The organism is Streptomyces sp. NPDC042102, from assembly GCF_055582305.1.
The window spans coordinates 1-57,671 of the sequence record NZ_JBVJDL010000010.1; the positions used below are offsets into that span (position 1 = coordinate 1).

Genomic DNA, 57,671 nt, shown 5'->3' on the forward strand with positions numbered 1-57,671 from the left:
TCGGTGCTTTCCAGGTCCTCGCTCTCGCGTTTCCCTTTCCGGCGTTTCCGACTCTATCAGATCCTTTCGGGCCTGACTCCCAGTCAGCGGGTTTGTCTTCCGGGCCGCTCGGCCCTTCCGACTCCTGAACTCTAGCGGATTTCCCGGGCGGCTCATAATCGAGCCTCGGAAATAAATTCGGGCATGCCGAATTCGTTCCCGGTGGGAGATCGTACTGAGTAGAGGTGCCGCAACGAGGCGGCGGGATGGTTGACGCCGGAACCTTTCGGCCCGGTGGCAACTCGGAGAACCTTACGGATCCGCCAGGGGTGTGTCAACCCCGGGCCTGGAGGCCTTCGACACGGTCCAGCACGCGGGTGAGCATGTCGCCCAGGACCCCGCGCTCCTCGGGGGAGAGGTCCTGGAGCAGGTCCTCCTCGAAGATCGTGGCCGCGCGCATCGCGTCGAGCCACTTGCTGCGGCCCTCGTCCGTCAGCTCCACGATCACGCGGACCCGGTTGGACTCGTCCCGCTCCCGCGTGACCAGACCCTCCGCCGTCATGCGGTCGATGCGGTGGGTCATCGCCGCCGGAGTGAGGCCGAGCTGCTTCGCGAGCTCGCTGGGACCCATCCGGTACGGGGCGCCGGAGATGACGAGGGCCTTGAGGACCTCCCACTCCGCGTTGCTGATGCCCAGGGCCGCGGTCTGGCGTCCGTACGCCACGTTCATCCGGCGGTTGAGCCGGCTCAGTGCCGACACCACCTTCTCGACCTGGGGGTCGAGGTCCTGGAATTCGCGCTGGTAGACGGCGATCTGCTCGTCGAGGCTCGGCTCGCTCACGGCCGCTGTGTGGTCGGGGGTGTCACCCATGGGCCGAAGTATGGCACGAACGCGTTGGCGTCTAACTCCTTCGATGTGTACTCTTAACACTTGAACTTTAGGTGTGAAGTCTTCAGGTTTAAGGGCAGGTGAGAAGTGACCAAGGTGATGGGCGCTGCGATGCGGCGGATCCAGGCCGGCAACGCGCTGACCGCGTTCGGCATCGGTTTCACGGTTCCGTTCCTCTACATCTATGTGGCGCAGGTGCGAGGTCTGGGCTCCATGTGGGCGACGTGCGCGTTCATCGCGTTCGCCCTGGGAGCCCTCGTCGCGCTGCCCTTCACCGGTCGCGTGATCGACCGCCGGGGGCCGGTGCCGGTCGTCATCGGTGCGGCGGTCGCCGCCTCGGCCGGGGCGCTCGCGCTCGGGCTGTCCACCTCGGTCGCGCCGATCCTCGTGTCGGCGCTCGCGCTGGGCGCCGGCCAGGCGGTCATGCAGCCGGCCCTGGCCACGATGATCGTCTGGTGCTCGACGCCGGCCACCCGGACCCGCTCCTTCGCCCTGCAGTTCTTCATGCAGAACCTGGGCCTGGGCATCGGCGGTCTGTTCGGCGGCCAGATCGTCGACGTCGACCGCGCGAGCAGCTTCATCCTGCTCTTCAGCATCGAGGCCGTGATGTTCCTGGTGCTGGCCGGGATCATCGCCACCGTCCGGATGCCGCAGGTGTCGGGCATCAGTGATGGTGTCGCCAAGGACGCGATGCCGGCCGGCGGCGGCTGGAAGCGACTGCTGCGGCACAAGGCGATGGTGCAGTTCTGCGTGCTGGGCTTCGTGCTGTTCTTCGCCTGCTACGGACAGTTCGAGTCGGGTCTGGCGGCGTTCGGAACCGAGGCCGCGCGGATCTCCCCGTCGACCCTGGGCTTCGCGCTGGCCGCCAACACCGGCGCGATCGTCATGGCGCAGTTCGTCGTACTGAAGCTCGTCGAGAAGCGGCGCCGGTCGCGGGTCATCGCGCTGGTCGGGCTGATCTGGACGGTCGCGTGGCTCATCGCCGGGTTCTCCGGGCTGGGGCACGGCAGCGCCGTCATGGCCGCCGCCGCGTTCGTGACGACGTACGCCCTCTTCGGCATCGGCGAGGCCATGCTGTCCCCGACGCTGGCGCCGCTGGTGGCGGACCTGGCGCCGGAGGGGTCGGTCGGGCAGTACAACTCGGCCTTCGCCCTGGTCAAGCAGCTGGCGCTGGCACTCGGGCCGCTGGGCGTGCCGGTGGGCGCCGGGCTGCCGATGCTCTACATCGCCGTCTTCGTCGTGGTCTCGCTGGGCATCGTCGGGCTGGCGCTGCGGCTGGGCCGGCAGCTGACCCCGGCGCAGGACAACCCGTCGCTGGTGGCGGAGCACCCGGAGCCCGCCGCCCGCCCGGCCACCGCGGAGCCCGTGCCCGCGTAGACGGACTCCGGAAGTAATACGTAGCGGTAAATACGCTGATGCGCGCAGGGCCCGTCCATGGGGACGGGCCCTGCGCGCGTACGTGGAGCTACTTGTCCGGGAGGGCGAACTCGCACCAGACGGCCTTGCCGCCGCCCGGGGTGCGGCGCGAGCCCCAGGACGAGGCGATGGTCGCGATGATCGAGATGCCGCGTCCGGTCTCGTCGGCCGGTTCGGCGCGGCGGCGGCGCGGGAGGTGGTCGTCCCCGTCGGTGACCTCGACGATCAGACGGCGGTCGGTGCGGCGCAGGCGCAGCCGCATGGGCGGGGTGCCGTGCTGGAGGGAGTTCGCGACGAGCTCGCTGGCGGCGAGGACGCCGAGGTCGCACAGTTCGACCGGGAAGCGCCAGGAGGCCAGGACGCCCTGGGCGAAGGCGCGGGCGCGCGGGGCCGCCTCGATGCCGCCGAGGAGTTCCAGGGCGGCGTTGTGGAACAGCTCGGCGTCGGCCCCGGTGCGGCTCGGCTGCTGGAGGACCATGACGGCGACGTCGTCGTCGTGGTCGGCATCCACGCCGAGGGCGCGCATCAGCCGGTCGCAGATGACGGCGGGGGTGCCCTGGGCGCCCGCGAGGGCGTGTTCCAGGGCGGCGACGCCCTCGTCGATGTCCTCGCCGCGGCGTTCGACGAGGCCGTCGGTGTAGAGGACGGCGGTGGAGCCGGGGCCGAGCGCGATGGTGCCGGAGGAGTGCAGCCAGCCGCCGGTGCCCAGCGGCGGGCCGGTGGGGTCGGCGGCGCGGCGCACGGTGCCGTCCTCGTCGCGGACGAGGATCGGGAGGTGGCCGGCGGAGGCGTAGGCGAGCAGGCCCTCGTTGGGGTCGTGGACGGCGTAGACGCAGGTGGCGATCTGGCTGGCGTCGATCTCGGCGGCGAGGCCGTCGAGGAGCTGGAGCACCTCGTGGGGCGGCAGGTCGAGGCGCGCGTACGCCCGTACGGCCGTGCGCAGCTGGCCCATGACGGCGGCGGCGCGCACGCCCCGGCCCATGACGTCGCCGATGACGAGGGCGGTGCGGCCGGCGCCGAGGGTGATGACGTCGTACCAGTCGCCGCCGACGGCGGCCTCGGTGCCGCCGGGCTGGTAGGTGGCGGCGATGCGCAGGTCGTCGGGCTGTTCGAGTTCCTGCGGCAGGAGGGAGCGCTGGAGGGTGACGGCGGCTTCGCGCTGGCGGCGTTCGCTGGCGCGCAGCCGGTCGACGGCCTCGGCGTGGTCGGTGACGTCGGCGAGGTGGACCAGTACGCCGCTGCCCTCGGGGTCGGGGAAGGCGACGGGCGTGCAGGTGACGGTGTACGTGCTGGTGCCGCCGGGGGTGGTGCGGTTCTTGGCGGTGCGGGGCTTGCCGCTACGCAGGACCTGGTCGAGGAGCGGGAGGAGGCCGAGCTCGCCGAGTTCGGGGAGGGCCTCGGCGGCGGGTTCGCCGGTGGGGCGGGCGCCGAAGCCGGCGGTGTAGGCGTCGTTGACGTAGGCGACGCGGTGCTCGGGGCCGTGGACGAGGGCGACGAGGGCCGGGAGGCGGCCGAGGACCTCGCGTACGGGGAGCTGGTCGAGGGAGGGCACGGCCGCGAGGGCGGTGCCGGTGCCCGTACCGGCGACGGTGGGGTCCGCGGGACGGCCGTCGGGGGCGGAGCCGCGGGCCGCGGGGACGGCACCCTCGCCTCGCTTGGCCTGGGCGGCGGCGTGCTCGGTCCGGGCGGCGGCGCGGCGCTGCGTTCCGGGAAACCGGGCGCTCCAGCGCGTGAAGTTCACTGCGTTCAAGCCTCGTGGGTCTCGCTCGTGGTCGCTGTGTCTGGCTCCCGGCCGGGGCCGGGAGGCTCGGTGGCCGGGCGTCGGCGGTCGCTCGATGGTGTCACTCTGTGCAGGGGTGAGCCCACCCATGGTCACACGTCCAGTGTGGCCGACCGCACTGCCGGAGTCAGCCTTCGTCCTTCTTCGGGGCGTGGGGTGGATGGGGCGAGTGGCGCAGTCCGGCGGCGAGTTCGAACTCTGCCCTGGGGTGTTCGAGGGAGCCGAGGGAGACGATCTCGCGGGTGAAGAGGCCGGAGAGGGTCCATTCGGCGAGGACGCGCATTTTGCGGTTGAACGTGGGGACGCGGCTGAGGTGGTACACGCGGTGCATCAGCCAGGCCGGGTAGCGCTTGAGCTTGCGGCCGTAGACGTGGGCGACGCCCTTGTGCAGGCCGAGGGAGGCGACGGAGCCGGCGTACTTGTGGGTGTACTCCTGGAGCGGTTCGCCGCGCAGGGAGGCGAGGAGGTTGTCGGCGAGGACCCTGGCCTGGCGCAGGGCGTGCTGTGCGTTGGGGGCGCATTCGCGGTGGTCGTCGGCGGTGAGGTCGGGGACGGCGGCGGCGTCACCGGCGCTCCAGGCGTGTTCGACGCCGTCGACGGTGAGGCGCGCGGTGCACACGAGGCGGCCGCGTTCGTTGCGCGGCAGGTCGGTGGCGGCGAGGACCGGGTGGGGTTTGACGCCGGCGGTCCAGACGACGGTGCGGGTGGGGAAGCGGGCGCCGTCGCTGAGGACGGCGACGCGGTTCTCGCAGGAGTCGAGGCGGGTCTCCAGGCGGACGTCGATGTTGCGGCGGCGCAGTTCGCTGACGGTGTACCTGCCCAGTTCGGGGCCGACCTCGGGGAGGATGTGGTCGCTGGCCTCGACCAGCACCCACTTCATGTCCTCGGCCTTGATGTTGTGGTAGTACCGCGCGGCGAAGCGGGCCATGTCCTCGAGTTCGCCGAGTGCTTCGACGCCGGCGTAGCCGCCGCCGACGAAGACGAAGGTGAGGGCGGCGTCGCGGATGGCGGGATCGCGGGTGGAGGAGGCGATGTCCATCTGCTCGATGACGTGGTTGCGCAGGCCGATGGCCTCTTGGACGGTCTTGAAGCCGATGGCGTAGTCGGCGAGGCCGGGGACGGGCAGGACGCGGGAGACGGACCCGGGGGCGAGGACGAGTTCGTCGTACTCCACTTCCATGCCGCTGCCGCCCGCCTCGTCGGTGGCGAGGGTGGTGATGGTCGCGGTCCGCTTGGCGTGGTCGATGCCGGTGGCCTCGCCGATGACGACGCGGCACTTCTTCAGGACGCGGCGCAGTGGGACGACGACGTGGCGCGGGGAGATGGAGCCGGCGGCCGCTTCGGGGAGGAAGGGCTGGTACGTCATGTAGGGCTCCGGTGTGACCACCGTGACCTCTGCCTCGCCGGCTCTCAGCTTCTGCTGGAGCCTGAGCGCCGTGTACATGCCGACGTAGCCGCCGCCGACGACGAGGATGCGTGTGCGGGGCGGGGTACCGGGGGTCTGGCCCCGGGCGTTTGCAGCCTTCACCTTCCCATGACGCAACGTGGCCGGGACTTTGTCCACAGGCCCGACCGATTGTGTGACCGGCGGTGGGGTGGGGAGCGGGTGGTCTCCAGGGGCTCTGGAGGGGAAAGGTATGCAGGTCACGGCATGCGGAGGGGGTGATTCCGGTGGGCGGGAACGGAAAAGTGGGGGCGAATGCTCCGATCGGGCGGTGGTCCGTACGGGGCTCCCTCTTCTGAATTGACTCTGGCTCAACTATGTTCGTAACCCGTCGAGGAGTAAGACCGGGCCGCCTGACCGTGGCCACCTCGACACGAAGGCGGGGATTGTCTCCGGGGGGAGACAAAGGATTACCGGGGGAAACATATGAACATGTCCGATTTTCACGGCGCTCATGGTGCTGCCACCACGCTCGCGAATGAGAGCGGCAGCCGTATCATCGCCGGCCCCACGTCGCACGGGGTGGGTCGCTCGACGCCGCTGCGCGTGGACGCCCAGCGCAACCTCGAGCACGTCCTGCGGGCGGCGCGCGAGGTCTTCGGCGAGCTGGGCTACGGCGCTCCGATGGAGGACGTGGCGCGCCGCGCCCGCGTCGGCGTCGGCACCGTCTACCGGCGGTTCCCGAGCAAGGACGTGCTGGTCCGGCGGATAGCCGAGGAGGAGACCTCCCGGCTGACCGAGCAGGCCCGCGCCGCGCTGGGGCAGGAGGAGGAGCCGTGGCAGGCGCTGTCCCGCTTCCTGCGCACCTCCGTCGCCTCGGGCGCCGGCCGGCTGCTGCCGCCGCAGGTGCTGCGGGTCGGTACGACGGGCGAGGACGGGGCCGAGGACACCGACCAGGCGCGGGTGCCGCAGCAGCGGCAGGCCACGCCGGTGGGCCAGCCCGAGCTGCGGGTCGTGGGCTCGCGGACCGCGGCCGACGACGAGCCGTCGGAGGACGCGGGTGCGGGCGCGCTGCTGGAGGTCGTCGGCAAGCTCGTGGACCGGGCCCGGGAGGCGGGCGAACTGCGCGCCGACGTCACGGTGGCCGATGTGCTGCTGGTGATAGCGACGGCCGCGCCCGCGCTGCCGGATGCGGCCCAGCAGGCCGCGGCGTCGGCCCGGCTGCTGGACATCCTGCTCGAGGGGCTGCGTTCCCGCACGGCGTGATGCGCAGGCCTCGCACGGGCTGTCGAGGTCGTGCGGGTGGGGGCCGGGGGTCGGGGCTTTCCTGACGCCCCGGCTTCCGCCCGGCCCGCGTAGGCCGGGCGACCGCGTAGGCCGGGCTCCCACGAACGCCCTTCGCTCGAACGGGTGGGGATCGGTACGGCGATTCACCGGATCCTGCCCGGACGGGTGGATGGCGCGCAGAGGGGTTCGGCGCGCGCTCCCCGTGTGACACGCTGAACCGGTGTACCGGTTGAAGGTGTCGTACGGGGGCTTGACGCGGTGAGCGTTGACGGGCGGGAGGAACCCATCGGCGGCGCCGAGGCCGGGGCGGGCAGTCTGCCGGCCCGCCAGGTCCCGGCGCAGCGCGAGGCGGGCAGCGGCGCGACGAACGCGGAACTGCCGCCCTCGGACGGCGATCTGATCGCCCGGATGCGCGGCGGCGACGACGCTGCGTACGAGGTGCTCTTCCGCCGCCACGCCGACGCCGTACGCCGCTACGCCCGCACCTGCTGCCGCGACACGCACACCGCCGACGACCTGACCGCCGAGGTGTTCGCGCGGACCCTGCAGGCGGTGCGCGGTGGGGCCGGGCCGGACCAGGCGGTGCGCGCGTACCTGCTCACGACGGTGCGCAGGGTGGCGGCGGCCTGGGCGAAGACCGCCCGGCGGGAACAGCTGGTCGAGGACTTCGCGGTGTTCGCGGAGCGGGCCTCGACGGGCGGGGAGAGCGGATCGGGGCTGTCCGGCGACGACACGCTGGAGCTGGGCGCGGACGTGCGGGCCATGCGCGAGGCCGAACGCTCGCTGGCCGTGCAGGCCTTCCGCAGTCTTCCCGAGCGGTGGCAGGCCGTGCTGTGGCACACCACCGTCGAGGAGGCCTCGCCGAGCGCGATCGCCCCGTTGTTCGGGCTGAGTGCCAATGCCACGGCCGTGCTGGCCAGCCGGGCCCGGGAGGGCCTCAAGCAGGCCTATCTGCAGGCGCACGTCAGTTCGGCGCTGAGCGAGGGTGGGGACTGCGCGCGCTACGCGGACCGGCTGGGCGCCTACGCGCGGGGCGGGCTGCGGATGCGGGCGGAGCGGGGGCTGCGCAAGCACCTGGAGGAGTGCGCCAAGTGCCGGGTGGCCGCCGGTGAGCTCAAGGACGTCAACGCGGGCATTCCGGCGCTGCTGCCGGTCGCGGTCATCGGGTGGTTCGCCGCCGGGTACGCCGCCAAGGCCGCCGGGGTGGTGGCCGGTGGCGCCGTGGCCGCGGGCGGCGCGGGTGCCGCCGCGGCCGCGGCGGGCGGTTCGGCGGCGGGCGCGGGGGCCGGTGCCGGTGCGACGGCGGGAACGGGTGCCGGTTCGGCGGCGGGCGCGGGGGCGGGGACCGCGGGTGCGGGCGCGACGGCCGGGTCGGGGGGCGGGGCCGCTCTCGTCGGTGAGGGGCTCGGGCTGCCGGCCAAGGCCGCGCTGGCCGCGGGAATCGCGGTCGCCGCAGCGGCCGGGGTGGTGTTCGCGCTGGCCGGGGACGACGTGGAGCCGCAGGCCGGGGCGCAGCCCGCGCCGAGGGTGACGGCGCCGGTGGCGCCGGCCCCGCCGCCGCCGCCGTCGGCGAAGCCGGCCGAGCCCGCTCCCCAGCCGCCGGTCGCGCCGGAGTCCGTACCGCCGCCGCGGAGCACACCGTCCCCGTCGCCCTCACGGGCGGCGTCGGCCACGCCCTCGCCGTCCGCCACCCCGGAACCGGCCCCCCCGCCGACTCCGGCGCCGCCGAAGCCCGGCCCGACGCCGAAGCCCACGCCCACGCCCACTCCGTCCACGCCGTCGCCGACGCGTCCGCCGGAGGTGCCGACGGCGTTCCAGCTGGCCGCACTGAAGCAGTCGGCCTGGGGCGACCACACCCGGCCCGAGGTGCAGACCTGGAACAGCGGCTGGGTGTGGCAGCGCTGGGGCCTGCGGGTCGGCGGCCGCCACTACGGGCAGGGCATCACCGTGAACGCGCGGTCCTCCGTCGAGATCGGGCTCAACCGGCAGTGCGGCACCTTCTCGGCACGGGTCGGGGTGGACGACCTGTCGGTGCCGACGCGCGGCCAGGTGCGGTTCTCGGTGTACGGCGACGGCACACGGCTGTGGCAGTCCCAGGCCGTCGGCCACGGCGACCAGGCGGTTCCGGTCGGCGTCGCGATCGGTGGCCACAAGAAGCTGCGGCTCGTGGCGGAGCCCGTCGGCAGGAACGCCCCGCTGACCCTGGTCAGCTGGGCCGACGCGGTGATCAGCTGCCAGTGACCGGGCGCGGCCGATCAGCTGCCGGTGGTCGGGCGCCGGTGGTCGGGCGCCGGTGATCAGTCGCCGGTGACGGCCGTGAGCATGGCCAGGACCGCGGCCGGGTCCAGGCCGGCCCCGGCCGCCTCCTCCGCGCGCTGCCGGTCCGCGCCGAGGGCGGCGAGCGTACGGGCCGGCAGGGACCGTACGGCCCGCTCGTCCGGGACGGAGCGCGGGTGGCCGGCCCGCCAGGCGGTGGCCGCGGCCAGCGCCCGTACGGACTCGGCGGGCCGGCCGGCATCCGCCAGCAGCAGGGCGACGGCCTCGGTGAAGCGGGCCAGCACCGGTTCGGCGCAGCGCGCTTCGACCGCCGTCGCCAGACCGGTCCGGGCCTTCGCCAGGCCCGCCCCGGGCCCCTCCTCGCGGCCCAGCAGCGTGGCGTCCAGGGCGTCCATCCCGGCGTGGAACTGCGGCGGTACGACGGCCCGCCCGGAGTCGTTCCGGGCGGTGGTGACGGCGGTCCTGGCCTCCGTCACCGCGGTGCGGGCCCCCGCGTGGTCCCCTTCGTCCAGCCGCATGAAGCCCGTCAGCAACCGCCCGAAGGCGCGGACGTCGCGGACGCCGTACCGGTCCGCCTCCGCCTCCGCCTCGGCGAGGAGGTGCTCGGCGGCGCTGGTGTCCCCGGTGCTGTAGACGGCCTCCGCGATCCGGGCCATGGCGAACGGCGCCTCCGTGTGCGCGCCGACCTCGCGCGCCAGGCGCAGGCACTCCTCGTACTCGGCACGGGCCCACTCGTACCGGCCGCGGGCGAGCGCCACCTCGCCGGCGGCGCTCGACACCTGGGCGCGGGTCCAGCGGTCGCCGACGCGGCGGGCGACCTCGTGGAGTTCGGCGAGGTCGGCGTCGACGGTGGCGAGCCCGCCGGTCAGGTCGATGGCGATGTGGGTGCGGAGCATGAGGGTGACGCCGAGTTCCCAGTCGCCGCCGTGGCGGCGGCAGTTCTCGACGCTCTCGTCGAGCGCGCCGTGGAAGTCGACCGCGTTGCCGGTGACCATCGAGATCAGCGGCCAGAGCATGCCGGGAAAACGGGCGGTCTCCGGGATGGGGCGGCGGAACTCCTCCTGGAGCCGGTGCACTTCCGCCAGCCGGTCGGGGGTGCGGAAATCGTCGAGAGCGGTGCTCTCGGCGAGCAGGAAGAGGTACAGCAGCTGGAGCCGGAGGCGGTTCCAGAAGGCGGGGGAGCCGTGCGGCGGTTCCGGCCCGTCCGCGTCGAGGGCGAGCACGTCGGTGATCCACGCGGCGCCCTCGGCGCGGTAGTTGCGCAGCCACCAGAACCAGCCGAGAGCGAGGACGAGGCGGTGAGCGCTGCCGGTGTCCTGCGCGGACCCCGTCCCGGGCGTGGTCCCGAGCGTGGTCCCGAGTGCGCTGCGGAAGTTGTCGAGCTCGGTCTCTATCCGCCGGATCCAGGGGAGCTGGGCGCCCGAGCGCAGCAGCGGTTCGGCCTCCTCGGCGAGGGCGAGGAAGTGGGCGAGGTGACGGGCGGCGGCCGCGGCGCGCTCGCCGGGGGCCTCGGCGGCACGCTCGGCGGCGTACTCGTGGATCGTCTCCAGGAACCGGTAGCGCATCTCCCCCTCGGGCGTGGGGTCGGCCACGACGAGGGACTTGTCGACGAGCGAGCCGAGGGTGTCGGCGGTGTCGTACGCCGGGTCGGCGCAGACCGCCTCGGCGGCGTCGAGGTCGCAGCCGCCGGCGAAGACGGAAAGCCGCCGCAGCACGGCTCGTTCGGGGGCGTCCAGGAGGTCCCAGGACCAGTCGACGACGGCGCGCAGGGTCTGCTGGCGGGGCAGTACGGTCCGGCTGCCGCTGGTCAGGAGACGGAAGCGGTCGTCGAGGCGGTCGGCGATCTGGCGCGGGGCCAGCAGCCGCAGCCGGGCGGCCGCGAGCTCGATCGCCAGCGGCAGACCGTCCAGGCGGGCGCAGATCTCGGCGGCGGCGTCCGGGTCGTCGGCCACCGTGAACCCGGGACGGGCGGCGGCGCCCCGGTCCGCGAAGAGCCGCAGCGCCGGCCCGGGCGGCAACGGCTCCACCGGGCGCAGGAACTCCCCCGGCACGCCCAGCGGTTCGCGGCTGGTGGCCAGGATCCGCACGCCCGGACAGTGGGTGAGGAGCTCCTCGGCGAGGCGGGCGGCGGCGCCGATGACGTGCTCGCAGTTGTCCAGGATCAGCAGCAGACGGCGGTGCGCGCACTGTTCGACGATCCGGGTGGTCGGGTCGGCGGGCGCGGACGTCTCGCGGGCGACGAGGGTGTTCTCGCGCAGCCCCAGGGCGCTGAAGACGGCACCGGGGACGGCGGCGGGGTGGTCGAGGCGGGCGAGTTCGACCAGCCAGACGGGGTCGGGGTGGTGGGCGGCGGAGTGTTCGGCGAGGCGGGTCTTGCCGGAGCCGCCGGGGCCGGTGAGCGTGACGAGGCGGGAGCGGGTGAGGTCGGCGCGGAGGGTGGCGAGTTCGGGCTCGCGGCCGACGAAGGAGGTCAGGCGGGGCCGGATGTTGCCGGTGGGCTGCCGGGGGCGTTCGGGTGCGGGCGCCTGGAGCAGTTCGGCGTGCAGGGCGGCGAGTTCGGGGCCGGGGTCGGTGCCGAGCCCGTCGGCGAGGGTGCGGCGGACCTCCTCGTACGCCGCGAGGGCGTCGGCCGGGCGGCCGGCGGCGCGCAGGGCGCGCAGGTGCTGGGCGTGCAGGGGTTCGTCGTACGGGTGGGAGGCGACGAGCGCTTCGAGCTCGGGGAGCAGGGCGGTGGGGTCCTGGCCGCCGCGCAGGCCGGCCTCGATGCGGTCGCGGACGGCGGCCCCGCGGCGGGCTTCGGCGGCGCGTGCGTCCGCGGTGGCGGCGGGGAGGTCGGCGAGCGCGGGCCCGCGCCAGAGCTCCAGGGCCCGGCGCAGGGTGTCGGCGGCGCCGGCCGGGTCGGTGGCGAGGGCGTCGGCGCCCTGCCGGGCGAGGCGCCGGAAGACGTGCAGATCGACGTCGTCGGGGGTGGCGTCGAGGCGGTAGCCGCTGGTGTCGGCGCGTACGGCGTCCTTGCCGCCGAGGGCCCGCCGGAGTCGGCTGACCAGCGCCTGGAGCGCGGCGGGGGCGTCCTGCGGGGGCTCGTCACCGCCCCACACGTCGTCGATGAGCTCCGTGACGGACACGGGCCGGCCGGCCCGCAGGGCGAGCGCGGCGAGCAGCGCGCGGAGGCGGGCGCCGCCGATGGGGAGGGGGGCGCCGGTCTCGTCACGCGCCTCGGTGACGCCGAGGATGAGATACCGCACCGCCCCATGTTGCCACTGGGTTCCCGTGGGGGCGGTGTACGGGCCACCGGCCGTCGGGTTGACCGGGGTTGCCGCGGGCCCCGCCTCCGGACTCCGTCCGGGGTTCCCTGCGCCTCAATCGCCGGCGGGGCTGGATGGTGCCCGGCGGGAGCGGGAGCGGCATCCGCCGGGGGAGCCGGTGCGGCCTGGCTGCGGGGGCTCCGCCCCCCGAACCCCCGCGCCTCAAACGCCGGCGAGGCTGGATAGCGGCCGGTCAGGGGAGGGGGAGGGCTGGGCGGCGGAGGGGGGTGCCTGTGGGGACCGCGCGGCGGCGGGGGGTGGCGGTGCCCGTCCAGCAGGTGCCGCGGCGGGCGAGCAGGCGGCGGAGCCAGAGTTCCATCGAGACGAGTTCGGCGAGCCCGTCCAGGGCGGTGGGCCGGCCCTCCGCCGCGTCGATCAGGGCCTGCTGGACGACCCGGGCCTCGATCAGGCCTGCGTCCGCGAGCAGCGGGGCAGTGAAGAGGGCCAGCAGTTCGTGCAGGGCTGACCGCAGCCCCAGGCGGGCCGCCGTCTCGTGCGGGGTGTGGGCCACCGCGCCCCAGCCGGGCGGGAGTTCGCGGACCCCGGTCGAGGACAGCACCGTCCGCAGGATCGCCGCCCGCGCGCCCGGCTGCACGCGCAGGGATTCGGGGAGCGCGCGGGCGGCCCGTACGACCTGGTTGTCCAGGAACGGCGCGTGCAGCCGCTGGCTGCGGACCTCCACCGCCTGCTCGAAGACCCGGTGGTCCGCCGCCTGCCGGGCCAGCACCGACCGGGCCCGCGCCTCCCCCGGTCGCAGGGACAGGGGCGGACGGCCCGCCGCGGCCAGCAGGCGGATCGATACTTCCGCCAGCGCCTCCCCGGTCAGCCAGGCCGCCGCCGGGCCCGGCCGGGCCCAGGTCAGCGCGGCCAGCGAGGCGTCCACGGGGTCGGTGGGTGCGATGTCGAGCCGTCCCAGCCGCAGCCGGGCGGCCGTCGCCTCCAGCCCCGCCCGGTACGGCGTACGGGCCAGCCGGCGCGCCGCCGCGTACACGGTCAGCGGGACCAGCAGTGAGCCGCCGCCGTCGGCCGCCGAGCGGGCCAGCGCCGCCACGGGCCGCAGCAGGTGACGGCGGCGCCGGTCCATCAGCAGGTCGGCCAGCCGCGCGGGGTGGGCGTCCAGGACCTGCCGGGCCCCGTGGCCGACGAAGTGGTCCGCGCTGCCGGCGGCCAGCCGGCGGCGCTCGCGGGCGGCGAAGACCAGCGAGGGGCCCGGTTCGTCGGTCAACGGCCCGTCCAGTTCGGCGTACGGAAGGGCCTCTTCCGCGGCGGCGACCACCACGTGGTGCAGCCGGGGGTCCGCGGCGATGGCGCGGGCCCGCTCCAGTTCGGCCTCGCGGCCCTGCGGCACGGCCAGGTCGTTGAACGTGACGGCCAGCAGCCGGCTCCCGCTCCCCCGGGCGCCCGCCGCCGCGCCCAGCACCGTCCCCGGCGCGCCCGGCAGCCCGGCCGCGAGCAGCGCCAGCGTGGCGGAGGCGCTGCCGCCGGAGAGGTCGGCGCCGACGCCGGGCACCGGTGCGCCGCGCGCCGCGCGCCGGTCGGCCGGTCCCATGCCGGGAACCGGCCCGGGATCGTGGGGCAGGACGTCGGGGGCATGGCGCGGCGCCGTGAGCCGGGCGCGCACCGCGTCCACCAATGCTTCCCGTACGCCCTCCACCGCGCGCTCGGCCTCGATCTCCGGCGCGGCCACGGCGAGCGAGGCCACCGGCTCGTACCCGGTGATCTCTCTGGAGCCCTCGCGCAGGATGAGGGCGTGGCCGGGCGGGATCCGCCGGACACCGGCGTACGGGGTGCCGTCGGCCAGGGCCTCCGGGCTGTCGGGGCAGGCCAGCAGCGCGGCCAGGTGCCCGATGTCGAGCTGGGCCTCGATGAGGTCGGCCAGCGGCAGGGCGGCGGTGGCGTACGCCGTGCCGCCCGCCCAGGGCGTGTAGAAGACGGGGCGCGCGCCGGCGAGGTCACCGAGGACCGTGATGCGGCGGCCGGCCTGGACGACGGCGGTGTAGCTGCCGGACCAGGAGGTCAGGTGGCGCAGCGCACCGCCGCGGGCCGCGTACAGGGCCCGGCGCAGTTCGTCGTCGCTGGCGCCGCAGCAGCCGAGGACGGCGAGCCGGGTGAAGGGGTCGGCGGGGTCCGCGGTGACGGTGCGGATCTCGTCGGGGCGCCAGTCGCCGACCGCCCAGAGCGGGTCGGGGTCGCCCCACAGCAGCTGCGCGCCGACGGGGTGGAGGGTGCGTTCGGCGTCCGCGCCGGAACCGCCGGGGTCACGGGGGTCGGGGCCGGGGGCCGCGTCCGCGAGTCCGCCGCGCAGGCCGGTTCCGGCGTCGTGACCGACGCGGCCGGCCGTGCCGAAGCTCGCGGCGATACTGCTCCACCCCACCAACCAGCGCATCGCCGCCTCCCCAGCCTGTGGGCCATGTGGCTCGGGGTCCATGCTGCCACGAGACAGGCGTGCGAGAGCGACTCTGGGGGCGCACATGCAAACGAACACGCCCCCGCCACGCGGTATTTGGCGTTCCGTTCCTTCCTGCGGCGCGCCGCCCCATAGGTCGGTTTCGGCCATTCTTCGGCCGTACTGAGTGACGCACCGAGTGCCAGGGCACCGGCGGCGCGCCGACGTGGTCGCGCGCGGTCCGGGGGGCGGCCTGCGCCCCCCGGACCGTTCCGCCACCCGCGGGGATTGAGGCGGCGGTGTCCCCCGGCCCGCCGGATCCACGCAGCGGGCCGACCCACGCACCGCACATCGAATCGCCGGGCCACGGGACGGGCCAGAGCGCACGTACGGGCGCACGGCCACACGGGCGGAGCACACAGTGACACGTGCGCCCCGGCGCCGCCCGCGCCTCCGGCCGTACGTACGGACAACAATCTCGCCATACGGAAGGCGGGGCCTTAACGCTTGGGAGGCGGGGAACTACGCTGGGTTTACGAAATGCCGGGAGCCTATGCCCCGGCTGCGTCTGCGTTCCGCGTGCGACGAGGGGTGGCGCATGTCCAGGGAGCTCCGCGAGCCCAACGAGAAGCTCGGCGCCGTCCTCGCCCTCGCGGGCATCAGCAACGCGGGGCTGGCCCGGCGGGTCAACGACCTGGGCGCCCAGCGCGGCCTGACGCTTCGTTACGACAAGACGTCGGTGGCCCGGTGGGTGTCGAAGGGCATGGTGCCGCAGGGCGCCGCGCCCCATCTGATCGCGGCCGCGATCGGCGCGAAGCTGGGGCGGCCGGTGCCGCTGCACGAGATCGGGCTCGCGGACGCCGACCCGGCGCCCGAGGTCGGTCTCGGCTTCCCGCGCGACGTGGGCGCGGCGGTGCGCTCGGCCACCGACCTCTACCGCCTGGACCTCGCGGGCCGGCGCGGGGGCGGCGGCATCTGGCAGTCGCTGGCCGGTTCCTTCTCGGTCTCGGCGTACGCGACACCCGCGTCGCGGTGGCTGATATCGCCGGCGGACAGTTCGGTCGCGCGCGAGGCCCCGGAGCCTCCCGCCGGCGCGCCGTCCGCGCCCGCGGTCCCGTCCCCCGCCCCGGCGGGCGCCGTGCCCGTGCAGCCCGGCCCCGGGACGACGCACGCGACGGGTCCGGACGCGGCGGGGCCGGACGCGGCGGGGCCGGACGCGCCCGGAGCACCCGCGCCGGCGGGCGGACCCGCGCCCGCCCCCGTCACCCATCACTCCGACGGCGGCGCCCCGCAGCGCGTCGGCCACAGCGACGTGACCAAGCTGCGCGAGGCGGCCGAGGACGCGCGCCGCTGGGACTCCAAGTACGGCGGCGGCGACTGGCGTTCGTCGATGGTGCCCGAGTGCCTGCGGGTGGACGCCGCGCCGCTGCTGCTCGGCTCGTACTCCGACGAGGTCGGCCGCGCGCTCTTCGGGGCGACCGCCGAACTGACCCGGCTGGCCGGGTGGATGGCCTTCGACACCGGGCAGCAGGAGGCCGCCCAGCGCTACTACATCCAGGCCCTGCGGCTGGCCCGCGCGGCGGCCGACGTACCGCTCGGCGGGTACGTGCTGGCCTCGATGTCCCTCCAGGCCACCTACCGTGACTTCGCCGACGAGGGCGTGGACCTCGCGCAGGCGGCCGTCGAGCGCAACCGGGGGCTGGCCACCGCCCGCACCATGAGCTTCTTCCGTCTCGTCGAGGCGCGGGCGCACGCGAAGGCGGGCGATTCGCAGGCGGCGGGCGCGGCCCTGCGCGCGGCGGAGGGCTGGCTGGAGCGGTCCCGGGACGGCGATCCCGACCCGACCTGGCTGGGTTTCTACTCGTACGACCGATTCGCGGCGGATGCAGCGGAATGCTACCGAGACCTCAAACTGCCCCGGCAGGTACGGCGCTTCACCGAGCAGGCGCTGTCCCGCCCGACGGAGGAGTACGTGCGCTCGCACGGCCTGCGGCTCGTGGTGAGCGCGGTCGCGGAGCTGGAGTCGGGGAATCTGGACGCCGCCTGTGCCGCCGGCACCCGGGCGGTGGAGGTCGCGGGGCGGATCTCCTCCGCGCGCACGACCGAGTACGTACGGGACCTGCTGCACCGGCTGGAGCCGTACGGGGACGAGCCGAGGGTGGCGGAGCTACGCGAACGGGCCCGTCCGCTGCTGGTGACACCGGCGTAGATCTGCCTTCGCAACCGGCAGTCGGCGGCCTGGCGTCCGCACTGTCAGTGCCGGGGTGCAGTATGCAGGGGTGGGAGGTGGCAGCGTGGACTGCGACGTGCTGGTGATCGGCGGCGGGATCGTCGGCCTGTCGACAGCGCATGCCCTGTCCCGGCTCGCGCCGGGGACACGGGTGGTGGTGCTGGAGAAGGAGGCCGGCCCGGCCCGGCACCAGACCGGGCGCAACAGCGGAGTGATCCACAGCGGGATCTACTACCGGCCGGGGTCGCTGAAGGCGCGCTTCGCCGTGCGCGGTGCCGCCGAGATGGTCAAGTTCTGCGCGGAACACGGGATCGCGCACGAGGTGACGGGCAAGCTGATCGTCGCCACCGACCGGACGGAGCTGCCGCGCCTGCACGCGCTGGTCCAGCGCGGCCGGGAGAACGGCATTCCGGTGCGTGAGCTGGGCCCGGCGCAGATCTCGGAGTACGAGCCGGAGGTCTCGGGGCTGGCGGCCATCCATGTCGGCACGACCGGGATCGTGGACTTCGGCGAGGTCGCGGCGCGGCTCGCCGAGTCCTCGGGCGCCGAGATCGTCTACGGCGGGGCGGTCGACCTGATCTCCCGCCGCTCCTCGGGCGTCGCGGTGCGCACCACCGCGGGCCTCGTGGTGCGCGCGAAGGCGCTGGTGAACTGCGCGGGGCTGCACTGCGACCGGGTGGCGCGGCTGGCCGGCGACGACCCGGGCATGCGGATCGTCCCGTTCCGCGGCGAGTACTACGACCTGGCCCGGCCCTCGCTGGTCCGCGGCCTGGTCTATCCCGTCCCGGACCCGGCCTTCCCCTTCCTCGGCGTCCATCTGACCCGAGGCATCGGCGGCGGGGTGCACGTGGGGCCCAACGCGGTGCCCGCGCTGGCCCGCGAGGGGTACGGGTGGCGCACGGTGGCGCCGCGGGACCTCGCGGACGAGCTCCTGTGGCCCGGTACCTGGCGGATCGCCCGCCGTCACTGGCGGTACGGGGCGGGGGAGATCCGCAGGTCGCTGTCGAAGCGGGCGTTCACCGAGGCGGTACGCCGGCTGCTGCCGGCGGTCACGGAGGCGGACCTCGCGCCGGCCGGCGCGGGCGTCCGCGCGCAGGCCGTCCTGCGCGACGGCACCCTGGTGGACGACTTCCTCATCCGCGAGGCGCACCGCACGGTGCACGTGCTGAACGCCCCGTCCCCGGCGGCCACCGCCTCGCTGCCGATCGGCCGCGAGATCGCCCGCCGTGCGCTGTCGTCCCTGCGCGGGGCCTGAGCCCGGGCCGTAGAATCAGGGCATTGTGTCTGAGTCCCTGAACCCGCAGCCCAGCGCCCCTGCCGCCGCCACCGCGACCATCACCGCGACCGCGACCGCGACCGCCGACGAGGGCACCGCCTCCGCGACCGCCACCGCCGGCGAGGGCGCTTCGTACACGCCCCCGCGCTGGCGCACCGAGCCCCGCTTCCCCGACGGTCCGGCCCCCGACCCCGCCGGGTCGCACCACGAGCGGCGGATCCGCAGCTTCCAGCCGCGCCGGAGCCGGGTGACCACCGGGCAGGAGGACGCGCTGCGGCGGCTGTGGGGCACCTGGGGCCTCGACATCGACGGGCACCGGGTCCTGGACCTGGGCACGCTGTTCGACGGGCGGCCCGTCGTCCTCGAAATCGGGTTCGGCATGGGCGAGGCCACCGCGCAGATGGCCGCCGCCGACCCCGGCACGGGCATCCTCGCGGCGGACGTCCACACCCCCGGCCAGGGCAACCTGCTCGCGCTCGCCGAGCGGGCCGGGCTCGACAACGTCCGCGTGGCCAACGGCGACGCGATCATCCTGCTGCGCGAGATGCTGCCGCCGGACTCCCTCGCGGGGCTGCGCGTGTACTTCCCGGACCCGTGGCCCAAGAAGCGCCACCACAAGCGGCGGCTGATCCAGCCCGACTTCCTCACGCTCGCCGCCACCCGGCTCGCGCCCGGCGCGGTGCTGCACTGCGCGACCGACTGGGAGCCGTACGCCGAGCAGATGCTCGAAGTCCTCGAAGCGCACCCGGACTTCGAGAACGCCCAGGACGGCGGCGGGTACGCCGACCGGCCCGACTTCCGGCCGCTGACGCGCTTCGAGGGGCAGGGCCTGGACAAGGGACACGTCGTACACGACTTGCTGTTCCGCCGCAGGGAGAACTGACAACGTCACTGCGCGTGTCCGACCCACTCGCTAGGGTCATCACGTGTACCGAGCGCTCCCCCTCCCGCGGCTCCCGCTGGGAGGTATCCCCAGGCTCGCACGTCCGTCGGGCACGGTCCGCGCGTGCGTGCTCCTCACCCTCCTCGCCGTCTCCGGCGCGGCCATCCTGGACCTCGTACGCCAGCAGACCGGCACCCCGGGGTTCTTCGTGGGCCTGGGCCTGGCCCTGCTGCCGGTGCCCGCGCTGCTGGCGGCCTTCCGGTGGCTGGGCCGGGCCGCGCCGGGGCCCCTGCGGCAGCTGATGTTCTGCTTCGGCTGGGGCGCCTGCGCCGCCGCGCTGATCGCCATACTGGCCAACAGCTTCGCGACCGAGTGGATAGCCGCGGCCACCGCCGATCCGTCCGACGCCGACCAGCTCGGCTCGGTCGCGATCGCGCCGGTGGTCGAGGAGAGCGCCAAGGCGGCCGCGCTGCTGCTCGTCTTCGTCTTCCGCAGACGTCATTTCACCGGCCCCGCCGACGGGTTCGTCGTCGCCGGGTTCACCGCGACCGGCTTCGCCTTCACCGAGAACATCCTCTACCTGGGCAACGCCTTCGGCGAGGACCTCCAGAACGGCACCGGCCTGCTGGATTCCATGACGGCCGCGACGTTCTTCGTACGGATCATGCTGTCGCCGTTCGCGCATCCGCTGTTCACCGTGTTCACCGGTCTCGGCTTCGGCGCGGCCGTGCTCGCCGGCCGGCGCGCCACGCGCGTCGGCCTGCCGCTGCTGGGCCTGCTCCTGGCGATGGGGACGCACGCGCTGTGGAACAGCTCCTCCGAGCTGGGCGAGTACGGCTTCTACGCCGTGTACGGCGGTGTGATGGTCCCGGTGTTCGCCACCCTGCTCTGGTCGGCGGTCCGGATACAGCGGCGCCGGCTGCGGACCGTCGGCAACGAACTGGCGGTGTACGCGGCCGTGGGCTGGCTGGACCCGGCCGAGGTGCCGGCCCTGGCCTCGCTGCCCGCGCGTGCCACGGCCCGCGCGCTGGCCCGGCGGGCCGGCGGCCGGTCCGCGGGGAGGGCGGTCGCCGACTACACGGCGGCCGCGGCGGCGCTCGCGCTGCTGCGGCACCGGGCGCGGCGCGGCGGGGCGGCGCGGGAGCCGGACTTCGGCAGCCGGGAGCGGGAGCTGCTGCTGCGGATGTGGGGACTGCGGGCGACGGCCGGTCCGGCGCTGGCGCGCGCGGCCGTACTGGAGGAGCTGTTCACCCCGCCGCCCGCGGACCCGCCGCCTGCGGACCCGCTGCCGGAGGGAGCCCGGGTACCGGTGGGGTCCCCCGTGCCGGTGCCCGTACCCCGCCGGACGCCTCCTAGACGCTCAGGCCCTTGGACTGCAGCCACGCCATCGGGTCCACCGTCGAACCGCCCTTGCGCACTTCGAGGTGGAGGTGCGGACCGGTGACGTTGCCCGTGGCGCCGACCCGGCCGATGGTGTCACCGGCGCCGACCGTGCCGGAGGTCACCGACATCGACGACAGGTGGCAGTACCAGATCTCGGTACCGTCGGGCAGCTTCAGCACGATCCGGTAGCCGTAGGAACCGGACCAGCCCGCGGAGGTGATCGTGCCGCCCGCCACCGCCTTGACGGGGGTGCCGGTCGGGGCGGCGAAGTCGAGGCCGGTGTGCTGCCCGGAGGACCACATGGAACCGGAGGCGCCGTAGCGGGAGGTGATCGTGTACGAGGACGTGGGCAGTACGTAACCGCCCGCCGACGCCTTCGAGCCGGAACCGGAGTCCGGGGCCGACGCCGGCTGCGCGGCCGCCGCGGCCTTCTCCTCCTCGGCCTTGGCCTTGGCCGCCGCCTCGGCCTTGGCACGGGCCTCCTGCACCGCCTTCTCCTCGGCGGCGCGGGCGGCGTCCGCCCGCTGCTTGGCCTCCTGCGCGGCGGCATCCTGGGCGGCGCGCTCGGCGTCCGCCTTGGCCCGGGCGTGGTCGGCGTCCGCCTGGGTCTCGGCCTGCTGGAGGATCCGCGTACGGAGCACCTCGCCCGCGTCCGTCTGCCGGTCCGCGGCCGCGGCGGTGGCCACGCCGCCACCGCCGGAGTCGGCCTTGCGCGTGTTCCCGCCGCGCTCGCCGCCGGCGCCGCCGTCACGGTCGCCGCCGCCCATCAGGTCGGGCAACGAGGGCATGGATATGGAGACTTGGGGGCGGTCCTGCGCGGTGGCGATACCGCCCGCACCGACGGCCGCGATCACGCCGACGCCGAGCACGGTGGAGCTGCGGGCAAGTCCCCCGCGCTGCTTGGCCACACGGTGCCTGCCGCGGACCGGACGGACCGAGTCCTCGGTGGGGTTCCACTCTCCCCAGGCGCCCGCGCCCGCGGTGGGCGATTCCGGGCTCTCGACGCCTTCAGGGGCAGGCACGTTGGACGCCACCGGGGCACACTCCTCATCCGCGCGCACACGCACGGCGCCGCCTCCGACGACGGCTGACACACCCGCGCTGCGTTATCGAAAGGTAATAGAAGCGGGGGAGTGATTCCAAGCTGTTGCGAAGGATGTTCACCAAAACCAGCCACACCCCGGCCATCTTTGGCCAGAGCTTTTCCATGCATACCGGTATCAACTTGGACAAATAACTGGCTTGTTCCTCATCACTTCAGCCACACAAGCAACATGACCCTCGCTCAAGGCGCTTGCACACTGCGGCCGTTCCGTCACTCTTCGTGACGCCGCACCACCGGTACGGTCCTGCGCCGCGCGGGCTCCCGCTCCCCCGGCCGCGCCACCGCCAGCAACGCCATGTCGTCCGTCGCCCCGCCCCGCGTATGCCGACGCACGTCCGCGATGACCGCGCCGAGCACCGCGTCCGGCCCGGAGAAGATCCGCCCGCGCAGCCGCCCCGGCGGATCGTAGAAGACCCCGTCGGCGTCCCGCGCCTCGGTCACCCCGTCGGTGTACAGCAGCAGCGTGGCACCCGGCGGGAACTCCCACTCCTGCGCCCGGTCCGGCCAGGCCCCCAGCTCCCCCATGCCCAGCGGCAGCGCCGCCTCCGCCGGGGCCAGCTCCTCCAGCGCCCCGTCCTGGTGCAGCAGCAGCGGCTCGGGATGCCCCCGGTTGACCGTCCGCAGCCGCCCCGACCCGCGCGGCACCTCGGCCAGCACACAGGTCGTGAACCCCTCCACCGCGTCCAGGCTGTCGCGCCGGGTGCCCTCCCGGGCCAGCGCCCGCTCCAGCCGCTGCGCCACGCCCTCCAGGGTCGGCTCCAGCTCGGCGGCCTCCCGGAACGCCCCGAGCACCACCGCCACCGCCTCCACCGCGCCCAGCCCCTTGCCGCGTACGTCGCCCACGGCCAGCCGCACCCCGTACGGGGTGTCCTGGACCGCGTACAGATCGCCGCCGATGAACGCGTCGGCCTCCGCGGCCTCGTACCGGGCGGCGATGTGCAGGCCCCCGATCCGGTCGGCGGGCGTGGGCAGCAGGGCGCGCTGGGCCGCCTCCGCGATCCCGCGCGCCGAGGCCAGCCGGCGGCCGCTGCGCCGCACCACGCGGTTGATGAGGAGCGCGAGGGCGGAGACGGTCAGCACGGTCACCAGCTCCGTCAGCGCCTCGACCTTCCAGGTGGTCCCGTTGCGCACGTGCAGCATGAGCACGGAGAGCGAGGCGACGCCGCCGGTCAGGAGCGTCGTACCGAGGGCGAAGAAGGGGGCGGCGACCAGCGGGGCCGCGGAGAAGAAGGGGGAGCCGGTGAAGCTGGGCGGGGTGGACAGGTCGAACACCAGACCGGTCAGGATCAGCGCGGCCGGGAGCGCCCGCAGGAAGACCTGGGCCATGGCGGGCCGCCCGGCCCCGCCGTGCCCGCCGGCCCCGCCGTCCTCGCTGTGCCCCAGCCCCGCCAAAGTGTCTCTCCTGCCCGCTGCCGCCCTCGCTCCTCACAGGCTGCTGCCAGCGGCGGCGGCACGGCGAGCGGGCCGGGACCGATCGGGTGAGTCAGGGCTGCGGCACGGACACGCCGAAGGCCCGGATCCAGGAGGATCCGGGCCTTCGGTTTCAGTAGCGGGGACAGGATTTGAACCTGCGACCTCTGGGTTATGAGCCCAGCGAGCTACCGAGCTGCTCCACCCCGCGTCGGTGAACACCACCTTACGCTATCCGTGGAGCAGTCGCTGACCATTAAAGGGCGGCCGGCTCAGAGCCGGGCCAGGAAGCCGCCCAGATTCCCGCGCAGCCGGTCGATCCGCTCCTCCAGGGTCAGCGACTCCTCCAGGCGCCCGCCCCCGCCGTCGGGCTGCTTGATCCCGCGCAGATAGAGGGAGCAGGCCAGGTCGGTGCAGAGGTAGATCCCCACCGAGTTCCCCTCGCGCCCCTCCTTGCCCCGCTTGCGCGCGGTCATCAGCGAGACCCCGCTGCCCGCGTGCACGGTCAGGCACAGCCCGCACATGCTGCGGTGCAGCAGGCCGCGCTTGGCCGGCGGGAAGCGCAGCGCGACGCCGACCGGCCGGCCGTCGACCTCGGCGACGACGTACGTGCGGTCGGGCGCCGACAGATCGCGCCAGCCGAGGAAGTCCAGGTCGTCCCAGGGACGCGCGGCCAGATCGCGGGGCATCGGCAGCCGGGCGGCCTCGCCCTTGGTGCAGTTGACGAACGAGCCCCGGACGGCCTTCTCGGTGAGTGCCTTCATACGGCTCACGCTAAAGTTTCCTAGACACCCTAGGCAAATGATTAATACCCCTCGTCAGGAGCTGCCCCTTGCCCCGTGCAGGCCTCACCCCGGACCGCGTCGTCGACGCCGCCGCCGCCCTCGCGGACGAGATCGGTCTCGACCGCGTCACCGTCTCGGCCCTCGCGCACGGCTTCGGCGTCAAGGACGCCAGCCTCTACGCGCACATCAAGAACCTCGCCGACCTGCGCGAGCGGCTGGCCCTGGCGTGCACGGCCGAGTTCGCCGACCGGCTCGGCGCGGGCATCGCCGGCCGCTCGGGCCGGGACGCGCTGGCCGGGTTCGCCGGCGCCTACCGCGACTACGCCGCCCAGCACCCCGGCCGGTACGCCGCCACCCAGCTCCAGCTGCCCGACGAGGTCACCGCCGGCTCGCCCGCACACCGCCGCGTCATCGACTACACGTACGCCGTCTTCCGCGCGTACGACCTCACCGAGCCGGACCTCACCGACGCGGTCCGCCTGGTGCGCAGCACCCTGTACGGATTCACCGCCCTGGAGGCGGACGCGGCCTTCCGCGCGCCCCGCGACCGCGACGCGTCGTGGGGGCGGATCCTGGCGGCCCTGCACACCCTGCTGAGCCAGTGGCCGAGGACGCCGGACGAGGCCTAGCCGGGTCATCGTCTTCGCAGGTGAGGGGCATGATCACGCTGTTGCACGGCGGTGACAATGAAGAGATCGTTCCGGGACTGGCCGCAGGTGAAGATAGAGGCGTCGCAGCGGCCCGGGGGAGCAGGAAACCGGCCGGGCGGCCACCTCACTCACACCACCCGCGCTCGGCGCCGTCGCCGATGCTCCTGTCGATTCCTTGGGGGGAGTCCACCATGTCCGTACGTACCGCAGCCGCCACCGCCGTCGTCGCCGGCGTCGTCACCACTCTGCTGCCGTTCTCGGCTACTGCCGCGTCCGCCGACGAGGCCACCAGCCCGCTGCGTGCGGAGATGAGCACGCCGGTCCCCGCCGGGGCGCTGACCCGTGGCGGCTCCGCCCAGACCTTCGAGCTGACGGTCAAGAACCCCAGCGGCAAGGCCGTGGAGTACCGGCCGTGGATGACCGGCGAGCCCGCCGGCCCGAGCCCGCTCGGCAAGGGCGCCGTCGTCTTCAAGGTCGACGCGCTGAACGCACCGGCCACCAAGTCCTTCGTGGGGCAGCAGGACGGCGGCTGGCAGGCCACCTTCCACCCGGCCGCCGGCGGGGCGCAGGACGCCTTCTCCGTGCCCGCGGGCGGCAAGCTGACGTGGAAGGTCACCCTCGGCCTCGGCGCGAACTACCCGACCAACGACGGCGACTTCACCCTGACCGCGAACAACCTCTCGGACGGCGGGGTGCCCAGCTCCGTGCCCCGGCACGTGTTCAAGGTCAGCCCGCAGATCAAGACCGGCGAGCTCAAGACCTGGTTCGAGAAGGGCCCCGAGGCCGCGGCCTCCAACCGCCAGCTCCTGAACCTGAACTACAAGGCCAGCGGCGACGGCAGCTTCGACACCGGGCTCGCCACCGTCCTCACCCTGGGCTCCGAGCCGTGGGTGGCCAAGCCCGACTTCTTCGTGCAGGCCGTGATCGACGGCCGCTGGCAGGACGTGAAGCGCCTGGACTCCCACCGCTTCCAGCTGCCCGTGATCCCCAAGGGCTTCGGCTCCGCCTCCGGCACGCGGACCGTGCAGCTGCGGATCGACCTGGGCCTGAACACCCAGTACACGAAGGCCACCTCCATCACCGCCGAGGCCGAGACCGGTCTGGCCACGGGCAACCGGACGCCGTTCCTCCGCGCCGCCTCGGAGTTCACGCTCACCCCGCTCCAGGACCGCGGCCCGGCCACCCCCACGGCGAAGCCGTCCCCGTCCGCCACCGCGACCACCACCACGGGCACCACGGTGAGCCAGGCCGTCGCGACCACCACCTCGGCCGCGACCACCCAGGCCACGACCGCGGGCACCACCGGCACCACCGGCACCACCGACACCACCGGCACCACCACCACGGGCTCCGCGACGGGCACCCTCGCCACGACCGGCTCGTCCTCCTCCACCGGCCTGTACGCGGGCCTGGCCGCCGCCCTGGTCGCCCTGGGCACCGCGGCCGCGTGGCTCGGCACCCGCCGCCGCCGCAACGCCTCCGCCTGACCCCACAACCGACAGAGCGCCCCACCCGGCCGAAACCGGGTGGGGCGCTCTGCTGCGCCGTACAGGCAGCCTGACCTGCGCGGCTAAGCGATCTGGTCCTGCGGGACGGCTTGCAGGTGATAGGTCGTATCCACCCAGAAGCCGCCCGACTGAGCCTTGATGGACAGGACGTAGTCCCCCGGGGTCAGCGGGTCGATCGTGCTCCACAACCCCCAGGCCACCCTGGGCACCCCACCGGCCAGGAAGCGCCTGGAGGCCGCCTCATGGAGCGGCAGGGGTATGCCGTTGAGTTCGGCCTCGGCCCGCGACGCGGGCATGCGCCAGGGCTCGGAGGAGAACCCGAGCGCCATCCGCTGAGTGTTGAAGATGGGAAAGAACAGCGGCCGGTCGACAGGGACGCTGCACCGACGCACCACCCGTCCGCCGTAGGTGCCCGCGAGGAACCAGACGTCGTCCGATTGCCGCCAATGCGCGTGCTCACCCGTGGTGTCCTCGACAGGACTACGCCCGGCCGGCGCCGACAACGCCCACTTCCACCACCGCGCCGCCAACTCCACCGAGTCAAGTCCGGACACGCCCGCTCCTCCACACACAGTCTCTGACCTGGGAAACCAGCGCACTTTATCGCGCGAATGCGCGAGGAGGCACTGGAGCACCCTGTGGGGTCTCCGGGGGCTCGCCCCTGGTCAGCGAACCCACGGAGACAGACCCCCAGTTACGCCGGTGGACATGCCGGAGCGCCCCACCCGAAGAAGTCAGGTGGGGCGCTCAGTAGCAGGTCAGAGGGGGGATTGCCCCTCGCCCGCGAGCTGTAGGCCATGTCGGACTCGAACCGACAACCAATGGATTAAAAGTCCACTGCTCTGCCAATTGAGCTAATGGCCCTCGGGAGCTCACCCCTGAGCATAGCCGGAGAGGGGCTCGAGGCCGATCGGGTATCGACCGGAGTGGCTCCGGCGGTTTCCCGCCAGTGTCCCGGAACGGGTCGGCCCCCGCGACACCAGGGTGTCGCGGGGGCCGAGTTCACGTGCTGCGTCAGCCGTTGCGCTTCCAGCGCGGCTTGTCGTCACGGCGGCCGCCGAAGGAGCCGGAGCCGCCCGACGGGCGGTGGTCGTCGCGGCGGCCGTACGGGCGGTCGCCGCCGCCGGAGCGGAAGCCGCCCGACGGACGGTCGTCACGGCGGTCGCGGTTGAACGGGCGGTCGCTGCCACCGCGGTGGTCACGGTTGAAGCCGCCGCCACGGTTGTCGTCGCGACGCTCGAAGCCACGGTCACCACGGTCACGGTTGAAACCGCCACCACGGTTGTCGTCACGGCGCTCGAAGCCACGGTCACCACGGTCACGGTTGAAACCGCCACCACGGTTGTCGTCACGGCGGAAGCCGCCACGGTCACCGCGGTCGTCACGGCGCTCGAAGCCACGGTCACGGTTGAAGCCGCCACCACGGTTGTCGTCGCGACGCTCGAAGCCACGGTCACCACGGTCACGGTTGAAGCCGCCACCACGGTTGTCGTCACGGCGCTCGAAGCCACGGTCACCACGGTCGCGGTTGAAGCCGCCGCCACGGTTGTCGTCACGGCGGAAGCCGCCACGGTCACCGCGGTCGTCACGGCGCTCGAAGCCACGCTCGCCCCGGCGGTCGCGGCGCTCGAAGTTGCCCCGCTCGTCACGGCGCTCGTACGCCGGGCGCTCCTCGACGACCACGGCGGCGGCCGCGATCTCGGCGGCGACCTCGGCCTCGGCGGCCTCCGCGGCCTCGGCCACGGCGGTCTCCGGGTCCTCGCCGCGCTCGCGGGCGGCACGGGCGACCAGGCGCTCGGCCTCCTCGCGCAGCTCGACGGCCCGGCGCTGGACGCGCTCCAGCTGCTTGGTCAGGTCGGCGACCTCGCGCTCGGCCTGCTTGGCCGCGTTGTTCGCGGAGTCGGCCTGCACCTCGGTCAGGGACCGGGCGCCGGTGATCTCGGCGACCTCGGGGTCGAAGGCACCGGCACCGCCGACGATGTGGCGCGAGGCCTCGACGCCCGCGTCCTCCATCAGGCGGAAGATCTGGCGGCGCTGGTGCGGGAGCGCCAGCGAGACGACCACGCCGGAGCGGCCGGCGCGGGCGGTACGGCCCGAGCGGTGCAGGTAGTCCTTGTGGTCACCGGCCGGGTCCACGTTCAGGACCAGGTCGATGCCGTCGACGTGGATACCGCGGGCGGCGACGTCGGTGGCGACCAGGACGTTGACGTAACCGTCCTTGAAGTCGGCCAGGGTCCGGGTACGGGCGCCCTGGGTCATGCCGCCGTGCAGCGCGTCCGCCTTCACACCGGACTCGCGCAGCTGCTCGGCCACGCGGTCGGCGCCCAGCTGGGTGCGGACGAAGATGATGGTGCGGCCCTTGCGGGCGGCGATGGCGGAGGTGACCGGAGCCTTGTCCTTCGGCTTCACGACCAGCACGTGGTGGGTCATCGTGGTGACCGCGCCGGCCGACGGGTCGACCTCGTGCGTGACCGGGTTCACCAGGTAGCGCTTGACCAGGCTGTCGATCTCGTTCTCCAGGGTGGCGGAGAACAGCAGGCGCTGGCCGCCGGCCGGGACCTGGTCGAGCAGCTCGGTGACCTCGGGCAGGAAGCCCAGGTCGGCCATCTGGTCGGCCTCGTCGAGGACGGCGACCTGGACCTGCTCCAGGGAGCAGGCGCCACGGTTGATGATGTCGCGCAGGCGGCCCGGGGTGGCGACGAGGATGTCGACGCCGCGCTCCAGGGCGTAGATCTGGTTGCCCATCGACGTACCGCCGCAGACGACCTTCATCTTCAGGCCGAGCACGTCGCCGTACGGCTGGAGGGCGTCCGCGACCTGCATCGCGAGCTCACGGGTCGGGGTGAGGATGACGCCGCGGGGCTTCTTCTTGTCGGTGTGGCCGCCGGCCAGGGTGGCGAGCAGCGGCAGGCCGAAGGAGAGGGTCTTGCCGGAGCCGGTACGGCCACGGCCCAGGATGTCCTTGCCGGCCAGGGCGTCCGGGATGGTCGCGGCCTGGATCGGGAAGGGGGTGGTGACGCCGTTCTGGGCGAGCTTGCGCACGACGCCCTCGGGCAGACCGAGGTCGCCGAAGGTGATGGTGGGCTCGGCGTCGGTCTCGACGTCGTCGGTCTGGTCGGCCGTCACGTCGGCCACATCAGCCTCGAAGGCCTCGAGAGTCTCGTCGACCACAAGGGTGTCGACGGCCTCGATCGAGTCGTTCTCGGGCATGACGGCACGGTCAGAACTGGAAATGGACATGCGAATGCGAAAACCTTCCGGAGTCTCGGCACGCGCCCAAACTCCGTGAATCGCAAATTCGACCGCCTCAATGCGGTCAGCCACGGCAAGGGAGAGTACGCGCCACGCGGCGCTCTTCGGGTTCGGCGCCGGGCAATGGGATCAAACGATCTATAACCATACGCACCCTTCCCCACCCATGGCAAGTTGACCCCGGTCACACCCCTCTGACCTGCGGCGATACCGAAGGGGGGCCGGGGCGCGGGTGCCGGGTGCGGATGCCGGCGGGTGGCGCGGTCCCGCTACGGCTGGGGGTCGGGCGCCGTCGTCGGCTGCGGCTCGCTCGGCGGGGTCGGCGTGGGCTCCGTCACGGGCGGCGGCGGCGTCGGCGACTGCACGGGCGGCGTCGGAACGGAACCACCGCCCCCGGAGCCGGACCCGCCGCCTCCGGGCGCGGGCTGCTGCGGCCCCTGCCCGCCACCGGACCCGCCCCCTCCCGGACCGCCCGCGCCGCCGGAACCGCCGGGTCCGCCCGGCACGGGCGAGGGCGCGCCGGCCGGGGCGCCGGCGCTCGGGCTCGCGCCCGGCTGCGTCCTGCCGTCCGCCGCCTTGACGTCCTTGCCCTCGGCGCCGCCCTTCTTGCCGTGCCCGCCCCCCTGGCCGTGCGCACCCCGGACGGAACCGCCGGCGCCGCCCCCGCCGGCGGCCGCGCCGTGCGGGCCCGCCGATGCGGAGGGACCGGGCTTGGCGGAGCCGTCGCTGACGCTCATGCAGCCCGCGGTCGCCGCGACCGCGAGGGCGGTGACGGCCAGTCTGACGGGAGCGGGAATCTGGCGCACGGGGGACCTCCGGGCGTGAGCAACGGTCCGCATGAGCGGGTCAATGTGCCCAACTCCCTTTGCCCCGTAAGGGACACGCCTCTTTCGGAGAGCTCCTGTCCGCCCGTCCCCCGCACGCGCCCGCTCACCCTCCGGCGAGCTGCTCCGCCACCCGCCGGCCCAGCTCCACGCCGCCCAGCCCGGCCAGCACCGACACGCCCGCGTTCGCCGCCGCGAGGAGCCACCGGCCGCGCTCGGCCAGCCGCAGCGTCTCGTAGCCGAAGGTCGAGTACGTCGTCAGCGCCCCGCACAGCCCGGTACCCAGGAGCAGGCCCAGCCGGGCCGGGACGGCCCCCGCGAGGAGCGCCCCGGTCAGCGCGCCCAGCAGCACGCAGCCCACCGTGTTCACGACGAACGTCCCCCACGGGAACAACGACGCGTGGCGCAGCTGCACCGCACGGTCCGTCAGATACCGCAGCGGCGCGCCCAGGGCCCCGCCGACGATCACCAGCAGCCAGTTCACCCGCGCCCCTGTACGACCCGCCGGGTCGCCGAGGCCCCCAGCCACACGGCCGCGAGCGCCCCGGCGAGCGTGAGGACGGCGTACCCGGCGGCGGTTCCCACCGCGCCCCGCTCCAGCAGCAGCGAGACGTCCAGGGCGTACGTCGAGAAGGTGGTGAAGCCGCCGAGCACCCCCACCCCGAGGAAGGGCCGCACCAGCGGACGCCCCCACCGCCCGCCCCCGCCGACGAGCACCATCAGGACACCGATCAGCGCGCAGCCCAGCACGTTGGTCCAGAACGTCGCCCAGGGGAAGCCGCCCGGCCCGGCCGGCCAGGCCAGCGCCAGCCCGTAGCGCGCCGCCGCCCCGATCGCGCCGCCCGCCGACACGGCGGCGAGCACCGGCCCCTGACGCTCGGCGCGCTGGGCCGGCACGTGCAGGTCGACGTCCGGATCGACCGCGTCCGCGGCCCTCCCGTCCGGCTCCCCGTCCGGCTTTCCGTCCGGCGCCCCGTCCGGCGCCCGCCCCGGGTCCCCCGGACGGGTCACCCGTAGCCCAGCGCGTGCAGCCGGTCGTCGTCGATCCCGAAGTGGTGCGCGATCTCGTGCACGACGGTGATCTCGGTCTCCTCGATCACGTCCTCACGGGACTCGCAGATGCGAAGGGTGGGGTTCCGGTAGATCGTGATCCGGTCGGGGAGCACCCCGGCGTACCACTCGCCGCGATCGGTCAGCGGGGTCCCCTCGTAGAGCCCCAGCAGTTCGGGGTCGTCCGCCGCGGGCTCGTCCTCGACGAACACCGCGACGTTGTCCATCAGCCGCGTGAGCTCCGGCGGAATCCGGTCGAGGGCCTCTGCGACGAGCTCTTCGAACTCCTCGCGCGTCATCTCCAGCACCCGGCCATTCTCCCTCCGGAGCAAACCGTTTTGGCGATAGCTCCCCGCATCCCATATGCTTCTCACGTCCCCGACGCGCTGCGAAGCGCCCAGGTGGGCCCTTAGCCCTCATCGTCTAGTGGCCCAGGACGCCGCCCTTTCAAGGCGGTAGCACGGGTTCGAATCCCGTTGGGGGCACGCACAACCCTGTGCGAGACTTGTCTCGCACACATGGTCCTGTGGAGCAGTTGGTTAGCTCGCCACCCTGTCAAGGTGGAGGTCGCGGGTTCAAGTCCCGTCAGGATCGCTGAGGCTCGAAAGAGCTTCGTGGCTGGGTAGCTCAGTTGGTACGAGCGATCGCCTGAAAAGCGATAGGTCGCCGGTTCGACCCCGGCCCCAGCCACAACGGAAGGCCCCGTCCCTCGGACGGGGCCTTCGCCGTTCCCCCCTACTCCTCCGCCGTGTCCTGGCCACGGGCGGCCCTGCGCCGCCACTGGACGGCGCCCACCACGAGCGCGCCGGCGGCGACCGCCCCCAGCAGTGCCCAGTCCGGCACCCCGTCGGCCGCCGACCGCACCCACTGCTCCACGGCGAACGAGTCGTCCACGTCCAGCAGCCCGGGCAGGGCGCTCGCCCCGTCGTACGCGAGGAAGAGCGCGCCCAGCGCGATGAAGAAGCCGCCCGACAGCAGCGAGGTGGTGTGCAGCCGGAGCCGGCCGAGCGTGAGGGCCCGCCCGCGCAGCCAGCGCCGCCGGCCCAGCTCGAACCGCTCCCACAGCAGGGCCAGGACGAAGAGCGGTACGGCCATGCCCAGCGCGTACACCGCCAGCAGCAGCCCGCCGTAGACCGGGTTGCCGCTCAGCCCGGCCACCGTCAGCACGCTGCCCAGGATCGGGCCCGCGCAGAAGCCGGCCAGCCCGTAGACGGCGCCCAGCGCGTACACCGACAGCGCGGTCGTCGGCCGGATCCGGCCCGACAGCTCCGCCAGCCGCTTCGAGGCGAAGCCCAGGCCGAGTATCTGTACGACGCCCAGCGCGATGATCAGCCAGCCGCCGGCCAGGACGAGCTCCTCGCGGTGGCCGTGGAAGAACCGCCCGGCGGTGGAGGAGGCCGCCCCCAGCGGCACCAGGGTGGTGGCCAGGCCGGCGTAGAAGATGCCGGTCCGCGCCAGCAGCCGGGAGGCGGAGTCGATCGAGTACGCGAAGAACGCCGGGAGCAGCAGGGCGCTGCACGGACTGAGCAGCGCGAGGAGGCCGCCCAGCAGGGCGGCCAGGTATCCGATCTCCATCACTTCGCCGCCTTCGCCCGCTCCACGGCCGCGGTGAAGGCGGACAGCGGCTGGGCGCCGGCGATCGGCTGCCCGTTGACCAGGAAGGACGGGGTGGAGCTGACGCCGATGCGGTAGCCCTCCTCCTGGTCCCTGCGGACGGCGACGGCGGCCTGCTCGCCGGCCATGTCGGCCTTGAAGCGCTCCAGGTCGGGTACGCCGGCCTGCCCGGCCAGCTCCAGCAGCCGGTCGGCGCCGAAGCCCTTCTCCTTGGCGCCCTGGGCGTACGCGGCGGCGTGGAACTGCGCGAAGCGGTCCTGCCGGCCGGCGGCCCAGGCGGCCTTGGCGGCGGCCTCGGACTCGGCGCCGAAGATCGGGAAGTTGCGCCATTCGATGCGCAGGGTGCCGTCCTCGACGTACTTCTTGATCAGGGCGGGCTCGGTGTCCCGGGCGAACTTGCCGCAGTACCCGCACTTGAAGTCGGAGTACTCGATCAGGACGACGGGCGCGTCCGCGCGCCCGGTGGCCAGCCTGTCGCCGGCGTCCCGGCGGGCCAGCGCGAGCAGCTCGGCCATGGCGCCGGAATCGGCTCCGGTGGTCCCGGGGGCGGTCTTCGGGGCGGTCGGGGCGCCCGCCGGGCGCGCGCCGCGCTGTTCGGGGGCGGTGGCCTGCCAGGAGACGAGGCCGAGGGTGACGGCGGCGAGCGCGACGCCGGCCGAGATGAGCAGGGGCTTCTTCGCGGACGGCTTCGCGGGGGACTTCGCGGGCGTCTTCGAGGGGGACATGGTGCTCCAGTGCTACGGGTGAGTGGTGGACCTGCGCGGACGCGGGCCCTCCTAGACCCGCATCACGGACAGCTCCACCGGCCCGGGCGCCGGCTCGTCCGGTCCCCGTACGAGGGCCCGCGCCGGCGCGGTCCACGGCTCCCGGGCCCGCTCGGCCGCCGCCCGGCCCGCCGGGAGCGGGGCGTGCGCGTGCTCGCCCGCGCCGCGCGGCGGTACGGCGGGCGGCTGTCCGAGGTCGGCGGTGCCGGGGGCGCAGGAGGGTCCGGGCGCGCCCACGGCCACGAAGGCGGCCGGCACGGACGGCCCGGCCACCACGGACGGCGCGGACGCGGAACCGGAAGGCGGGGCGGGGGAGGCGCCCGGCCCCGCCGCGGCCGGGACCGCCGTCCCCAGGAGCACGGCCAGCACGGCGGCCAGCAGGCACCACACGGCGCGGCGCGGGCCGATGCGCATACGTGGGGCCTCTCACTGGCGGCGGTCGGGGAACTCGTCCCGAAATGGTACGGCCCGCACTCCGAAATGGGTTCGCCACCCGGAGGGCCCAGGTGAGATCCTCAATCAGGTATGTCTACTTCCTTCGCCGCCCTGCAGACGCTGCTCGGTGAGATCTCGCTCCGCGACGCTCACCGCCTCGGCCGACGCCTCGAAGGCGCCCGCCGCATCCGCAAGCCCGAGGCCAAGCAGGCCGTGCTCGACGAGATCGCCGCGGAGGCCGCGAAGGCCGCCGAGCGGCTGGCCGGGCGTGCCGCGCGCCGGCCGGAGGTCACGTATCCGGAATCACTGCCGGTCAGCCAGAAGAAGAACGAGATCGCCGAGGCGATACGCGACCACCAGGTCGTGATCGTCGCGGGCGAGACCGGCTCCGGCAAGACCACGCAGATCCCCAAGATCTGCATGGAGCTGGGCCGCGGGGTCCGGGGCATGATCGGGCACACCCAGCCCCGCCGGATCGCCGCCCGGACCGTCGCCGAGCGGATCGCGGAGGAGCTGAAGTCCGAGATCGGACAGACGGTCGGCTGGAAGGTCCGCTTCACCGACCAGGTGGACCAGGACGCGACCTTCGTGAAGCTGATGACGGACGGCATCCTGCTCGCCGAGATCCAGACGGACCGCGAGCTGCGCGCGTACGACACGATCATCATCGACGAGGCCCACGAGCGGAGCCTCAACATCGACTTCCTGCTGGGCTATCTGGCCCAGCTGCTGCCCAAGCGCCCCGACCTCAAGGTCGTCATCACCTCGGCGACCATCGACCCCGAGCGCTTCTCCCGCCACTTCGGCGACGCGCCGATCGTCGAGGTGTCGGGCCGGACGTATCCGGTGGAGGTCCGTTACAGACCGCTGCTGGAAGAGGATTCCGAGGACGCGGACCGGGACCAGATCACCGCCATCTGCGAGGCCGTCGACGAGCTCCAGGCCGAGGGTCCCGGCGACGTCCTGGTCTTCCTCTCCGGCGAGCGCGAGATCCGCGACACCGCGGACGCCCTCAACAAGCGCAACCTGCGCTTCACCGAGGTGCTGCCCCTCTACGCGCGCCTCTCGCACGCCGAACAGCACCGGGTCTTCCAGCAGCACACCGGGCGCCGGATCGTGCTGGCGACCAACGTCGCCGAGACCTCCCTGACCGTCCCGGGCATCAAGTACGTGATCGACCCGGGCACCGCCCGGATCTCCCGCTACAGCCACCGCACCAAGGTGCAGCGGCTGCCCATCGAGCGGATCAGCCAGGCCAGCGCCAACCAGCGCAAGGGCCGCTGCGGCCGTACCAGCGACGGCATCTGCATCCGGCTGTACTCCGAGGACGACTTCGTCACCCGGCCGGAGTTCACCGACGCCGAGATCCTCCGGACGAACCTGGCCTCCGTCATCCTCCAGATGACCGCCGCCGGCCTCGGCGAGATCGAGAAGTTCCCCTTCATCGACCCGCCGGACCACCGCAACATCCGCGACGGCGTCCAGCTCCTCCAGGAGCTCGGCGCGCTGGACCCGGCCGAGAAGGATCCCCGCAAGCGGCTGACGCCGATGGGACGGCAGCTCTCCCAGCTGCCCGTCGACCCGCGCCTGGCCCGTATGGTCGTGGAGGCGGACAAGAACAACTGTGTCCGCGAGGTCATGGTCATCGCGGCGGCCCTGTCGATCCAGGACCCGCGCGAGCGGCCCTCGGACAAGCAGACCCAGGCCGACCAGCACCACGCCCGCTTCAAGGACGAGACCTCCGACTTCCTCGCGTACCTGAACCTGTGGCGGTACGTGCGCGAGCAGCAGCGCGAGCGCGGCTCGTCCTCCTTCCGCCGGATGTGCAAGCAGGAGTACCTGAACTTCCTGCGGATCCGCGAGTGGCAGGACATCTACTCCCAGCTGCGCACGGTCGCCAAGACCATGGGCATCCACCTGAGCGACGCGGACGCCCCCGAGCAGCACATCCACGTCTCGCTGCTGGCGGGCCTGCTCTCGCACATCGGGCTGAAGGACACCGACAAGAACGAGTACCTCGGCGCCCGGTCCGCCAAGTTCGCGGTGTTCCCCGGCTCGGCGCTGTTCAAGAAGCAGCCGAGGTTCGTGATGTCGGCGGAGCTGGTGGAGACCTCGCGGCTGTGGGCCCGGGTCAACGCCAAGGTGGAGCCGGAGTGGGTCGAGCCGCTGGCCCAGCACCTGATCAAGCGCACGTACAGCGAGCCGCACTGGGAGAAGGACCAGGCGGCCGTGATGGCGTACGAGAAGGTCACGCTGTACGGCGTCCCGATCGTCGCCCAGCGGAAGATCAACTACGGCCGGATCGACCCCGAGGTCTCGCGCGAGCTGTTCATCCGCAACGCGCTGGTGGAGGGCGACTGGCGCACGCACCACAAGTTCTACGCCGACAACCGCAAGCTGCTCACCGAGGTCGAGGAGCTGGAGCACCGGGCCCGGCGCCGGGACATCGTCGTCGACGACGAGACCCTCTTCGACTTCTACGACCAGCGGATCCCCGAGCACGTCGTCTCCGGGGCGCACTTCGACTCGTGGTGGAAGCACAAGCGCCGCGACGAGCCGGAACTGCTCGACTTCGAGCGCGAGATGCTGCTCACCGAGAAGGCCAAGGGCGTCACGAAGGACGACTACCCGGACTCCTGGCGGCAGGGTGCGCTGAAGTTCCGGGTGACCTACCAGTTCGAGCCGGGCGCGGACGCGGACGGCGTGACCGTCCACATCCCGCTCCAGGTGCTCAACCAGGTCACCGACGAGGGCTTCGACTGGCAGATCCCGGGCCTGCGCGAGGAGGTCGTCACCGAGCTGATCCGGTCGCTGCCCAAGCCGATCCGCCGGCACTACGTGCCCGCGCCGAACTTCGCGGGCCGTTTCCTGGACACGGCCGTGCCCCGCCAGGAGGCGCTGACGGTCACCCTGGCACGCGAGCTCCAGCGGATGGTCGGGGTCCCGGTGGCGGCCGAGGACTTCGACCTGACCCGGATCCCGGACCACCTCAAGATCACCTTCCGGATCGTCGACGAGCGCCGCAAGAAGATCGCGGAGGACAAGGACCTGGAGGCCCTGCGCCTGAAGCTCAGGCCCAAGGCCCGCCAGGCGCTGTCCAAGGCCGCCGCGGCCACCGCCGAGCGCGCGGGCGGGGAGTCCCTGGAGCGCAGCGGTCTGACGGACTGGACGATCGGCACGCTGACGAAGGTGTTCGAGACCCGGCGGGCCGGCCAGCCGGTCAAGGCGTACCCGGCGCTGGTGGACGCCGGTGAGAGCGTCTCCGTACGGCTCTTCGACTCCGAGGCCGAGCAGCAGCGGGCCATGTGGCTGGGCACCCGGAAGCTGATCATGCTGAACATCCCGGTGAACCCGGCGAAGTTCGCCTCGGACAAGCTGACCAACCAGCAGAAGCTCGCCCTGTCCGGCAATCCGCACGGCTCCGTCCAGGCGCTGTTCGAGGACTGCGCCACCGCCGCGGCCGACCGGCTGATCGCCGCCCACGGCGGGCCGGCCTGGGACGAGGCGGGGTTCCGCAAGCTCTACGACGCCGTGCGCGCCGATCTGGTGGACACCACCGTCCGCACGGTCGGCCAGGTCCAGCAGATCCTGGCCGCCTGGCAGGCCTGTGAGCGCCGTCTGAAGGCCACGAACAGCCTGGCGCTGCTGAACAACATCCAGGACGTCAGGAAGCAGCTGGCGGCCCTGATGCCGGCCGGTTTCGTGACGCTGACCGGACTGAAGCGGCTGCCGGACCTGATGCGCTACCTGGTGGCCGCCGACCGCCGGCTCCAGCAGATGCCGACGGCCGTCCAGCGCGACACCACGCGCATGGAGAAGGTCCACGAGATGCAGGACGAGTACGCCTGGCTGCTGGAGCAGCTGCCCAAGGGGCAGCCGGTGCCCGAGGCGGTCACCGAGATCCGCTGGATGATCGAGGAGCTGCGGGTCAGCTACTTCGCGCACGCGCTCGGGACGGCGTACCCGATCTCGGACAAGCGCATCGTGAAGGCGGTCGACGCGCTCGCTCCGTAGCCTCCCCGCGGCGGGTTCGACCGCACCCCCTGACCTGCTGTACAGTCTGACTCGCAACCAAGGTCCTGTGGAGCAGTTGGTTAGCTCGCCACCCTGTCAAGGTGGAGGTCGCGGGTTCAAGTCCCGTCAGGATCGCCTCGATAGCAGGCCCCGCATCCCCCGGATGCGGGGCCTGTTGCGTTCCCCGGCACGCCCGGCACGCGCACCCCGGCCGGCGCCCAGCTCAGCCCACCCCGGCCCACCCCGGCCAGGTGCCCGGCCCGGCGGGACCAAAGTCCCTCGTCCGCGTGAAGGGCTTCTCCCCACCCGTCCCCTTTACGGGTGCATTGCCGGATGTACAAGAGTTGTCAGCTGTGACGGGAGTCACCGCATGAGTTTCCGAGACCTGCACTTTTATCGCACCCCTACGCGGGTTCGATTTAATATGTGCAATTGCACCCCTCCTGGCACACCCCTGCGAAGGACATGCGTGCGGACACAAAAAAGGTCGCGCTGGACCCGGCGGAGTCCAGCGCGACCGACGACAGGGGTACCTGTTGGGGCAGGTCCGGTCGTATGAAGCTATGTGGGTTTCATCGGATTGGGGGATCCGATATGCACCCGGTAATGCGGGGTGTTTGCGCGACCTCAGGCCTCGCTGCGCTGCTGCGGAATTCCCGCCAGCAGGGCGCGAACCTCGGCCTCGCGGTAACGACGGTGCCCACCCAGGGTGCGGATGGACGTGAGCTTGCCAGCCTTGGCCCAGCGGGTGACCGTCTTCGGGTCCACGCGGAACATCGTGGCAACCTCAGCCGGCGTCAGCAGCGGCTCGGCATCAGGGGTGCGAGCGGTCATGAGCGGCCTCCTCGGGAGAACCGAACCATCTCGGTTCTTTCCTCTAAATTCTGCACCTTGGCCCGCGTTGCCCGAAATGGACATACGCGGGCCGAGTCGGTTATAGGACGAACGGCTTGTCCTCGGCACTACAACTACACCATCTGTCCAGCCTCGTCGGCCAAACCGATGGAATTGCCCTCCGAGGTGTTCATCAGCGGCGGAAGCCGATGGACCGGTCCATAACGGACAGTCACCTCACTGTGACGATCAGTCACAGAGCGATCAGGAGTCACGAGACCCCCCATAGAGCGCAATGCCGAGCATTCCGCCCGTAGTTGGACGGAAGGAACCCTCCCCGGACTCCTTGTCCTATTTTGGCACGAGGGTAGGGGAAGGGCGCAAGGGTGTGGTTAGTGCGTTCCGTCACGCTTGGGCCAATGGCCCGTATCGGGACGTAGGTCCTGGCACTAAGACCCAAATGCTCGGATCAGCCCGTTGATCAGCAACTTATGCCCGTTCGGCCGATACCACCAGGCTCTGACGGGTTCGTGACCGGTTCGCGACCCTCCGGCCCCGGCGGGCCTGCGGCCCGCCGCGTTCAGTTCGCGAACAGACGCTCGCGCACCGCACGCCACCGCTCGGCGAGCCGGCCGTACACCTCCGAGGCCGCGTCCGCGTCCCCGGCCCGCAGCGCCGCGAGCCCCGTCGCCAGGTCCCCGGCCGACCGGTCCGCCGCCAGCCGCTCCGGAGCCAGCGCGTGCACCAGCCCGCCGTAGTCCAGCTCCACCAGCGAGCGCGGGTGGAACTCCTCCAGCCAGCTGCCGACCTCCACCAGCCCCTCGGCCAGGGCACCGTACCCCTCGGCCTCGCGCAGCGTCCGCAGACCCCGCGCGAGCCGCCGCCTGGCCTGGACCATGGGCGTGCGGTAGCGCAGCCGCTCCCCGGGCACATGGTCCCGCTCCTCGTCGGCCACCAGCACGAACCAGCGCAGTGGCACCTGCCACACCGCCGTGCGGATCCACGGCCGGGAGTGCGGGTTCCGCTCCCGCCAGCGCTCGTAGTCCGCGGCCGCCTGCCGGCGGACCACCGGGGGCAGCGCCGCGTCCAGCACCGGCCGCGGGAAGTCGGCCACCAGCTCCTCCAGCGCCAGCCAGCCGCGCAGCCGGGTCCGCCACGGGCAGACGAGCACCACCCCGTCCAGCTCCGCCGTGAACGCGTCCGCGCTCTCGTGGACCGGCACCCCGACCGGCGGGACCGCCACCAAATCCGCCAGTGACCTGCGCAGTTCGTCCTGCGCGGTCGGCGCCTCGCCGCGCCGGGCGTAGTCCGCCCAGTGCGTGCGCTCCGGCTCCGCGAACGCCGCCAGGGGCTCGTAGACTCGCAGGTAGGAGGCGTACGGCACGACCGGCGCGGAGCGCGCGGACGGCAACCGGGGATGCTCGGAGGATTCGCTCACCCTCCGGTCCTCCCCCGCGGGCCCACCCAGTACTCCGCAGGGCCCCTCAGGTCTTACTCTGCTCCCACACACGCCCTCCCCACCCGCAGGGGGGCGCCTTCCGCCGCATCTCTTCCATGGGAGTCACCACCGTGACCGAAATGACCGACGGCGTCCTGCACACCCTGTTCCGCACGGAGCAGGGTGGCCACGAGCAAGTCGTGCTGTGCCAGGACCGGGCCACAGGCCTCAAGGCCGTCATCGCCATCCACTCCACCGCGCTGGGCCCCGCCCTCGGCGGTACGCGCTTCCACGCGTACGCCTCCGACGAGGAGGCCGTCCTCGACGCGCTCAACCTCGCCCGCGGCATGTCGTACAAGAACGCCCTCGCCGGGCTCGACCACGGCGGCGGCAAGGCCGTGATCATCGGCGACCCCGACGTGCTGAAGAGCGAGGAACTGCTGCTCGCCTACGGCCGGTTCGTGGAGTCCCTCGGCGGCCGCTACGTGACCGCCTGCGACGTCGGCACGTACGTCGCGGACATGGACGTCGTGGCCCGCGAGACCCGCTGGGCGACCGGCCGCTCCCCCGAGAACGGCGGCGCCGGCGACTCCTCGGTGCTCACCGCGTACGGCGTCTTCCAGGGCATGCGCGCGAGCGCGCAGGCGCTGTGGGGCGACCCGACGCTGCGCGGGCGCAAGGTCGGCGTCGTGGGCGTCGGCAAGGTCGGCCACTACCTGGTCGAGCACCTGCTGGAGGACGGCGCGGAGGTCGTGATCACGGACGTCCGCCAGGAGTCCGTCCAGCGCGTCCTGGACAAGCACCCGGGCAAGGTCACGGCGGTCGCCGACACCGACGCCCTCATCCGCGTCGAGGGCCTGGACATCTACGCCCCCTGCGCGCTGGGCGGTGCCCTCAACGACGACACCGTGCCGGTGCTCACCGCCAAGGTCGTCTGCGGTGCGGCCAACAACCAGCTCGCGCACCCGGGCGTCGAGAAGGACCTCGCGGACCGCGGGATCCTCTACGCGCCCGACTACGTGGTCAACGCGGGCGGGGTCATCCAGGTCGCCGACGAGCTGCACGGCTTCGACTTCGACCGGTGCAAGGTCAAGGCGACGAAGATCTTCGACACCACGCTGGAGATCTTCGCACGTGCGAAGGCGGACGGTATTCCGCCCGCCGCGGCCGCCGACCGGATCGCCGAGCAGCGGATGGCCGACGCGCGGGCCGCGCGGCAGGCGTAGGGCCGTGAAATGCGCCCGCCGGGGTCGCGGGGAGACAAGACTCACTGCACTTCGGCGGGTCGCCCGCCAATAACGGGTTAAAATCGCAGCTGACCAGCGAGTACGGGGCGTCTCTTGGTCACTGCGCCGGGGCACGTCATGCGGGCGGCGTACCGTATGGCCGCGGAAGCAGGTACCGTTAAAGCCCTACGGACGGTCTCTCCAAGGAGAGCCCGCTCCGAACCATGAACGCGTGTCAAGACTCTGGGGCCGTCGAGCCCCGTCACCGAGGGGGTCGAGCCATGGGGCGCGGCCGGGCAAAGGCCAAGCAGACGAAGGTCGCCCGCCAGCTGAAGTACAGCAGCGGCGGGACTGACCTGACGCGTCTGGCCAGCGAGCTGGGCGCATCGACTTCGCAACCGATCTCGCAGCAGCCGCCGAATGGCGAGCCGTTCGAGGACGACGACGAGGAAGACGACGACCCGTACGCCCGCTACGCGGATCTGTACAACGACGACGACGAGGACGAGGACGACGAGTCCGGTCCGTCGTCGCAACAGCGTCGCGGCGCTTGACGCTCTCCATGTCGTAGCCGGCCACCGGCTTCGTGCACAGAGCCGGACACGTCCGAACACGTCTGAACACACAAACCCGGTCCAGGGCATCGCCCCGGACCGGGTTTTGGTGCTGCTCAGCCCGCGTAGGAACCGGTGAGGGCCGCGCCCTCGGTGTGCGCGCCGCGCTCGACGATCTCGCCCGCGACCCAGGCGTCGACGCCCCGGTCGGCCAGCGTGGTCAGGGCCACGTCCACCGACTCCTGCGGGACGACGGCCATCATGCCGACGCCCATGTTCAGGGTCTTCTCCAGCTCCAGCTGCTCCACCCGGCCGGTCCTGCCGACCAGGTCGAACACCGCGCCCGGGGTCCAGGTGGTCCGGTCGACCGTGGCGTGCAGGTGGTCGGGGATGACCCGGGCCAGGTTGGCCGCGAGGCCACCGCCGGTGATGTGCGAGAAGGCGTGGACCTCGGTGGTGCGGGTGAGGGCCAGGCAGTCCAGCGAGTAGATCTTGGTGGGCTCCAGGAGCTCCTCGCCGAGGGTGCGGCCGAACTCCGCGACCTCCCGGTCCAGGGCGAGCCCGGCCCGGTCGAAGAGCACGTGCCGGACCAGCGAGTACCCGTTCGAGTGAAGGCCGGACGACGCCATGGCGATGACGGCGTCACCCGTACGGATGCGATCCGCGCCGAGCAGGCGGTCGTACTCGACGACGCCCGTGCCCGCGCCCGCCACGTCGAAGTCGTCCGGGCCCAGCAGGCCCGGGTGCTCGGCGGTCTCGCCGCCGACCAGGGCGGTCCCGGCCAGGACGCAGCCCTCCGCGATGCCCTTGACGATCGCGGCGACACGCTCGGGGTGGACCTTGCCGACGCAGATGTAGTCGGTCATGAAGAGCGGCTCGGCACCGCACACCACGATGTCGTCCATGACCATCGCGACCAGGTCGTGGCCGATGGTGTCGTACACGCCCATCTGGCGGGCGATGTCCACCTTGGTGCCGACCCCGTCGGTGGCGGAGGCCAGCAGCGGGCGCTCGTAGCGCTTGAGGGCGGAGGCGTCGAAGAGGCCGGCGAAACCGCCGAGGCCGCCGAGGACCTCGGGGCGCTGCGTCTTCTTCACCCACTCCTTCATGAGGTCGACGGCGCGGTCCCCCGCTTCGATGTCCACACCCGCGGCCGCGTAGCTGGCACCGGTGGTCTTCTCTGTCATGACAGGAGAGAGCTTTCGTGTCGTTACTGCAGGGTGGTGCGAGGCGTCGCGAGAGGTCACGGACGACGGAGCGCGTCGGCCGCGTCCGTACCGCCTGCCAGCTCGGTCTCCAGCAGCTGCTTGCCGAGGAGCTCCGGGTCCGGCAGCTCCATCGGGTACTCGCCGTCGAAGCAGGCACGGCAGAGGTTCGGCTTCTGGATGGTGGTCGCCTCGATCATGGAATCGAGGGAGATGTACGCCAGGGAGTCCGCGCCGAGCGACTTGCCGATCTCCTCGACCGTCATGCCGTTGGCGATCAGCTCGGCCCGGGTGGCGAAGTCGATGCCGAAGAAGCACGGCCACTTCACCGGCGGCGAGGAGATCCGGATGTGGACCTCGGCCGCGCCGGCCTCGCGGAGCATGCGCACCAGCGCGCGCTGGGTGTTGCCGCGGACGATCGAGTCGTCGACGACCACCAGGCGCTTGCCGCGGATGACTTCCTTGAGGGGGTTGAGCTTCAGGCGGATGCCGAGCTGGCGGATCGTCTGCGAGGGCTGGATGAAGGTCCGGCCGACGTAGGCGTTCTTGACCAGGCCGGAGCCGTACGGGATACCGCTGGCCTCGGCGTACCCGACGGCGGCGGGGGTGCCGGACTCCGGGGTCGCTATCACCAGGTCGGCGTCGGCCGGGGCTTCCTTGGCCAGCCGCCGGCCCATCTCCACGCGGGAGAGGTAGACGTTCCGGCCGGCGATGTCGGTGTCCGGGCGCGCCAGGTAGACGTACTCGAAGACACAGCCCTTCGGCTTTGCTTCCGCGAAACGAGAGGTGCGCAGACCGTTCTCGTCGATCGCGATGAGCTCGCCCGGCTCGACCTCGCGGACGAAGCTGGCGCCGCAGATGTCGAGGGCGGCGGTCTCGCTCGCGACCACCCAGCCGCGCTCCAGGCGGCCGAGGACCAGCGGGCGGATGCCCTGCGGGTCACGGGCGGTGTAGAGGGTTCCCTCGTCCATGAACACGAGCGAGAAGGCGCCCTTGACCTGCGGGAGGACCTTGGCGGCCGACTCCTCGATGGTCAGGGGCCTGCCGTCGTCGTCGGTCTGGCCGGCCAGCAGGGCCGTGACGAGGTCGGTGTCGTTGGTGGCGGCCACCTGGGTGGCGCGGCCGTCCTGCCGAGGAAGGTCGGCGACCATTTCCGCGAGCTCGGCGGTGTTCACCAGGTTGCCGTTGTGTCCCAGGGCGATCGAGCCGTGGGCGGTCGCGCGGAAGGTGGGCTGCGCGTTCTCCCACACCGAGGCACCGGTGGTGGAGTAACGGGCGTGACCGACCGCGATATGGCCCTGGAGGGAGCCGAGGGAGGTTTCGTCGAAGACCTGGGAAACGAGGCCCATGTCCTTGAAGACGAGGATCTGGGAACCGTTGCTCACAGCGATTCCCGCGGACTCCTGTCCACGGTGCTGCAGGGCATACAGTCCGAAGTAGGTGAGCTTGGCGACCTCTTCACCCGGAGCCCAGACACCGAAGACGCCGCAAGCGTCCTGGGGGCCCTTCTCACCGGGGAGCAGGTCGTGGTTGAGTCGTCCATCACCACGAGGCACGCAACCGAGTGTAGGCGAGATCGACCACTGGTCCGAATTGGGGACGCCCGGGAAATGTCACAGCACGGAGGGTGACGGGGCCCTTGCGTCTCGCCATCCGGTGCATTGTCGACATGTACGAGGAAATGCGCGGCGGCTCCCGCCCCGCGCGCTGATCCATTTCACCCTTTCCGCATACCCGTGCACGGACCGGAGCGGGCGGCTATTCCACCGCGACCGTGCCCTGGGCGGTCACGCCCGTGCCGGCGGAGGTCGTCAGGGTCATCGTCTGGCCGGTGACCGCGTACGTGAGGGGACCGGCGGCCAGGAGGTCGCTCAGGGCGCGCTCGACCTCGCCCGTCGGGCCGCCGCACGCCATGCGGGTCGCGGAGACGGGGCCGAACGTGACCGTACGGGCGTCGGTGGTGGCGCGGCCGGTGAAGCGGTTGCAGCCCAGGCTGCCGCGGACCGAGCCGTCCGCGTCGATGGTGAAGTGGGCCCGCGCCGCCGCCTCGGCCGGCACGTCGGTGGCCCCGGTGGCGTCGACCAGGGCGGTCACCGTCCACCGGATGCCGACGAGCGGCGCCGCGGGGGCCGGGGCCGGCCCGGTCACGGAGACCGTGTCGCCGCCGGGCACCGCTGCCGCGGGGCCGGGCCCGCTCTGGCCGCACGCGCCCGCCGTCAGGGCGAGGACGGCGGCCAGGGCCGCGGCCGGGACGGTCGTGCGCGGGTGCCTGCCGTGGGTTCGCATACCGGTCCGACGTACGCCCCGCCGGTCCGGTTCCGCGCCCGTCCCCCGCTCAGCCCATCAGCGGCAGCAGCGCGGACAGGTCCGCGCGCTCCCCGCTGGCCCGCACCCGGGCGTCCTCGACCTCCGCCGCCCAGCCGGTACGGCCGGTGGCCAGCCGGATCCAGGTCAGCGGGTCGGTCTCCACGACGTTGGGCGGGGTCCCCCGGGTGTGCCGGGGCCCCTCGACGCACTGGACCACGGCGAACGGGGGCACGCGCACCTCCACCGAGCCGCCGGGCGCCTTGGTCGCGAGGGCGTCGGCGAGCAGCCGGGTGCAGGCGGCGAGGGCCTGCCGTTCGAGGGGGATCGCCAGCCCCGCCGCCCGGTTGAGGTCGTCGGTGTGGACCACCAGTTCCACGGTGCGCGTGATCATGAAGTCCCCCAGCGTCATGGCACCGATCAACAGGTCCAGCACCCGGCCGTCGCGGTGCTCGGCCAGCGCCCGCGCCATCCGGTCCGCGGCCCGTTCGTACAGCTCGGGCAGCGGGCCACCGCGCAGGGTCTCACCGGCGGCGTCCGCGATCCGGCCCGCCATCGGGGCGGTGGCGAAGGGCCACTCGACCGCGCTCAGCGTGGCCTTCTCCACCGGCGGCCGCTCCAGGCCGCCGGCGAGGGAGTCGGCGATCCACGCGATGTGCGCGGCCAGTTCGCCGACGGTCCACTCGCCCAGCCCGGCGGGCCGCGCCAGTTGTTCGGGGGTCAGTTCCCCCACCGCGTCGGCGACGTGGCCGAACTGGGTGGTGACGGCGGCACGGATGCGCTGCGAATCGTAGGCGCGCGGCTTCTTCCTGGCGGGCGGCATGGCCCGACCCTACCCACTCCGCCCGGCGGGCCCGGGAAGCTTCAACCCGGTGCAGCCCCGCCGCTGCACGGTCTCGGTGGCGTAGGCGGTGAACAGCTCCGACAGCCGGGCCTCGCCGAGCACCGCGCGGTAGCCGGGCGGCACGTGCAGGGTGAGGGCGGCGGGCCGGCCGGCGCAGGTCGCGGAGCCGAAGAGGACCTCTCCGTCCTGCGAGCGCCCCGCACCCAGCACGGGTATCGGGCGGACCTGGAAGTCGGTCGTCACCAGGGCCGCGTCGGCGTCGTCGCCGAAGGCGGAGTACGTCCTGATCCACCACGGCCGGCCGTCCAGGACCCGCTCGACGTCCTGGCCCTCGCGTTCCTCGGGGTTGAGCCCCGGCAGCACCCGGCGCGCCCCGTCCGGGCTCACCGCCAGGACACAGGACTCCACCCGGCTGTGTGCGGCGGTGGGCACACCGGCCGCCCGGTCGGGCAACCGGTCCCGCCCGGCACCTCCGGCGGCAGCGGTCCCGCCGCCGGCCGGACCGCCGGACCGTACGGCCGCGAACCAGGCACAGGTGCCGCGGCCGGATTCCGCCGGTCCCAGATCGGGGGCGGGCAGCGGCAGCCGGGCCGGAAGCGCGGGGAGTCCGGCGTCGCAGCCGAGCCGCCGCGCGGCCGAGACCGCCGCGTCCCGGGCGAGCCGGCCCACCGACCTCAGGTCCGCCTCGGTGGCCCCGACGGCCTCCCCGGAGGACGCGGTGACCAGGATCGAGGTGGTCCCGGCGGCGGTGGGCGTACGGCACGGGGCGACGACGGAGACGCTGCGCCGCCCGTGGTCCCCCAGCGTCCCGTCACCCAGCGGGACGCGGTCGGGCAGGTCGAGCCGGGCGGTGGCGTCGTCACGCTCGCGCATCCCGGCGGACGTGAACGGCTTCGCGTCCCCGACCTGTTCCGCCCCGGGCCCGTCCGTGCGGGGCGCACGGGAGCGGATCTCGACCGTGAGCGTGAAGTGCCGCGTCGTTCGGGAGCGCGCGGCCACGTCACGGACGGTGTCCAGCAGGCAGCTGCTCGACCGACGGGTGAGGTCCACCCCCGGCCGGTGAGGTCTGCCGGGCTCCACCCGGTCCACCCCGCCGCTCAGCCGCAGCACGGCGGAGGCGTCGACGAGGCCCGCACAGGACTCCTCGATGGTGGCGCGGCTTTCCTGGCGGACCTGCCGGCGCCCGTACGAGTCGTACAACGACCAGCCGCCCACGAGCACCCCGAGCACGGCCAGCGTGCACAGCAGCGCGTTGACCCTGTTCCATGACCGCCCCCGGTCGGGCAGGATGCGCTGGTCCCCGCCCGGGCGGTCCCGGTCGCCGCCGCTCGCCGGTGGTCTCGGCTCCGGCATGCCCAACGTCGGATCGAACACGACCCCACCCCCGTTCACCGGTGCTTCCCCCGATGTCCCCAGCACCGTAGCAACGGAGAACGACAGGGGCCGGGGCCTGTCCACAACCTGTGGACAACGCCCCGGCCCCTGTTCCGTACCGGTTCCGGCCGACCGTGACCCGTGTCAGGCCAGCAGCGCCGGGATCGTGGCCTCGTGGGCCTCGCGGAGCTCGGCCAGCGGGATGCCGAACTCGCCCTGGATCTCGATCTCGTCGCCGTCGACCACGCCGATGCGCGTGGCCGGCAGGCCGCGCGCGCCGCACATGTCGGTGAAGCGGAGCTCCTCGCTGCGCGGGACGGCCACGATCGCGCGGCCCGCGGACTCCGAGAAGAGGAACGTGAACGCGTCCAGCGTCTCCGGGACCACGATCCGCGCGCCGTTGCCGCCGCGCAGGCAGGACTCGGTGAGCGCCTGGATCACGCCGCCGTCCGACAGGTCGTGCGCCGCGTCGATCATGCCGTCGCGGGAGGCCGAGATGAGGATCTCGCCCAGCAGCTTCTCGCGCCCCAGGTCCACCTTCGGCGGCAGGCCGCCCAGGTGGCCGTGGACGACCTCGGACCACGCCGAGCCGCCGAACTCCTCGGCGGTGTCGCCGAGCAGGTAGAGCAGCTGGCCCGGCTCCGCGAACGCCATCGGCGTACGGCGGTTGACGTCGTCGATCACACCGAGGACCGCCACGACCGGGGTCGGGTGGATCGCGATGTCACCGGTCTGGTTGTACAGCGAGACGTTGCCGCCGGTCACCGGGGTGCCCAGCTCCAGGCAGCCGTCCGCGAGACCACGGCAGGCCTCGGCGAACTGCCACATGACGCCCGGGTCCTCCGGCGATCCGAAGTTCAGGCAGTCGGAGATCGCCAGCGGCTTGGCGCCGGTCGCGGCGACGTTGCGGTAGGCCTCCGCCAGGGCCAGCTGCGCACCCGCGTACGGGTCGAGCTTGGCGTACCGGCCGTTGCCGTCGGTCGCCATGGCCACGCCGAGGTTGGTGTCCGCGTCGATCCGGACCATGCCGGCGTCCTCGGGCTGCGCGAGGACGGTGTTGCCCTGCACGAAGCGGTCGTACTGGTCGGTGACCCAGGACTTCGAGGCCTGGTTCGGGGAGGAGACCAGGGCCAGGACCTGCGCGCGCAGCTCCTCGGAGGTCTGCGGCCGCGCCAGCCTGCCCGCGTCGTCGGCCTGGAGGGCGTCCTGCCACGCGGGGCGGGCGTACGGGCGGTGGTAGACCGGGCCCTCGTGGGCGACGGTGCCCGGGGGCACGTCCACGATCTGCTCGCCGTGCCAGAAGATCTCCAGGCGCTCGCCGTCGGTCACCTCACCGATGACGGTGGCGATGACGTCCCACTTCTCGCAGATCTCCATGAAGCGGTCGACGTGCTGCGGCTCGACGATCGCGCACATGCGCTCCTGCGACTCGCTCATGAGGATCTCCTCGGGCGAGAGCGTCGCGTCGCGCAGCGGGACGGTGTCCAGCTCCACGCGCATGCCGCCGGAGCCGGCCGAGGCCAGCTCGCTGGTGGCGCAGGAGAGCCCGGCGCCGCCGAGGTCCTGGATGCCGGCGACCAGCTTCTCCTGGAAGATCTCCAGGGTGCACTCGATGAGGAGCTTCTCCTGGAACGGGTCGCCGACCTGGACGGCGGGGCGCTTGGTCGGCTTCGAATCGTCGAAGGTCTCGGACGCGAGGACCGAGACGCCGCCGATGCCGTCGCCGCCGGTGCGGGCGCCGTAGAGGATGACCTTGTTGCCGGGGCCGGAGGCCTTGGCCAGGTGGATGTCCTCGTGCTTCATCACGCCGATGCAGCCGGCGTTCACCAGCGGGTTGCCCTGGTAGCAGGAGTCGAAGACGACCTCGCCGCCGATGTTGGGCAGGCCCAGGCAGTTGCCGTAGCCGCCGATGCCCGCGACCACGCCGGGCAGGACGCGCTTGGTGTCGGGGTGGTCGGCCGCGCCGAAGCGCAGCGGGTCGACGACCGCGACCGGGCGGGCCCCCATGGCGAGGATGTCGCGGACGATGCCGCCGACGCCGGTCGCCGCGCCCTGGTAGGGCTCGATGTACGAGGGGTGGTTGTGCGACTCGACCTTGAAGGTGACCGCGTAGCCCTGACCGACGTCGACGACGCCGGCGTTCTCACCGATGCCGACGAGCAGGGCGGTGTTCTCGGGGGCCTTCTCGCCGAACTGCTTCAGGTGCACCTTGCTGCTCTTGTAGGAGCAGTGCTCGGACCACATGACGGAGTACATGGCGAGCTCGGCGCCGGTGGGGCGGCGGCCGAGGATCTCGCGGATGCGGGCGTACTCGTCCTCCTTGAGGCCGAGTTCCTTCCAGGGCTGCGCCGCGTCCGGGGTCCCGGTGGCGTTCTTGACGGTGTCGAGGCTCATGCGGAGACCAGCTTCTTCAGGACCGAGGTGAAGAACGGGAGGCCGTCGGTGCGGCCCGTCCCGATCAGCGGCTCGACCGCGTGCTCGGGGTGCGGCATGAGGCCGACGACGTTGCCCGCGGCGTTGGTGATGCCGGCGATGTCGCGCAGCGAACCGTTCGGGTTCATGTCCAGGTACCGGAAGGCCACGCGGCCCTCGGCCTCCAGTTCGTCGAGCGTGCGCTCGTCGGCGACGTACCGGCCGTCCATGTTCTTGAGCGGGACCGAGATCTCCTGGCCCTGCTCGTAGTCGCCGGTCCAGGCGGTGCCGGCGTTCTCGACGCGCAGCTTCTGGTCGCGGCAGATGAAGTGCAGGTGGTTGTTGCGGAGCATCGCACCCGGCAGCAGGTGGGCCTCGGTGAGGATCTGGAAGCCGTTGCAGATGCCGAGGACGGGCATGCCCGCCCGCGCCTGCTCGATGATCGTCTCCATCACCGGCGAGAAGCGGGAGATGGCGCCGGCGCGCAGGTAGTCGCCGTACGAGAAGCCGCCCGCGAGGACGACCGCGTCGACCTGGTGCAGGTCCTTGTCGCGGTGCCACAGCGAGACCGGCTCGGCGCCCGCGATGCGCACGGCGCGCAGCGAGTCCTGGTCGTCGAGCGTTCCGGGGAACGTCACGACTCCGATGCGAGTGGTCACCGTCAGTCCTCGACCTTCACGGTGAAGTCTTCGATGACGGTGTTGGCGAGGAACGTCTCGGCCATCTTGTGGATGCGGTCGAGGGCGGCCTGGTCGACCGGGCCCTCCACTTCCAGTTCGAAGCGCTTCCCCTGGCGGACGTCGGCGATGCCCTCGAAGCCCAGGCGCGGCAGTGCACGCTGCACCGCCTGGCCCTGGGGGTCGAGGATCTCCGGCTTGAGCATGACGTCGACTACGACGCGTGCCACTGGCACTCCCGAGTGGTGGTTGGTGCGAAGGCGGTTCCCTCAGCGTACCCGGCCAAAATTTCTACGCGGGTAGATATCGGACGGCCCCGATCGGCGACCGGTTTCGGCTTCACCAACGCTTCGCAAAATCCACCGGAAAACCACGCGTTCGGGATTGCGGCGGGACACGCGGAGACAATTAACTGGACTTCACCATGCGCGGGAAATCGCGGTACAAAGGAATCCACCAGGATTCCTGGTGAAAGCAGCATTGCCCCGAAACATCCACACAGGCGACATCACCGCACGTCACGCGGGCGGAGATGTCCCGCGAAGGGACCGATATCCGTGGCGCAGCGCGTAGTAGTCACGATCTCCGACGACCTCGAAGGCGGAGAAGCGGCGGAAACGGTCGCCTTCGGGCTGGACGGTAAGTCGTACGAGATCGACCTCAATCTCGCCAACGCAAAGAGACTGCGGAAGAGCCTGGAGCCGTACGTGGCCGCCGGCCGCCGCCAGGCGCGCTCGGGGAAGACCTACAAGCACACGGCGCTGGCACCCGACCCGGCGGTGGTGCGGGCCTGGGCCCGCTCGCACGACTTCGACGTGCCGCCCCGGGGCCGGATCCCGAAGCGGGTCTACGAGGCCTACAACGCGGCCCACTGACCCCCGATTTGCCAACCACCCCCCGGCATCCGCTAGTGTGTGGATCACGCCGAGGGGCCAAGACCGCAGGTCAGAACCCCGAAGGTCGTGCGGGTGTAGTTCAGTAGCAGAACATCCCCCTTCCAGGGGGAAGGCGCAGTGTGCGATTCCTGTCACCCGCTCTGCATAAAGCTTTACCGACCACTGCTGTGGATCAGGTAGAGTGGTGCACGCACCGACCAGTGAAAGCTGATCGGCAGCATGCGGACGTGGCTCAGTTGGTAGAGCATCACCTTGCCAAGGTGAGGGTCGCGAGTTCGAATCTCGTCGTCCGCTCGTGAAAGAAAGGCCCCGGTCATCAGACCGGGGCCTTTCTTGTTGTACCGACTGCTCGTTGTACCGACTGCCCGATGACATTTGTCATCTGCGGTGATGACAGCCCGCACTGCTGCCGTCACCGGTCCGCGGCGAGTCTGGAGTCATGACTGACACCGACCAGACAGTGATCGAAGTCGAGGGACTGCGCCGCGGCTACTCCGGGGGATTCGAGGCCGTGCGCGGGATCTCCTTCTCCGTCGCCCGCGGCGAGATCTTCGCCCTCCTCGGCACCAACGGGGCCGGCAAGACCTCCACCGTCGAGCTGCTGGAAGGGCTGGCCGCGCCCGGCGGCGGCCAGGTCAGGGTCTTCGGCCTCGATCCGTACAAGCAGCGTGCCGCGGTCCGGCCGCGCACCGGGGTCATGCTCCAGGAGGGCGGTTTCCCCTCCGACCTGTCCGTCGCCGAGACCGTGCGGATGTGGGCCGGGGTCACCACCGGGGCCCGGCCGGGGGCCGAGGTGCTGGAGCTGGTCGGGCTGGCCGCGCGCAGCGACGTACGGGTCAAGCAGCTGTCCGGCGGCGAGCGGCGGCGCCTGGATCTGGCGCTGGCCCTGCTGGGGCGGCCCGAGGTGCTGTTCCTGGACGAGCCCACCACCGGGATGGACCCCGAAGGGCGCCGGGACACCTGGGCGCTGGTGCGGGCGCTGCGGGACGAGGGCACCACGGTCGTGCTGACCACGCACTACCTGGAGGAGGCCGAGGAGCTCGCGGACCGCCTCGCGATCCTGCACGAGGGCGAGATCGTGCTCGCCGGCACCCCGGCCGAGGTCACCGCGACCCGCCCGTCCCGGATCCGCTTCACCCTGCCCGAGGACGTCGCCCCGGCCCGGCTGCCGCTGTCGCTGCGGGCCGCGGCCGAGGGCCGGCGGGTGGAGATCCGTACCGAACGGCTGCAGGCCGCGCTGGGCGAACTGCTGAGCTGGGCCGACGAGGCGGGCGTGGAGCTCGCCGGGCTGGACGCCCGGTCCGCCTCGCTGGAGGAGGCGTTCCTGGAGATCGCGCAGAGCCGCCGGGCCGGCGCCGCGGACGACCCGCGGAACACCGACCGGACCACCGCGCAGAGCACCGCGCAGGCCACCGCGCAGACCACCGACCGTACCGAGAAGATGGCGGGCACCCGATGAACACGCTGACGCTCAACCCCGGGCGGCTCGTCGCGCTCGGCCGCTCCGAGCTCACCCTGCTGGTGCGCAACCGCGCGACGCTGTCGGTGGCGCTGCTGATGCCGCTGGTGATGGTCTACGTGCTGCGCTCCTCGCTCGGCGGGTTCGACCTGGAGGGCGGCACGGCGGCGATCGGCGAGGCCACTCTGACCGGCGGCATCGGCATGGTGCTGATCCTCGTCGTCTACATGAACCTCGTCTCCGCGTACGTCGCCCGGCGCGAGGAGCTGGTCCTCAAGCGGCTGCGCACGGGCGAGGCCGGCGACGTCGAGATCCTGGCGGGCACCGCGCTGCCCTCCGCCGTCCTGGCGCTCGTCCAGGTCGTGGTGCTGGCGGTGGCCGGGGCGGCCGCCCTGGACGCGACGGCCCCCGACAACCCGCTGCTGGTGGCGGCCGGTGTGCTGGCGGGCATCGTGATGCTGGCCGGGATGTCGGCCGTGACCAGCTCCTTCACCCGCAACGTGGAGAGCGCCGGCATCACCACGCTGCCGCTGTTCCTGGTGACCACGATGGGCTCGGGGCTGTTCGTCCCGACGGACACGATGCCCGAGAAGCTGGCCTCGGTGTGCGAACTGCTGCCGTTGAGCGGTGTGATGACCTTGGTCCGCGCGGGCTGGACGGGGACGGACGCGGGTACCGACCTGCTGGGCGCCGCCCTGACCACGCTGGCCTGGATCGTGATCACGGTGTTTGCTGTCCAGAAGTGGTTCCGCTGGGAGCCGCGCCGCTGAACAGCGGGAACGAGGGGGGACGGGGAACGTGTCGAAACTGACCGGGTGGTGGAAGAACCGCAGTCAGGCCGCGAAGGTCGAGCTCTACACCCGCTGGTCCTTCCACTTCTTCGTCCTGATCGAGATCGTCTCGATCGGCCTGACGCCCCTGCCCAACGAGGGGAAGGGACCGGGCCCGTTGGAGTGGGCCCTGTGCCTGATGGTGTGCGCGCACGCGCTGTTGTGCGGAGTGCTCTCCTCCAAGGCCCTGGACTGGGTGGTGGAACGGCGGGACCGGCCGGTGCGGATGCTGGGCGTCCTGCTCGGCGCCACGGGCGCCGCGGTGCTGTGCGTCCTCGCACTGGAGAGTTCCGGGCGGCTGCCGACCGGAGTCGGCGCGACGCTCGTGGTGGGGATGACCTGCTGGTCGAGCGGCTCGGTGGTGCTGTGCCTGAAGAAGGTCCGGCACATGCGGTACGTCCCGCCGGCCGTCGCCCTCGCCACGGGCCTGGCGGCCCTGGCCCTCGGTATGCCCCGCCCCGACGTCCTCGGCTACACGATCGGCGTCCTGATCGCCGCCGTGTTCCTCTCCTTCACCTGCGGGTTCTCGTCCTGGCTGCTGACGACGGTGTGGCAGCTGGACCGGTCGCGCGAGCTCGAGGCCCAGCTGGCGGTGGCCGAGGAACGGCTGCGGTTCGGCCGCGACCTGCACGACGTGATGGGCCGCAACCTCGCGGTGATCGCCCTCAAGAGCGAGCTGGCGGTGCAGCTGGCCCGGCGCGAACGCCCCGAGGCGGTGGAGCAGATGATCGAGGTCCAGCGGATCGCGCGGGAGTCGCAGCGCGAGGTGCGCGACGTGGTGCGCGGCTACCGCCAGGCCGACCTCACGGTGGAGCTCGAAGGCGCCCGCGGGGTGCTGAGCGCCGCCGGGATCCACTGCCGCGTGGAGCGGCGGGAGCGGCGTACCCTGCCGCCGGCGGTGCAGTCGGCGCTGGGCTGGGTGGTGCGCGAGGCCACCACCAACGTGCTGCGGCACGGGGACGCGCACCGCTGCGTGATCCGGCTCACGGCGGGAACGGGGGACTCGCTGGAGCTGGTGGTGGAGAACGACGGCGTCCCGGCGGAGCCCGCCGGGCGCCCCGGCTCCGGACTCGCCGGGCTGCGCGAGCGGCTCGCCTCGGTGGACGGGACGCTGGAGGCTGGACGGATCGCCGGCGGCCGGTTCCGGCTGACCGCGCGGATCCCGGAGCACGAGCTGCGGGTGGAGAGCCCCGAGGTTGCCGAGATCCCTGAACAGGAGGTGCGGGCGTGAGCCCCGTACGCGTGCTGCTGGCCGACGACGAACACCTGATCCGGGCCGCGGTCGCCGCGCTCCTGGCGCTGGAGGACGACCTGCTGGTCGTGGCCGAGGCGGCGTCGGGGCCGGAGGCGCTCGCGATGGCGCGGGCGCACCGGCCGGACGTGGCCGTGCTCGACATGCAGATGCCGGGGGCCGACGGTGTGAGTGTCGCCACATCGCTGCGGGCCGAACTCCCGGACTGCAAGACCATGATCGTAACCAGTCACGGCCGACCCGGGCACCTGAAGCGGGCGCTGGCGGCCGGGGTGCGGGCCTTCGCGCCCAAGACCGTCTCGGCGCAGAAGCTCGCCGAGATCATCCGGACCGTGCACGGCGGAGGCCGCTACGTGGACCCGGAGTTGGCGGCCGACGCGATCAGCGCCGGGGACTCGCCGCTGACCGCGCGGGAGGCCGAGGTGCTGGAACTCGCGGCGGACGGGGCGCCGATCGCGGAGATCGCGGAGCGGGCCGTGCTGTCGCAGGGGACGGTACGGAACTACCTCTCGTCGGCGGCGTCGAAGCTGGGTGCGGAGAACCGGCACACGGCGGTACGTCTCGCACGCGAGCGAGGTTGGGTATAGTGGGTCTCGCGCTTCGGCGCATGCGGACGTGGCTCAGTTGGTAGAGCATCACCTTGCCAAGGTGAGGGTCGCGAGTTCGAATCTCGTCGTCCGCTCGTGAGGCGAAGGCCCCGGTCATCAGACCGGGGCCTTCGTCGTGTCCGGCAACCAGGGCATGGGATGCGGCCGTGCCCCGGGAGCCCGTTTCCGGGCCCCGGGGGGGGGTGCCGTACGCGGCTACGACCAGGCCTGGCCGGTGATCCGCTCGTACGCCTCGACGTACTTGGCGCGGGTCGCGTCGACGATCTCCTGCGGCAGGGCCGGCGGGGGCGTCTCGCCGCGGCGGTCCCAGCCGGAGGCGGGCGAGGTCAGCCAGTCGCGCACGAACTGCTTGTCGTAGCTCGGCTGGGCGTGGCCCGGCTCCCACGCGTCGGCCGGCCAGAAGCGGGACGAGTCCGGGGTCAGCACCTCGTCGGCGATCACCAGTTCCCCGTCGGCGAAGCCGAACTCGAACTTGGTGTCCGCGAGGATCACGCCGCGCTCTCGGGCGATGCCGCGGGCCCGGCCGTAGACGGCGAGGGTGGTCTGGCGCAGTACGGCCGCGGTCTCGGCGCCGACCTGGCGGGCGACCTCCTCGTAGGAGACGTTCTCGTCGTGCTCGCCGACGGCGGCCTTGGCGGCCGGGGTGAAGATCGGCGCGGGCAGCTCGGAGCCGTCCACCAGGCCCTCGGGGAGGGCGAGTCCGCAGACGGTGCGGGTCTGCTCGTACTCGGCGAGGCCGGAGCCGGTGAGGTAGCCGCGGGCCACGCACTCGACCGGGATCATCTCCAGGTTCTTGCAGACGAGGGTGCGGCCGGCCCAGTCGGCGGGGGCGCCGGCGGGCAGGTCGGTGCCCAGGACGTGGTTCGGGACGAGGTCGGCGAGCTGGTCGAACCACCACAGGGACAGCTGGGTCAGGACGCGGCCCTTGTCCGGGATCTCGGTGGGGAGCACCCAGTCGTACGCGGACATGCGGTCGCTGGCGACCATGACGAGATCGCCGGCTTCGTTCCGGTAGAGGTCGCGCACCTTGCCGGTGTGGAGGTGGACGAGGCCGGGCACCTGCACCGGCTCGGGCTTTTCGACGAATCCGGACACGGGGTCTCCCTGTGGTTCTGTACGAGCGCGGTCCCATTCTCCCGTACGGGTGCCCCGTCACCGGCACGGGGCTCCGGTCCGGCGGTCAGTCGCGCTTGCAGATCCGGTCGAGGAGGTTGGCCGTGGCCCGCTGGATCCGCTCGTCGACGTGGCCCGGGCGGTCGAGGGCCGGGGACCAGGCGAAGGTGCCGGAGGCGAAGACGAGGGCGCCGCTGGGGGCGCGGTACAGGGAGGTCTCCTGGTGCCGGCGGTGGCCGTCGCCGTCCTCGTACGGGGAGTGGGCGAGCAGGATCCGGTCCTGGTGCTCGGGGAGCTGGGTGCGGGGGAAGTAGCGGTCGGCCTCGCCCGCGACCAGGCCGTCGAGCTCGTCGCCGTCGGCAGCGCCGGTGGAGTCCCACAGCCAGTGGGTGGCGTTGCGCACGATCAGCGGGGCCGGTTCGGGGACGCGGCCGGCGTACTGGATGCCCAGGAGCTGCTGTTCGGGGCGGTCGACCTCGCGCCAGAGGGTGGGGCGGCCCGGCCCGCGGCGTTTTCGGCACGTGAGCAGGCGGTCGGGGACCCCGGAGGGGGAAGGGCTCAACTCGACCTGCCAGTACATGGTGTTGGCGGAGAGGAAGACCAGCGAGGTGCCGTGCTCGCGGGCGGCCTCGGCGGTCCGGCGCATGGGCGCCGACCAGTACTCGTCGTGGCCGGGGAAGACCAGGCCGCGGTAGCGGGCCGGGTCGACGCGGCCGGAGTGCAGGTCGCGGGTGTCGGCGTAGGCGAGGTCGTAGCCGT

Annotated in this window: 46 protein-coding genes and 9 tRNA genes (1 of these 55 running past the window's edge); 24 read left to right on the forward strand and 31 right to left on the reverse strand. The window is 72.9% G+C overall.

Going from position 1 to position 57,671, the window contains the following annotated elements:
- Nucleotides 1-313: 313 nt before the first annotated feature.
- On the reverse strand, nt 314-850 hold the full coding sequence (locus ACZ6KO_RS28725; protein ID WP_469306932.1) for a MarR family winged helix-turn-helix transcriptional regulator: 537 nt from the start codon (nt 848-850) through the stop codon (nt 314-316).
- Nucleotides 851-955: 105 nt separating this feature from the next.
- Here ACZ6KO_RS28725 and ACZ6KO_RS28730 point away from each other — a divergent pair, with 105 nt between their 5' ends.
- Complete coding sequence (locus ACZ6KO_RS28730) at nt 956-2,245, forward strand: MFS transporter (RefSeq protein ID WP_469306933.1); 1,290 nt, start codon at nt 956-958, stop codon at nt 2,243-2,245.
- A gap of 88 nt (nt 2,246-2,333) precedes the next feature.
- Here the strand turns inward: ACZ6KO_RS28730 and ACZ6KO_RS28735 are convergent, their stop codons facing one another.
- Both ACZ6KO_RS28735 and ACZ6KO_RS28740 read right to left on the reverse strand, forming a co-directional pair.
- Nucleotides 2,334-4,025 (reverse strand): ATP-binding SpoIIE family protein phosphatase, encoded by a 1,692-nt coding sequence (locus tag ACZ6KO_RS28735; RefSeq protein ID WP_469307066.1) that lies wholly within the window; start codon nt 4,023-4,025, stop codon nt 2,334-2,336.
- A gap of 166 nt (nt 4,026-4,191) precedes the next feature.
- Entirely contained in the window at nt 4,192-5,592 is a 1,401-nt protein-coding gene (locus tag ACZ6KO_RS28740) for an NAD(P)/FAD-dependent oxidoreductase (RefSeq protein ID WP_469306934.1), read from the reverse strand.
- A gap of 342 nt (nt 5,593-5,934) precedes the next feature.
- On the opposite strand from ACZ6KO_RS28740, the gene ACZ6KO_RS28745 reads away from it, so the two are divergent.
- Both ACZ6KO_RS28745 and ACZ6KO_RS28750 read left to right on the forward strand, forming a co-directional pair.
- Nucleotides 5,935-6,714: a TetR/AcrR family transcriptional regulator gene (locus tag ACZ6KO_RS28745; protein WP_469306935.1), complete on the forward strand. Its 780-nt coding sequence runs from the start codon at nt 5,935-5,937 to the stop codon at nt 6,712-6,714.
- A gap of 279 nt (nt 6,715-6,993) precedes the next feature.
- Nucleotides 6,994-8,976, forward strand: coding sequence for a sigma-70 family RNA polymerase sigma factor (locus ACZ6KO_RS28750; RefSeq protein WP_469306936.1), 1,983 nt, complete (start codon nt 6,994-6,996; stop codon nt 8,974-8,976).
- Nucleotides 8,977-9,032: 56 nt separating this feature from the next.
- Here the strand turns inward: ACZ6KO_RS28750 and ACZ6KO_RS28755 are convergent, their stop codons facing one another.
- Both ACZ6KO_RS28755 and ACZ6KO_RS28760 read right to left on the reverse strand, forming a co-directional pair.
- Complete coding sequence (locus ACZ6KO_RS28755; protein ID WP_469306937.1) at nt 9,033-12,257, reverse strand: AfsR/SARP family transcriptional regulator; 3,225 nt, start codon at nt 12,255-12,257, stop codon at nt 9,033-9,035.
- Nucleotides 12,258-12,510: 253 nt separating this feature from the next.
- Nucleotides 12,511-14,703 carry an asparagine synthase-related protein gene (locus ACZ6KO_RS28760; RefSeq protein WP_469306938.1) on the reverse strand — a complete coding sequence of 731 codons (2,193 nt, stop codon included), beginning with the start codon at nt 14,701-14,703 and terminating at the stop codon, nt 12,511-12,513.
- 598 nt (nt 14,704-15,301) lie between these two features.
- Here ACZ6KO_RS28760 and ACZ6KO_RS28765 point away from each other — a divergent pair.
- The 4 genes from ACZ6KO_RS28765 (at nt 15,302) to ACZ6KO_RS28780 (ending at nt 20,536) form a co-directional block, all read left to right on the forward strand.
- Entirely contained in the window at nt 15,302-16,912 is a 1,611-nt protein-coding gene (locus ACZ6KO_RS28765) for a sporulation protein (protein ID WP_469306939.1), read from the forward strand.
- Nucleotides 16,913-16,967: 55 nt separating this feature from the next.
- Nucleotides 16,968-18,188 carry an L-2-hydroxyglutarate oxidase gene (gene lhgO / locus ACZ6KO_RS28770; protein WP_469306940.1) on the forward strand — a complete coding sequence of 407 codons (1,221 nt, stop codon included), beginning with the start codon at nt 16,968-16,970 and terminating at the stop codon, nt 18,186-18,188.
- A 25-nt stretch (nt 18,189-18,213) separates the two neighbouring features.
- Nucleotides 18,214-19,092 (forward strand): tRNA (guanosine(46)-N7)-methyltransferase TrmB, encoded by an 879-nt coding sequence (gene trmB, locus ACZ6KO_RS28775; RefSeq protein WP_469306941.1) that lies wholly within the window; start codon nt 18,214-18,216, stop codon nt 19,090-19,092.
- Between the two features lie 76 nt (nt 19,093-19,168).
- On the forward strand, nt 19,169-20,536 hold the full coding sequence (locus tag ACZ6KO_RS28780; RefSeq protein ID WP_469307067.1) for a PrsW family intramembrane metalloprotease: 1,368 nt from the start codon (nt 19,169-19,171) through the stop codon (nt 20,534-20,536).
- Here the strand turns inward: ACZ6KO_RS28780 and ACZ6KO_RS28785 are convergent.
- The 4 genes from ACZ6KO_RS28785 to ACZ6KO_RS28800 form a co-directional block, all read right to left on the reverse strand.
- Nucleotides 20,445-21,509, reverse strand: a complete 1,065-nt coding sequence (locus ACZ6KO_RS28785; RefSeq protein ID WP_469306942.1) for a M23 family metallopeptidase — start codon at nt 21,507-21,509, stop codon at nt 20,445-20,447. The two genes, ACZ6KO_RS28780 and ACZ6KO_RS28785, sit on opposite strands and share 92 nt — an antisense overlap.
- Before the next feature lie 281 nt (nt 21,510-21,790).
- Nucleotides 21,791-22,906 (reverse strand): PP2C family protein-serine/threonine phosphatase, encoded by a 1,116-nt coding sequence (locus tag ACZ6KO_RS28790; protein WP_469307068.1) that lies wholly within the window; start codon nt 22,904-22,906, stop codon nt 21,791-21,793.
- 221 nt (nt 22,907-23,127) lie between these two features.
- Nucleotides 23,128-23,201, reverse strand: a tRNA-Met gene (locus tag ACZ6KO_RS28795).
- Nucleotides 23,202-23,262: 61 nt separating this feature from the next.
- The gene (locus tag ACZ6KO_RS28800; protein WP_469306943.1) at nt 23,263-23,754 is read right to left on the reverse strand and encodes an FBP domain-containing protein; all 492 of its coding nucleotides are present in this window, start codon (nt 23,752-23,754) and stop codon (nt 23,263-23,265) included.
- Nucleotides 23,755-23,822: 68 nt separating this feature from the next.
- Between ACZ6KO_RS28800 and ACZ6KO_RS28805 the strand changes: the two genes are divergently transcribed.
- Nucleotides 23,823-24,404: a TetR/AcrR family transcriptional regulator gene (locus ACZ6KO_RS28805; RefSeq protein WP_469306944.1), complete on the forward strand. Its 582-nt coding sequence runs from the start codon at nt 23,823-23,825 to the stop codon at nt 24,402-24,404.
- Between the two features lie 212 nt (nt 24,405-24,616).
- Entirely contained in the window at nt 24,617-25,912 is a 1,296-nt protein-coding gene (locus tag ACZ6KO_RS28810) for an LPXTG cell wall anchor domain-containing protein (RefSeq protein ID WP_469306945.1), read from the forward strand.
- Nucleotides 25,913-25,995: 83 nt separating this feature from the next.
- Here ACZ6KO_RS28810 and ACZ6KO_RS28815 read toward each other — a convergent pair whose 3' ends face one another.
- From ACZ6KO_RS28815 to ACZ6KO_RS28845, 7 genes are all read right to left on the reverse strand, one after another.
- The gene (locus ACZ6KO_RS28815) at nt 25,996-26,487 is read right to left on the reverse strand and encodes a hypothetical protein (RefSeq protein ID WP_469306946.1); all 492 of its coding nucleotides are present in this window, start codon (nt 26,485-26,487) and stop codon (nt 25,996-25,998) included.
- A gap of 237 nt (nt 26,488-26,724) precedes the next feature.
- Nucleotides 26,725-26,797, reverse strand: a tRNA-Lys gene (locus ACZ6KO_RS28820).
- Between the two features lie 150 nt (nt 26,798-26,947).
- Nucleotides 26,948-29,173, reverse strand: a complete 2,226-nt coding sequence (locus tag ACZ6KO_RS28825) for a DEAD/DEAH box helicase (protein ID WP_469306947.1) — start codon at nt 29,171-29,173, stop codon at nt 26,948-26,950.
- 281 nt (nt 29,174-29,454) lie between these two features.
- Entirely contained in the window at nt 29,455-29,991 is a 537-nt protein-coding gene (locus ACZ6KO_RS28830; RefSeq protein WP_469306948.1) for a hypothetical protein, read from the reverse strand.
- Nucleotides 29,992-30,115: 124 nt separating this feature from the next.
- Complete coding sequence (gene crcB, locus ACZ6KO_RS28835; RefSeq protein WP_469306949.1) at nt 30,116-30,493, reverse strand: fluoride efflux transporter CrcB; 378 nt, start codon at nt 30,491-30,493, stop codon at nt 30,116-30,118.
- On the reverse strand, nt 30,490-30,912 hold the full coding sequence (locus ACZ6KO_RS28840; RefSeq protein ID WP_469307069.1) for a fluoride efflux transporter FluC: 423 nt from the start codon (nt 30,910-30,912) through the stop codon (nt 30,490-30,492). The genes crcB and ACZ6KO_RS28840 overlap by 4 nt, the downstream gene beginning before the upstream one ends.
- Nucleotides 30,913-31,016: 104 nt before the next feature.
- A complete protein-coding gene (locus ACZ6KO_RS28845) occupies nt 31,017-31,367 on the reverse strand; it encodes a metallopeptidase family protein (protein WP_469306950.1) in 351 nt (116 codons plus the stop codon).
- 104 nt (nt 31,368-31,471) lie between these two features.
- On the opposite strand from ACZ6KO_RS28845, the gene ACZ6KO_RS28850 reads away from it, so the two are divergent.
- From ACZ6KO_RS28850 to ACZ6KO_RS28860, 3 genes are all read left to right on the forward strand, one after another.
- Nucleotides 31,472-31,544 (forward strand) — tRNA-Glu (locus ACZ6KO_RS28850).
- Between the two features lie 35 nt (nt 31,545-31,579).
- Nucleotides 31,580-31,653, forward strand: a tRNA-Asp gene (locus ACZ6KO_RS28855).
- 22 nt (nt 31,654-31,675) lie between these two features.
- Nucleotides 31,676-31,749, forward strand: a tRNA-Phe gene (locus tag ACZ6KO_RS28860).
- Nucleotides 31,750-31,794: 45 nt separating this feature from the next.
- On the opposite strand, the gene ACZ6KO_RS28865 is transcribed toward ACZ6KO_RS28860, so the two are convergent.
- From ACZ6KO_RS28865 to ACZ6KO_RS28875, 3 genes are read right to left on the reverse strand one after another with little or no spacing between them, the layout of a single operon-like run.
- A complete protein-coding gene (locus tag ACZ6KO_RS28865; protein ID WP_469306951.1) occupies nt 31,795-32,634 on the reverse strand; it encodes a cytochrome c biogenesis CcdA family protein in 840 nt (279 codons plus the stop codon).
- Entirely contained in the window at nt 32,634-33,398 is a 765-nt protein-coding gene (locus tag ACZ6KO_RS28870; protein WP_469306952.1) for a DsbA family protein, read from the reverse strand. The genes ACZ6KO_RS28865 and ACZ6KO_RS28870 overlap by 1 nt, the downstream gene beginning before the upstream one ends.
- A gap of 51 nt (nt 33,399-33,449) precedes the next feature.
- The gene (locus ACZ6KO_RS28875) at nt 33,450-33,851 is read right to left on the reverse strand and encodes a hypothetical protein (RefSeq protein WP_469306953.1); all 402 of its coding nucleotides are present in this window, start codon (nt 33,849-33,851) and stop codon (nt 33,450-33,452) included.
- A 111-nt stretch (nt 33,852-33,962) separates the two neighbouring features.
- On the opposite strand from ACZ6KO_RS28875, the gene hrpA reads away from it, so the two are divergent.
- Entirely contained in the window at nt 33,963-37,886 is a 3,924-nt protein-coding gene (hrpA, locus tag ACZ6KO_RS28880; RefSeq protein ID WP_469306954.1) for an ATP-dependent RNA helicase HrpA, read from the forward strand.
- 61 nt (nt 37,887-37,947) lie between these two features.
- A tRNA-Asp gene (locus ACZ6KO_RS28885) sits at nt 37,948-38,021 on the forward strand.
- Nucleotides 38,022-38,513: 492 nt separating this feature from the next.
- Here the strand turns inward: ACZ6KO_RS28885 and bldC are convergent.
- Nucleotides 38,514-38,720, reverse strand: coding sequence for a developmental transcriptional regulator BldC (bldC, locus tag ACZ6KO_RS28890; RefSeq protein WP_003949541.1), 207 nt, complete (start codon nt 38,718-38,720; stop codon nt 38,514-38,516).
- 580 nt (nt 38,721-39,300) lie between these two features.
- Nucleotides 39,301-40,158 (reverse strand): DUF8083 family protein, encoded by an 858-nt coding sequence (locus tag ACZ6KO_RS28895; protein ID WP_469306955.1) that lies wholly within the window; start codon nt 40,156-40,158, stop codon nt 39,301-39,303.
- A gap of 131 nt (nt 40,159-40,289) precedes the next feature.
- On the opposite strand from ACZ6KO_RS28895, the gene ACZ6KO_RS28900 reads away from it, so the two are divergent.
- Together ACZ6KO_RS28900 and ACZ6KO_RS28905 are read left to right on the forward strand one after the other, a co-directional pair.
- Complete coding sequence (locus tag ACZ6KO_RS28900; RefSeq protein ID WP_469306956.1) at nt 40,290-41,384, forward strand: Leu/Phe/Val dehydrogenase; 1,095 nt, start codon at nt 40,290-40,292, stop codon at nt 41,382-41,384.
- A 281-nt stretch (nt 41,385-41,665) separates the two neighbouring features.
- Complete coding sequence (locus ACZ6KO_RS28905; protein ID WP_469306957.1) at nt 41,666-41,938, forward strand: DUF3073 domain-containing protein; 273 nt, start codon at nt 41,666-41,668, stop codon at nt 41,936-41,938.
- A 116-nt stretch (nt 41,939-42,054) separates the two neighbouring features.
- Here ACZ6KO_RS28905 and purM read toward each other — a convergent pair whose 3' ends face one another.
- From purM to purS, 8 genes are all read right to left on the reverse strand, one after another.
- Nucleotides 42,055-43,125, reverse strand: a complete 1,071-nt coding sequence (purM, locus tag ACZ6KO_RS28910; RefSeq protein ID WP_469306958.1) for a phosphoribosylformylglycinamidine cyclo-ligase — start codon at nt 43,123-43,125, stop codon at nt 42,055-42,057.
- A gap of 56 nt (nt 43,126-43,181) precedes the next feature.
- Nucleotides 43,182-44,699 (reverse strand): amidophosphoribosyltransferase, encoded by a 1,518-nt coding sequence (gene purF, locus ACZ6KO_RS28915; protein ID WP_401456142.1) that lies wholly within the window; start codon nt 44,697-44,699, stop codon nt 43,182-43,184.
- Between the two features lie 202 nt (nt 44,700-44,901).
- Entirely contained in the window at nt 44,902-45,429 is a 528-nt protein-coding gene (locus ACZ6KO_RS28920; protein ID WP_469306959.1) for an META domain-containing protein, read from the reverse strand.
- A 49-nt stretch (nt 45,430-45,478) separates the two neighbouring features.
- Nucleotides 45,479-46,270: a maleylpyruvate isomerase family mycothiol-dependent enzyme gene (locus tag ACZ6KO_RS28925; protein WP_469306960.1), complete on the reverse strand. Its 792-nt coding sequence runs from the start codon at nt 46,268-46,270 to the stop codon at nt 45,479-45,481.
- A gap of 9 nt (nt 46,271-46,279) precedes the next feature.
- Nucleotides 46,280-47,665: a hypothetical protein gene (locus ACZ6KO_RS28930; RefSeq protein WP_469306961.1), complete on the reverse strand. Its 1,386-nt coding sequence runs from the start codon at nt 47,663-47,665 to the stop codon at nt 46,280-46,282.
- Between the two features lie 144 nt (nt 47,666-47,809).
- Complete coding sequence (purL, locus tag ACZ6KO_RS28935; protein WP_469306962.1) at nt 47,810-50,059, reverse strand: phosphoribosylformylglycinamidine synthase subunit PurL; 2,250 nt, start codon at nt 50,057-50,059, stop codon at nt 47,810-47,812.
- On the reverse strand, nt 50,056-50,736 hold the full coding sequence (purQ, locus tag ACZ6KO_RS28940; protein WP_469306963.1) for a phosphoribosylformylglycinamidine synthase subunit PurQ: 681 nt from the start codon (nt 50,734-50,736) through the stop codon (nt 50,056-50,058). The genes purL and purQ overlap by 4 nt, the downstream gene beginning before the upstream one ends.
- A gap of 2 nt (nt 50,737-50,738) precedes the next feature.
- A complete protein-coding gene (purS, locus tag ACZ6KO_RS28945; protein ID WP_328969684.1) occupies nt 50,739-50,990 on the reverse strand; it encodes a phosphoribosylformylglycinamidine synthase subunit PurS in 252 nt (83 codons plus the stop codon).
- 321 nt (nt 50,991-51,311) lie between these two features.
- Between purS and ACZ6KO_RS28950 the strand changes: the two genes are divergently transcribed.
- From ACZ6KO_RS28950 to ACZ6KO_RS28985, 8 genes are all read left to right on the forward strand, one after another.
- Nucleotides 51,312-51,629, forward strand: a complete 318-nt coding sequence (locus tag ACZ6KO_RS28950; protein WP_469306964.1) for a histone-like nucleoid-structuring protein Lsr2 — start codon at nt 51,312-51,314, stop codon at nt 51,627-51,629.
- An 89-nt stretch (nt 51,630-51,718) separates the two neighbouring features.
- A tRNA-Gly gene (locus tag ACZ6KO_RS28955) sits at nt 51,719-51,790 on the forward strand.
- Nucleotides 51,791-51,871: 81 nt separating this feature from the next.
- Nucleotides 51,872-51,944 (forward strand) — tRNA-Gly (locus ACZ6KO_RS28960).
- A gap of 145 nt (nt 51,945-52,089) precedes the next feature.
- Nucleotides 52,090-53,109 (forward strand): ABC transporter ATP-binding protein, encoded by a 1,020-nt coding sequence (locus ACZ6KO_RS28965; protein ID WP_469306965.1) that lies wholly within the window; start codon nt 52,090-52,092, stop codon nt 53,107-53,109.
- The gene (locus tag ACZ6KO_RS28970; protein ID WP_469306966.1) at nt 53,106-53,879 is read left to right on the forward strand and encodes an ABC transporter permease; all 774 of its coding nucleotides are present in this window, start codon (nt 53,106-53,108) and stop codon (nt 53,877-53,879) included. The genes ACZ6KO_RS28965 and ACZ6KO_RS28970 overlap by 4 nt, the downstream gene beginning before the upstream one ends.
- Nucleotides 53,880-53,907: 28 nt before the next feature.
- On the forward strand, nt 53,908-55,170 hold the full coding sequence (locus ACZ6KO_RS28975) for a sensor histidine kinase (RefSeq protein WP_469306967.1): 1,263 nt from the start codon (nt 53,908-53,910) through the stop codon (nt 55,168-55,170).
- Nucleotides 55,167-55,778, forward strand: coding sequence for a response regulator (locus ACZ6KO_RS28980; protein WP_401456164.1), 612 nt, complete (start codon nt 55,167-55,169; stop codon nt 55,776-55,778). Before ACZ6KO_RS28975 ends, ACZ6KO_RS28980 begins: the two co-directional genes overlap by 4 nt.
- Before the next feature lie 22 nt (nt 55,779-55,800).
- Nucleotides 55,801-55,873 (forward strand) — tRNA-Gly (locus ACZ6KO_RS28985).
- Nucleotides 55,874-55,994: 121 nt separating this feature from the next.
- Here ACZ6KO_RS28985 and ACZ6KO_RS28990 read toward each other — a convergent pair.
- Nucleotides 55,995-56,894, reverse strand: a complete 900-nt coding sequence (locus ACZ6KO_RS28990) for a phosphoribosylaminoimidazolesuccinocarboxamide synthase (RefSeq protein WP_469306968.1) — start codon at nt 56,892-56,894, stop codon at nt 55,995-55,997.
- An 85-nt stretch (nt 56,895-56,979) separates the two neighbouring features.
- Nucleotides 56,980-57,671, reverse strand: partial view of a N,N-dimethylformamidase beta subunit family domain-containing protein gene (locus ACZ6KO_RS28995; RefSeq protein ID WP_469306969.1) — the end only. Its footprint extends 775 nt past the window's final position; only the last 692 of its 1,467 coding nucleotides appear in the window; its start codon lies beyond the right edge, outside the window — the gene reads right to left on this strand; its stop codon occupies nt 56,980-56,982.

Bases quoted from the DNA above. Each gene is read 5' to 3' on its own strand.
- ACZ6KO_RS28725 (WP_469306932.1), bottom strand. From the start codon at position 850: ATGGGTGACACCCCCGACCACACAGCGGCCGTGAGCGAGCCGAGCCTC.
- ACZ6KO_RS28745 (WP_469306935.1), top strand. From the start codon at position 5,935: ATGAACATGTCCGATTTTCACGGCGCTCATGGTGCTGCCACCACGCTC.
- ACZ6KO_RS28760 (WP_469306938.1), bottom strand. From the start codon at position 14,703: ATGCGCTGGTTGGTGGGGTGGAGCAGTATCGCCGCGAGCTTCGGCACG.
- ACZ6KO_RS28765 (WP_469306939.1), top strand. From the start codon at position 15,302: ATGTCCAGGGAGCTCCGCGAGCCCAACGAGAAGCTCGGCGCCGTCCTC.
- ACZ6KO_RS28790 (WP_469307068.1), bottom strand. From the start codon at position 22,906: ATGGCCCAGGTCTTCCTGCGGGCGCTCCCGGCCGCGCTGATCCTGACC.
- ACZ6KO_RS28800 (WP_469306943.1), bottom strand. From the start codon at position 23,754: ATGAAGGCACTCACCGAGAAGGCCGTCCGGGGCTCGTTCGTCAACTGC.
- ACZ6KO_RS28810 (WP_469306945.1), top strand. From the start codon at position 24,617: ATGTCCGTACGTACCGCAGCCGCCACCGCCGTCGTCGCCGGCGTCGTC.
- ACZ6KO_RS28825 (WP_469306947.1), bottom strand. From the start codon at position 29,173: ATGTCCATTTCCAGTTCTGACCGTGCCGTCATGCCCGAGAACGACTCG.
- ACZ6KO_RS28865 (WP_469306951.1), bottom strand. From the start codon at position 32,634: ATGGAGATCGGATACCTGGCCGCCCTGCTGGGCGGCCTCCTCGCGCTG.
- ACZ6KO_RS28870 (WP_469306952.1), bottom strand. From the start codon at position 33,398: ATGTCCCCCTCGAAGACGCCCGCGAAGTCCCCCGCGAAGCCGTCCGCG.
- ACZ6KO_RS28875 (WP_469306953.1), bottom strand. From the start codon at position 33,851: ATGCGCATCGGCCCGCGCCGCGCCGTGTGGTGCCTGCTGGCCGCCGTG.
- hrpA (WP_469306954.1), top strand. From the start codon at position 33,963: ATGTCTACTTCCTTCGCCGCCCTGCAGACGCTGCTCGGTGAGATCTCG.
- bldC (WP_003949541.1), bottom strand. From the start codon at position 38,720: ATGACCGCTCGCACCCCTGATGCCGAGCCGCTGCTGACGCCGGCTGAG.
- ACZ6KO_RS28905 (WP_469306957.1), top strand. From the start codon at position 41,666: ATGGGGCGCGGCCGGGCAAAGGCCAAGCAGACGAAGGTCGCCCGCCAG.
- purM (WP_469306958.1), bottom strand. From the start codon at position 43,125: ATGACAGAGAAGACCACCGGTGCCAGCTACGCGGCCGCGGGTGTGGAC.
- ACZ6KO_RS28920 (WP_469306959.1), bottom strand. From the start codon at position 45,429: ATGCGAACCCACGGCAGGCACCCGCGCACGACCGTCCCGGCCGCGGCC.
- ACZ6KO_RS28925 (WP_469306960.1), bottom strand. From the start codon at position 46,270: ATGCCGCCCGCCAGGAAGAAGCCGCGCGCCTACGATTCGCAGCGCATC.
- purL (WP_469306962.1), bottom strand. From the start codon at position 50,059: ATGAGCCTCGACACCGTCAAGAACGCCACCGGGACCCCGGACGCGGCG.
- ACZ6KO_RS28965 (WP_469306965.1), top strand. From the start codon at position 52,090: ATGACTGACACCGACCAGACAGTGATCGAAGTCGAGGGACTGCGCCGC.
- ACZ6KO_RS28970 (WP_469306966.1), top strand. From the start codon at position 53,106: ATGAACACGCTGACGCTCAACCCCGGGCGGCTCGTCGCGCTCGGCCGC.